This is a genomic window from Haemophilus sp. HMSC068C11, from assembly GCF_001815355.1.
Classification (GTDB): domain Bacteria; phylum Pseudomonadota; class Gammaproteobacteria; order Enterobacterales; family Pasteurellaceae; genus Haemophilus_D.
Window position 1 is genome coordinate 1 of the sequence record NZ_KV820354.1, and the last position, 57,671, is coordinate 57,671.

General features: G+C 38.9%; 45 protein-coding genes, 1 pseudogene and 1 riboswitch (1 of these 47 running past the window's edge). Of the genes and pseudogenes, 23 read left to right on the top strand and 23 right to left on the bottom strand.

Going from position 1 to position 57,671, the window contains the following annotated elements; all coding sequences use genetic code 11:
* The first annotated feature begins 89 nt into the window (after positions 1-89).
* From HMPREF3020_RS00970 to mfd, 4 genes are all read left to right on the top strand, one after another.
* Positions 90-1,856 (top strand): ATP-binding protein, encoded by a 1,767-nt coding sequence (locus tag HMPREF3020_RS00970; RefSeq protein ID WP_070775261.1) that lies wholly within the window; start codon positions 90-92, stop codon positions 1,854-1,856.
* A 3-nt stretch (positions 1,857-1,859) separates the two neighbouring features.
* Positions 1,860-3,704 (top strand): tRNA(Met) cytidine acetyltransferase TmcA, encoded by a 1,845-nt coding sequence (locus tag HMPREF3020_RS00975; protein ID WP_065420061.1) that lies wholly within the window; start codon positions 1,860-1,862, stop codon positions 3,702-3,704.
* Entirely contained in the window at positions 3,701-3,874 is a 174-nt protein-coding gene (locus HMPREF3020_RS09455) for a DUF5363 family protein (RefSeq protein ID WP_014065161.1), read from the top strand. Before HMPREF3020_RS00975 ends, HMPREF3020_RS09455 begins: the two co-directional genes overlap by 4 nt.
* A 118-nt stretch (positions 3,875-3,992) precedes the next feature.
* Positions 3,993-7,433, top strand: a complete 3,441-nt coding sequence (gene mfd / locus HMPREF3020_RS00980; protein ID WP_070775340.1) for a transcription-repair coupling factor — start codon at positions 3,993-3,995, stop codon at positions 7,431-7,433.
* Positions 7,434-7,484: 51 nt separating this feature from the next.
* Here the strand turns inward: mfd and gltS are convergent, their stop codons facing one another.
* The 5 genes from gltS to queC all read right to left on the bottom strand — a co-directional run bounded on the left by gltS (position 7,485) and on the right by queC (position 14,984).
* On the bottom strand, positions 7,485-8,699 hold the full coding sequence (gltS, locus tag HMPREF3020_RS00985; protein ID WP_070775263.1) for a sodium/glutamate symporter: 1,215 nt from the start codon (positions 8,697-8,699) through the stop codon (positions 7,485-7,487).
* Positions 8,700-8,735: 36 nt separating this feature from the next.
* The gene (gene parC, locus HMPREF3020_RS00990; RefSeq protein ID WP_070775266.1) at positions 8,736-10,991 is read right to left on the bottom strand and encodes a DNA topoisomerase IV subunit A; all 2,256 of its coding nucleotides are present in this window, start codon (positions 10,989-10,991) and stop codon (positions 8,736-8,738) included.
* Positions 10,992-11,002: 11 nt separating this feature from the next.
* A complete protein-coding gene (gene nirK, locus HMPREF3020_RS00995; protein WP_070775268.1) occupies positions 11,003-12,196 on the bottom strand; it encodes a copper-containing nitrite reductase in 1,194 nt (397 codons plus the stop codon).
* 16 nt (positions 12,197-12,212) lie between these two features.
* Positions 12,213-14,111, bottom strand: coding sequence for a DNA topoisomerase IV subunit B (gene parE / locus HMPREF3020_RS01000; protein ID WP_070775270.1), 1,899 nt, complete (start codon positions 14,109-14,111; stop codon positions 12,213-12,215).
* Positions 14,112-14,306: 195 nt separating this feature from the next.
* Positions 14,307-14,984, bottom strand: a complete 678-nt coding sequence (queC, locus tag HMPREF3020_RS01005) for a 7-cyano-7-deazaguanine synthase QueC (RefSeq protein WP_070775272.1) — start codon at positions 14,982-14,984, stop codon at positions 14,307-14,309.
* Between the two features lies 1 nt (position 14,985).
* A riboswitch (PreQ1 riboswitch) is annotated at positions 14,986-15,030 on the bottom strand.
* A gap of 123 nt (positions 15,031-15,153) precedes the next feature.
* Here queC and HMPREF3020_RS01010 point away from each other — a divergent pair.
* Complete coding sequence (locus HMPREF3020_RS01010) at positions 15,154-15,297, top strand: hypothetical protein (RefSeq protein ID WP_014065561.1); 144 nt, start codon at positions 15,154-15,156, stop codon at positions 15,295-15,297.
* A gap of 47 nt (positions 15,298-15,344) precedes the next feature.
* Here HMPREF3020_RS01010 and ribA read toward each other — a convergent pair whose 3' ends face one another.
* On the bottom strand, positions 15,345-15,992 hold the full coding sequence (gene ribA, locus HMPREF3020_RS01015) for a GTP cyclohydrolase II (RefSeq protein WP_070775273.1): 648 nt from the start codon (positions 15,990-15,992) through the stop codon (positions 15,345-15,347).
* Positions 15,993-16,059: 67 nt separating this feature from the next.
* Between ribA and HMPREF3020_RS01020 the strand changes: the two genes are divergently transcribed.
* The 3 genes from HMPREF3020_RS01020 to HMPREF3020_RS01030 all read left to right on the top strand — a co-directional run bounded on the left by HMPREF3020_RS01020 (position 16,060) and on the right by HMPREF3020_RS01030 (position 19,423).
* Positions 16,060-16,785: a phosphatase PAP2 family protein gene (locus HMPREF3020_RS01020; protein WP_070775274.1), complete on the top strand. Its 726-nt coding sequence runs from the start codon at positions 16,060-16,062 to the stop codon at positions 16,783-16,785.
* Positions 16,786-16,929: 144 nt separating this feature from the next.
* The gene (nagK, locus tag HMPREF3020_RS01025) at positions 16,930-17,847 is read left to right on the top strand and encodes an N-acetylglucosamine kinase (protein WP_070775275.1); all 918 of its coding nucleotides are present in this window, start codon (positions 16,930-16,932) and stop codon (positions 17,845-17,847) included.
* A gap of 136 nt (positions 17,848-17,983) precedes the next feature.
* Positions 17,984-19,423 carry an alanine/glycine:cation symporter family protein gene (locus HMPREF3020_RS01030; RefSeq protein WP_070775276.1) on the top strand — a complete coding sequence of 480 codons (1,440 nt, stop codon included), beginning with the start codon at positions 17,984-17,986 and terminating at the stop codon, positions 19,421-19,423.
* A gap of 73 nt (positions 19,424-19,496) precedes the next feature.
* Here the strand turns inward: HMPREF3020_RS01030 and HMPREF3020_RS01035 are convergent, their stop codons facing one another.
* The 3 genes from HMPREF3020_RS01035 to HMPREF3020_RS01045 are packed head-to-tail and all read right to left on the bottom strand — an operon-like array spanning position 19,497 to position 22,026.
* Positions 19,497-20,687: a Bcr/CflA family multidrug efflux MFS transporter gene (locus HMPREF3020_RS01035; RefSeq protein ID WP_070775277.1), complete on the bottom strand. Its 1,191-nt coding sequence runs from the start codon at positions 20,685-20,687 to the stop codon at positions 19,497-19,499.
* A gap of 1 nt (position 20,688) precedes the next feature.
* Positions 20,689-21,387 (bottom strand): 16S rRNA pseudouridine(516) synthase RsuA, encoded by a 699-nt coding sequence (gene rsuA, locus HMPREF3020_RS01040; RefSeq protein WP_070775278.1) that lies wholly within the window; start codon positions 21,385-21,387, stop codon positions 20,689-20,691.
* Positions 21,388-21,396: 9 nt separating this feature from the next.
* Positions 21,397-22,026, bottom strand: a complete 630-nt coding sequence (locus tag HMPREF3020_RS01045; protein ID WP_070775279.1) for a DUF1919 domain-containing protein — start codon at positions 22,024-22,026, stop codon at positions 21,397-21,399.
* Between the two features lie 198 nt (positions 22,027-22,224).
* Between HMPREF3020_RS01045 and HMPREF3020_RS01050 the strand changes: the two genes are divergently transcribed.
* A complete protein-coding gene (locus HMPREF3020_RS01050; RefSeq protein ID WP_070775341.1) occupies positions 22,225-23,499 on the top strand; it encodes a malic enzyme-like NAD(P)-binding protein in 1,275 nt (424 codons plus the stop codon).
* A 146-nt stretch (positions 23,500-23,645) separates the two neighbouring features.
* Positions 23,646-25,571 carry an LTA synthase family protein gene (locus tag HMPREF3020_RS01055; protein ID WP_070775280.1) on the top strand — a complete coding sequence of 642 codons (1,926 nt, stop codon included), beginning with the start codon at positions 23,646-23,648 and terminating at the stop codon, positions 25,569-25,571.
* A gap of 69 nt (positions 25,572-25,640) precedes the next feature.
* On the opposite strand, the gene ytfE is transcribed toward HMPREF3020_RS01055, so the two are convergent.
* The gene (gene ytfE, locus HMPREF3020_RS01060) at positions 25,641-26,315 is read right to left on the bottom strand and encodes an iron-sulfur cluster repair protein YtfE (RefSeq protein WP_049368861.1); all 675 of its coding nucleotides are present in this window, start codon (positions 26,313-26,315) and stop codon (positions 25,641-25,643) included.
* A gap of 214 nt (positions 26,316-26,529) precedes the next feature.
* Here ytfE and HMPREF3020_RS01065 point away from each other — a divergent pair, with 214 nt between their 5' ends.
* The gene (locus tag HMPREF3020_RS01065) at positions 26,530-27,381 is read left to right on the top strand and encodes an endonuclease/exonuclease/phosphatase family protein (RefSeq protein WP_049368860.1); all 852 of its coding nucleotides are present in this window, start codon (positions 26,530-26,532) and stop codon (positions 27,379-27,381) included.
* Between the two features lie 59 nt (positions 27,382-27,440).
* Here the strand turns inward: HMPREF3020_RS01065 and HMPREF3020_RS01070 are convergent, their stop codons facing one another.
* A complete protein-coding gene (locus HMPREF3020_RS01070; RefSeq protein WP_049368859.1) occupies positions 27,441-28,916 on the bottom strand; it encodes a leucyl aminopeptidase in 1,476 nt (491 codons plus the stop codon).
* Positions 28,917-29,020: 104 nt separating this feature from the next.
* On the opposite strand from HMPREF3020_RS01070, the gene lptF reads away from it, so the two are divergent.
* Both lptF and lptG read left to right on the top strand, forming a co-directional pair.
* The gene (gene lptF / locus HMPREF3020_RS01075; protein WP_049368858.1) at positions 29,021-30,112 is read left to right on the top strand and encodes an LPS export ABC transporter permease LptF; all 1,092 of its coding nucleotides are present in this window, start codon (positions 29,021-29,023) and stop codon (positions 30,110-30,112) included.
* An 11-nt stretch (positions 30,113-30,123) separates the two neighbouring features.
* The gene (gene lptG, locus HMPREF3020_RS01080) at positions 30,124-31,197 is read left to right on the top strand and encodes an LPS export ABC transporter permease LptG (protein WP_373897079.1); all 1,074 of its coding nucleotides are present in this window, start codon (positions 30,124-30,126) and stop codon (positions 31,195-31,197) included.
* Between the two features lie 90 nt (positions 31,198-31,287).
* Here lptG and fbp read toward each other — a convergent pair whose 3' ends face one another.
* Positions 31,288-32,292 carry a class 1 fructose-bisphosphatase gene (gene fbp, locus HMPREF3020_RS01085; protein WP_070775281.1) on the bottom strand — a complete coding sequence of 335 codons (1,005 nt, stop codon included), beginning with the start codon at positions 32,290-32,292 and terminating at the stop codon, positions 31,288-31,290.
* A 198-nt stretch (positions 32,293-32,490) separates the two neighbouring features.
* Between fbp and HMPREF3020_RS01090 the strand changes: the two genes are divergently transcribed.
* The 5 genes and pseudogenes from HMPREF3020_RS01090 to HMPREF3020_RS01110 all read left to right on the top strand — a co-directional run bounded on the left by HMPREF3020_RS01090 (position 32,491) and on the right by HMPREF3020_RS01110 (position 39,009).
* Positions 32,491-33,855, top strand: coding sequence for a patatin-like phospholipase family protein (locus tag HMPREF3020_RS01090; protein ID WP_049368856.1), 1,365 nt, complete (start codon positions 32,491-32,493; stop codon positions 33,853-33,855).
* A gap of 246 nt (positions 33,856-34,101) precedes the next feature.
* A complete protein-coding gene (gene merR / locus HMPREF3020_RS01095; protein WP_007526597.1) occupies positions 34,102-34,494 on the top strand; it encodes an Hg(II)-responsive transcriptional regulator in 393 nt (130 codons plus the stop codon).
* A gap of 28 nt (positions 34,495-34,522) precedes the next feature.
* The gene (merA, locus tag HMPREF3020_RS01100) at positions 34,523-36,181 is read left to right on the top strand and encodes a mercury(II) reductase (protein ID WP_070775282.1); all 1,659 of its coding nucleotides are present in this window, start codon (positions 34,523-34,525) and stop codon (positions 36,179-36,181) included.
* Positions 36,182-36,340: 159 nt separating this feature from the next.
* Positions 36,341-37,663 (top strand): annotated as a pseudogene (locus HMPREF3020_RS01105) (ISL3 family transposase).
* A 200-nt stretch (positions 37,664-37,863) separates the two neighbouring features.
* Positions 37,864-39,009, top strand: coding sequence for a 5-methyltetrahydropteroyltriglutamate--homocysteine S-methyltransferase (locus HMPREF3020_RS01110; RefSeq protein WP_070775283.1), 1,146 nt, complete (start codon positions 37,864-37,866; stop codon positions 39,007-39,009).
* A gap of 138 nt (positions 39,010-39,147) precedes the next feature.
* On the opposite strand, the gene lysS is transcribed toward HMPREF3020_RS01110, so the two are convergent.
* The 7 genes from lysS to HMPREF3020_RS01145 all read right to left on the bottom strand — a co-directional run bounded on the left by lysS (position 39,148) and on the right by HMPREF3020_RS01145 (position 48,060).
* Positions 39,148-40,656 carry a lysine--tRNA ligase gene (gene lysS, locus HMPREF3020_RS01115; protein ID WP_070775284.1) on the bottom strand — a complete coding sequence of 503 codons (1,509 nt, stop codon included), beginning with the start codon at positions 40,654-40,656 and terminating at the stop codon, positions 39,148-39,150.
* A 284-nt stretch (positions 40,657-40,940) separates the two neighbouring features.
* Positions 40,941-42,071 (bottom strand): class Ia ribonucleoside-diphosphate reductase subunit beta, encoded by a 1,131-nt coding sequence (nrdB, locus tag HMPREF3020_RS01120; RefSeq protein ID WP_014065539.1) that lies wholly within the window; start codon positions 42,069-42,071, stop codon positions 40,941-40,943.
* Positions 42,072-42,165: 94 nt separating this feature from the next.
* Positions 42,166-44,436, bottom strand: a complete 2,271-nt coding sequence (gene nrdA, locus HMPREF3020_RS01125; protein ID WP_070775285.1) for a class 1a ribonucleoside-diphosphate reductase subunit alpha — start codon at positions 44,434-44,436, stop codon at positions 42,166-42,168.
* A 273-nt stretch (positions 44,437-44,709) separates the two neighbouring features.
* Positions 44,710-45,291 (bottom strand): division/outer membrane stress-associated lipid-binding lipoprotein, encoded by a 582-nt coding sequence (gene dolP, locus HMPREF3020_RS01130; protein WP_070775286.1) that lies wholly within the window; start codon positions 45,289-45,291, stop codon positions 44,710-44,712.
* An 84-nt stretch (positions 45,292-45,375) separates the two neighbouring features.
* Positions 45,376-45,960 (bottom strand): D-sedoheptulose-7-phosphate isomerase, encoded by a 585-nt coding sequence (locus HMPREF3020_RS01135; RefSeq protein WP_070775287.1) that lies wholly within the window; start codon positions 45,958-45,960, stop codon positions 45,376-45,378.
* A gap of 12 nt (positions 45,961-45,972) precedes the next feature.
* A complete protein-coding gene (locus tag HMPREF3020_RS01140; protein WP_070775288.1) occupies positions 45,973-46,332 on the bottom strand; it encodes a YraN family protein in 360 nt (119 codons plus the stop codon).
* A gap of 3 nt (positions 46,333-46,335) precedes the next feature.
* Entirely contained in the window at positions 46,336-48,060 is a 1,725-nt protein-coding gene (locus HMPREF3020_RS01145; protein WP_070775289.1) for a penicillin-binding protein activator, read from the bottom strand.
* 69 nt (positions 48,061-48,129) lie between these two features.
* Here HMPREF3020_RS01145 and rsmI point away from each other — a divergent pair, with 69 nt between their 5' ends.
* From rsmI to HMPREF3020_RS01170, 5 genes are all read left to right on the top strand, one after another.
* Complete coding sequence (gene rsmI, locus HMPREF3020_RS01150) at positions 48,130-48,978, top strand: 16S rRNA (cytidine(1402)-2'-O)-methyltransferase (RefSeq protein WP_070775290.1); 849 nt, start codon at positions 48,130-48,132, stop codon at positions 48,976-48,978.
* A gap of 81 nt (positions 48,979-49,059) precedes the next feature.
* A complete protein-coding gene (gene tldD / locus HMPREF3020_RS01155) occupies positions 49,060-50,508 on the top strand; it encodes a metalloprotease TldD (protein ID WP_070775291.1) in 1,449 nt (482 codons plus the stop codon).
* Between the two features lie 307 nt (positions 50,509-50,815).
* Complete coding sequence (gene pntA, locus HMPREF3020_RS01160; RefSeq protein ID WP_070775292.1) at positions 50,816-52,357, top strand: Re/Si-specific NAD(P)(+) transhydrogenase subunit alpha; 1,542 nt, start codon at positions 50,816-50,818, stop codon at positions 52,355-52,357.
* 10 nt (positions 52,358-52,367) lie between these two features.
* Entirely contained in the window at positions 52,368-53,747 is a 1,380-nt protein-coding gene (gene pntB, locus HMPREF3020_RS01165; protein WP_065242680.1) for a Re/Si-specific NAD(P)(+) transhydrogenase subunit beta, read from the top strand.
* A gap of 119 nt (positions 53,748-53,866) precedes the next feature.
* On the top strand, positions 53,867-54,706 hold the full coding sequence (locus tag HMPREF3020_RS01170) for a hypothetical protein (protein WP_070775293.1): 840 nt from the start codon (positions 53,867-53,869) through the stop codon (positions 54,704-54,706).
* Positions 54,707-54,808: 102 nt separating this feature from the next.
* Here the strand turns inward: HMPREF3020_RS01170 and yedF are convergent, their stop codons facing one another.
* From yedF to moeA, 4 genes are all read right to left on the bottom strand, one after another.
* Positions 54,809-55,078, bottom strand: a complete 270-nt coding sequence (gene yedF, locus HMPREF3020_RS01175; protein WP_005696304.1) for a sulfurtransferase-like selenium metabolism protein YedF — start codon at positions 55,076-55,078, stop codon at positions 54,809-54,811.
* Positions 55,079-55,119: 41 nt separating this feature from the next.
* Positions 55,120-56,343 (bottom strand): selenium metabolism membrane protein YedE/FdhT, encoded by a 1,224-nt coding sequence (yedE, locus tag HMPREF3020_RS01180; protein WP_070775294.1) that lies wholly within the window; start codon positions 56,341-56,343, stop codon positions 55,120-55,122.
* Between the two features lie 566 nt (positions 56,344-56,909).
* Positions 56,910-57,632, bottom strand: a complete 723-nt coding sequence (gene moeB / locus HMPREF3020_RS01190; RefSeq protein ID WP_070775296.1) for a molybdopterin-synthase adenylyltransferase MoeB — start codon at positions 57,630-57,632, stop codon at positions 56,910-56,912.
* Positions 57,632-57,671: the end of a molybdopterin molybdotransferase MoeA gene (gene moeA, locus HMPREF3020_RS01195; protein ID WP_070775297.1), read on the bottom strand. Its footprint extends 1,178 nt past the window's final position; 40 of the gene's 1,218 nt are visible here — the last part of the coding sequence; its start codon lies beyond the right edge, outside the window; the stop codon is at positions 57,632-57,634. Before moeA ends, moeB begins: the two co-directional genes overlap by 1 nt.

Consider the following 57,671-nt stretch of genomic DNA (forward strand, 5'->3'; position numbering starts at 1 on the left):
CCCGAGCTGAATAGCTTGGGGTTTTTGTTTATAGATTTTTATTAAAAATTATATAGAATGATCTCAATTTTTATTTCTCAATATAAACCATGAAAAACTTTAGATATTTTGCGCAACGTTATGTTGATTGGGTTATTCGATTAGGTCGAGTTCGTTTCTCTTTACTTGGTATCGCTATTCTTGCGATTTTAGCTATCTGTATACAAATCTTATTAAGCACGCTCCTTAGTGATGGTATTCACTGGAGTGACATAGCTCGGTCGATCACTTTTGGTTTATTTACTGCTCCTTTTGTTATCTATTTCTTTACGCTACTTGTTGAACGACTAGAACGTTCCCGTTTAGAACTCTCTAAAACGCTTGCTAGATTAGAAAAAAATAGCCGTGATAAAAGTACCTTACTTGCAACGATTAGCCATGAATTACGTACGCCTTTAAATGGAATCATTGGTCTAAGCCGAATTTTATTGGATGATAAATTAACAGAACAACAACAAAATTACCTCAATACAATTAATCTAAGTGCTGTCAGTTTAGGCCATATTTTTAGTGATATTATTGATTTAGATAAGATCGACTCTAAGCGTATTGAATTAAATATCCAGCCTTGCTATTTCCATTCACTACTTAATGATTTCTATAATTTTGGTACCTTGATGGCGGAACAAAAGGGGCTAAAATTCTCTTTAAAGCTGGATGATAATTTACCTAATTGGCTTTATCTCGATCGTGCTCGCCTTAGCCAAATTCTTTGGAATTTAATTAGTAATGCCGTCAAATTCACTGATAAGGGTGAAGTGATTCTAAGGGTGCAGAAAATGCAAGATAATCAGTATCAATTTAGTGTTACTGATACGGGAGCAGGTATTGCACCTTGTGAATTAGATAAGATTTTTACCATGTATTATCAGGTTAAAGATAATATCCATCGTTCTGCGGGAAGTGGCATCGGTCTTGCGATTTCTAAGAATCTTGCGCAGTTAATGCAAGGGGATTTAACGGTTGAAAGTGAATTGGACGAAGGTTCAACCTTTTACTTAACGATCATTGCAGAAAAAGCGCAAGCTCATGATGGAAACGCTGAAAAAGCCATGCAGCATCTTTCCATTTTATTAGTAGAAGACGTTGAATTAAATGTGGTTGTAGCCAAAAGTATTCTTGAAAAGCAAGGTCATTATGTTGATGTTGCGATGAATGGTGAACAGGCTATCCAATTATTTGAGAAAAATACTTATGATATTGTTTTTCTTGATATTAAATTGCCAGATATGTCAGGTTTTGATATTGCATACTATCTACGTAAAAACTACGAAGAAGGAATTTACGATTTTCTTCCACCTTTAATTGCTTTTACGGCAAACGTTATGCACAGCGAAGAGGAATATCAAAATCAGGGGATGGATGGCGTGTTGCGTAAGCCTCTTTCTCTGACGGAATTACGTCAGTGTTTTAAAACATTCTTAGGAGATGATATCGAGACTACCTCTGATGAGGAAGAGCTCCCTCAAGTTCAAGAAGGTATTAATATTTCACTTATTGAGTTAATTGGAAAATCACAAGCTAAAGCTAATGTGGAGTTATTCAAACAGTGGATGCCAATTTATTTAGATGAATTAGAAACGGCGTATGAAGATTATCTTACAAACGCAGATATGCAACAAATGGTGTCAGATGTGGCACATAAAATAAAAGGCGCAGCAGCATCAGTGGGGCTTGTTAATATTCAAAATATCGCAAAACAGGCTCAAGACACGTCATTACCTAATTGGGCATCTGATATTGCTTTATGGATAAAGCAACTCAGTAATGAATGGTCTCAAAATGTAGCTGAATTAGAAGCATATTTAGAAAAATAATTCATGACACGTTATTTTCAAATTTTGGTCAGTGAGAATATGCCGTCTAATTTGCCGGCAAATACCTTGATTATTAATGAGTTTTCTAAAATTCAAAATCTTCTTGGGCAAGAGTTTGAGACGATCTTGTTTGATGCACGAAAAGGTATCCATTTAGAGGCGCTCGCCATTGCGGCCGGTACATTGAAAATGAATGGTGCCTTAATTGTCTTGCTATCAAATTGGGAGAAACTTCATTTCCAAATAGACGAAGATAGTCTTCGTTGGTCAGGTTCGCTTGAGACAATTACGACGCCAAGATTTATTGCATATTTTAAGCATTGTATTCATAAATATGGCTTCCCCGTCCTTTATCATCAAAATGATTTAAAATTTGACTGCACTTTTCAACGAGAATTTGTAAATCACAACGCGACCTTAGATCAGCAGAAAATTATTGAGCGAATCTTACAAAAAGAATCTGAACTTTACTTTCTTACTGCCAAACGAGGAAGAGGGAAATCAGCTCTAGCAGGCTTATTAGCGAATCAACTGGATACTAAAATTTACCTCACAGCTCCAAATAAAAGTGCGGTCAATATTTTGGGTGAATTTTCACAAAAAAAGATTATCTTTATTGCACCAGATGCGCTTTTCCTTGCTTTGCAAAATGATCCTTCTTTTTCTGAAAATGCTTGGCTTTTTGTTGATGAGGCGGCAATGTTGCCGATTGCTCAACTTACTGCTTTTTCCCATCATTTTAAGCATATTTTATTTACGACAACTATTCATAGTTATGAGGGAACCGGGCGAGGCTTTGAGCTTAAATTTAAGCAAAAAATTAACCGCACTTTCTCTGACTTTGAGCTTATTGAACCGCTACGTTGGTCGAAAGATGATGCTTTAGAGGCATTTATCGATGAGCTTTTATTATTGAATGTAGAGGATGAGTTTAAACAAACGGTATACGATAAAAGCAAGTTCTGTCAAATTACTGAACGCTCACAAGAGGAAATACTTTCTTCATTGTCTCAATTCTATGGGTTGATGACATTAGCTCATTATCGTACATCACCATTAGATCTACGGCGATTATTTGATGTCAATTCACAGTGTTTTTTTACCGCTGAAAGTGAGCAAAATTTACTAGGCGCTGTTTGGGCATTAAAAGAAGGCGGGATTGAAGATTCAGCCCTCATTGAAGCAATTCAACAAGGGATTAGACGCCCGAAAGGCAATCTCGTGCCTCAAGCACTTTGTTTTCATGCTCAACAACAAAAGGCTTGTGAATTGCATTCTTTACGTATTTCGAGAATTGCGGTCCAGCCTATGTGGCAGCAGCATGGTATTGGTACACAACTTATTGAATACATCACACCAAATGCCGATCTGGATTATTTATCAGTGAGTTTTGGTTATACCAAAGAACTGGCTCAATTTTGGCAGAAATGTGGTTTTTCTCTTGTTTATTTAGGCGAGCATTTAGAGGCAAGTAGTGGCTGTTATTCAACTATCGCTCTAAAAGGACTTTCTGCACAAGGGATTGAATTAGAAAAAGAAGCAATGCAATCTTTTCAACGGAATATGCCTTTGTCTTTCCATCCGCTCGTTCAGGAATTTAATAGCACATCAGTAGATTGGGAATTGATTGACGAAGATTGGTTAAGCTTAAAAAATTTTGCTTATTTTCACCGCACTTTAGCTTCCGCTTTGCCGGCAATTCGTCGATTTTTAATGAATTTAGATGAAAAAGATTGCCCTTTAATAAGAGATTATTTCATCACAAAACAGATACCCTATAATAAGAAAAATGGGTTAAAATTATTACGTTCGGAAATTGCACAAAAATTAAAAAAGGAGGCAAAATGAGCGAACAAGAAAAAAAAGGTTGGTTCCGTAAAGCAGTAGATGAATATAATAAATTTTGTAGTGAGCTTGGTTTAGATAAAGGTAGCTGTCGAGGTTGTATGCCACGCATTGAATTTGATGATGATGGTAAGGTAAAAAAAGAGAAACCACTAGAACCACTCAAAAAATAAAAGAAAACAGGGTTAATTTAACCCTGTTTTTTTATACAGATAATTATTGAAAAGTAGAGTGAATTTGCTAAACTAACAAGCTGTTTAGGCAAAAATGAGATAAAAATTGACCGCACTTATGAAAACAACCTATTTTAATTTTGATATTCCAACTCAGCCCAATGACCATAAAATTCTTGGCAATGTATTGGCGAGTGCAGATGCACTTGCGGTTAGTGAAATTGCAGAGCAATATGATGGATTGACGGTGGTTGTGACACCGGATACCAAAAGCGCGGTTCGTTTATCACAAGTTTTACCGGATTTAACTTCTCAGCCCATTCAGTTTTTTCCTGATTGGGAAACGTTGCCTTATGATTCTTTTTCTCCTCATCAAGAAATAATTTCTTCTCGTTTAAGTGCGCTGTTTCATTTACAAAATACTAAAAAAGGCATCTTTGTTTTGCCGATTAGCACATTAATGCAACGTGTGTGCCCGCCGAAATATCTACAGCATAATGTCCTTTTGATTAAAAAAGGTGATCGTCTAGTCATTGAAAAATTGCGATTACAATTAGAGTCAGCAGGATATCGTTCTGTAGAACAAGTGCTAGAACATGGCGAATATGCCGTACGCGGATCACTTTTAGATCTTTTCCCAATGGGAAGTGTGGTTCCATTTCGCTTAGATTTTTTTGATGATGAAATTGATTCGATTCGTACTTTTGATGTTGATACGCAGAGAACGTTAGATGAAATTCAATCTATTAATTTATTACCTGCACACGAATTTCCAACAGATGAGAAAGGTATTGAGTTTTTCCGTACACAATTTAGAGAAACTTTTGGAGAAATTCGTCGTGATCCAGAACATATTTATCAGCAAATCAGTAAAGGCACACTAATCTCAGGGATTGAATATTGGCAGCCGTTATTCTTTGATGAAATGGCAACGTTGTTTGATTACTTGCCAGAAAAAACATTGTTTGTGGATATGGAGACAAATCAAGCACAAGGTGAACGTTTTTATCTTGATGCTAAACAGCGTTATGAACATCGAAAAGTCGATCCAATGCGTCCTCTTTTGCCTCCAGAACGTTTGTGGGTAAGCATTGATGCAGTAAATCATGCATTAAAAAATTACCCTAAAATTAATTTTAAAGCAGAAAAAGTGCGGTCATCTGTTCGTCAGAAAAATTTAGCGGTGTCCGCATTACCAGCAGTGACCATTCAATCACAGCAAAAAGAACCGTTATCGCAACTTCGACAGTTTATTGAACATTTCAAAGGAAATGTTTTATTTTCAGTTGAAACTGAAGGACGTCGTGAAACTTTAGTAGATTTGCTTTCACCATTAAAAATTAAACCTAAACAGATTAAAACCTTATCTGACGCCAATCAAGACAAGTTTAATCTTTGGGTAAGCCGTCTTGAGCAAGGTTTTATTCTTGATGAGGCTAAATTAGCCGTCATTACTGAACATGAAATTTTAGGTGAGCGGGTACAACAGCAACGTCAGCGTGATAAACGTAAGGCTGTCAATCCAGATACCTTAGTGCGTAATCTGGCAGAATTAAAAATTAGGCAGCCTGTGGTGCATTTAGATCATGGTGTGGGGCGTTATGGTGGGTTAGTCACGCTTGATACAGGTGGTTTAAAAGCAGAATATTTGCTAATCAATTATGCGAATGAATCCAAACTTTATGTGCCTGTTGGTTCTCTTCATTTAATTAGTCGTTATGTAGGTGGTTCAGATGAAACCGCACCATTGCATAAATTAGGTAATGAATCATGGGCGAAAACGCGTCAAAAGGCTGCAGAAAAAATTCGTGATGTGGCAGCTGAATTACTTGATGTGTATGCTCAGCGAGAAGTGAAAAAAGGCTTTGAATTTAAATATGATCGTGAGGAATTCCAGCAATTCGCTGCAACCTTCCCTTTTGAAGAAACACATGATCAAGCCATGGCTATTAATGCCGTCATTTCGGATATGTGTCAGTCCAAAGTAATGGACCGTTTAGTTTGTGGTGATGTGGGCTTTGGAAAAACTGAAGTGGCGATGCGCGCGGCATTTTTGGCGGTTATGAATCATAAACAAGTAGCTGTATTAGTCCCAACAACCTTGTTAGCTCAACAGCATTACGAGAATTTTAAAGATCGTTTTGCTAATCTTCCAGTTAATGTGGAAGTGCTTTCTCGCTTTAAAACAGCTAAAGAGCAAAAACAAATCTTAGAAAATTTAGCCGAAGGAAAAGTCGATATTCTGATTGGCACTCATAAATTGATTCAATCTGATGTGAAGTTTTCCGATCTTGGCTTACTTATCATTGATGAAGAGCATCGCTTTGGTGTGGGACAAAAAGAGAAAATTAAACAACTTCGAGCGAATATTGATATTTTAACGCTTACTGCAACACCAATTCCTCGTACTTTGAATATGGCGATGAATGGCATTCGCGATCTTTCTATTATTGCGACACCACCGGCTCGTCGAGTGAGTATCAAAACGTTTGTTCGCCAGAAAGATGATTTAATTATTCGTGAAGCCATCCTGCGTGAGATTTTGCGTGGCGGGCAAGTTTATTATTTACATAATGATGTGACGAGTATTGAAAATACGGCTGAAAAACTGACTGCACTTGTGCCTGAGGCGCGAGTTGTGATTGGACATGGTCAAATGCGAGAACGAGAACTTGAACGTGTGATGAGTGATTTTTATCATCAACGTTATAACGTTTTAGTCTGTTCCACCATTATTGAAACAGGGATTGACGTACCTACGGCAAATACGATCATTATTGAACGTGCAGATAATTTTGGTTTAGCTCAGCTTCACCAATTGCGAGGTCGAGTAGGGCGTTCTCATCACCAAGCTTATGCTTATTTGCTTACACCGCCGCCGAAATTAATGACGAAAGATGCGAAACGTCGTTTAGAGGCATTAGAAAGTTTAGATAACTTAGGTGCAGGTTTCATTCTTGCGACGCACGATTTAGAAATTCGCGGTGCCGGTGAATTATTAGGGAATGAACAAAGTGGGCAAATTGAAAGTATCGGTTTCTCACTTTATATGGAATTACTTGATGCAGCAGTGAAAGCCTTAAAAGAGGGCAGAGAACCTTCATTAGAAGAGATTACACATCAGCAAGCTGAAATTGAGTTACGTGTTCCAGCCTTATTAACAGATGACTATCTGGGTGATGTGAATATGCGTTTGTCGTTCTATAAACGCATTGCTGAAGCGGAAAGTAAACAAGAGTTAGATGAATTAAAAGTTGAATTAATTGATCGCTTTGGCCTATTACCTGAAGCAACTAAAAATCTTTTACAAATTGCTGAAATACGTTTAATGGTGAAACCATTAAAAGTACTGAAAATCGATGCAGGGGCTCAAGGTGGTTTTATTGAATTCTCTCCTTCAGCAAAAGTTGATCCTGAAAAATTCATCAAATTAATTCAACAAAATCCAATTGTTTATCGCTTTGATGGTCCATTAAAATTTAAGTTTGTAAAAGCCCTTCCAGAAAACAAAGCGCGGTTAGAATTTGTGATGGATTTAGTGAAGACACTTATTGAGTAGCAAGTGAATAAAAAGGCTGACAAAATGTCAGCCTTTCTTTTTCACGTTTTATTAGTGAAGCGCTTCAACAACGCTTAAGAACATTTTTAAGATACCGGCATTTAATAAGTCGATAAAGAATGCCCCTACCATTGGTACGATTAAGAACGCTTTGTGAGATGGTCCGAAACGACTGGTAATCGCTTGCATGTTAGCAACGGCTGTTGGTGTAGCACCAAGACCGAAACCACAGTGACCTGCACTTAATACAATCGCATCATAATCTTTACCCATCATGCGGTATGTAACGTAGATAGCGAAGAAAGCCATGAAGACAACTTGAACCGCTAAGATAACTAATACATCTGTTGCAAGACCTGCTAATTCCCAAAGTTTGAGAGACATTAAAGCAATCGCTAAGAAGATAGATAAACCTACGCTACCTAATACGTCAATCGCTGAATCAGCCACTTGGAATTTGAATAAGTGGGTTAAGCTGTTACGAATGATTACACCTGTAAACAAACACCATACGAATGTTGGTAATTGAATGTGAGTACCTTTTGTTAAGCCATCTAAGTATTGACCGATAAGTAAACATAAAGAAAGCATTGCGATGGTTTCAATGATTGAACGCGCATTGATTTTACGTTTGTAAGTTGGGTGCTCAAATGCTTCTTGTACGTCATCTACTTCATCATTCTCTGGGTTCTCACCTTGTTTTTGATGATTTAATAAATAACGAGATACTGGACCACCTAAGATACCACCAAAGACTAAACCGAATGTAGCACACGCCATAGCGATTTCTGTCGCAGCCGGTAGATTAAATTCTTTAGTGAATGTTTCTGCCCATGCCGCACCTGTACCATGACCACCGGTTAGGGTAACTGAACCAGCAAGTAAGCCGTAAGCAGGATCAATGCCTAATAATTGAGTACCTAAAATACCGATGACATTTTGGCAAACAATGAGTATTCCTGCCGCCAATAGGAAGATAACTAATGGTTTTCCGCCTTTAATTAAGCGAGCAAAGTTTGCACTTAAACCGATAGAGGAGAAGAATACCAACATCATAGATGTTTGTAAGCTTTTCTCAAAAGTGAATGAAGTGCCATTTACTTTGTATAAAATGGTTAATGCAATAGCCACAATAAAGCCGCCAACGACAGGCTCAGGGATATTAAATGTTTGTAAAACTCGAATGCGTTTTACTAGAAAAAAACCGAGTAATAATACAAAACTTGCTAAAGCAAGTGTTTGATAGGTATCAAAAACAATATTCACGAAATATCCTCCTATTTAGTTTGGTTTCGAGAATTCTTATGAGTTGTGTTCAGGTTCAACCACCACAATGTCAACATTACTATGTAATCCACGTGGTAATTGGGAGCCTTTTCTGCCGCGTTCCGCACGGAATTTTTGCAGATCTTCCGGTTTTAATGTGATTTTTCGTTTACCGGAATGGAACTCAAGGCTGGCTTGCTCTGAAATTAAGAACAATTTCACCAATAATTCTGACCGCGCTTTTGCATTCGCGGCTGGAATACTGATGATTTTGTTGCCTTTCCCTTTTGATAATGCCGGTAAATCCCGTACCGGAAAAATCAGCATTCGACCCGCTGAAGTGAGGGACACAAGAAGTGAGGCCGACTCGGAAAGTTTCTCAGGTTTCAAGACTTTCGCATTTTCTGGCAAAGAAATCAAGGCTTTTCCAGCTTTATTACGTGCAATTAAATCTTCAAATTTGCAAATAAAACCGTATCCTGCATCTGATGCCATCAATAATTCTTGTTTTTCAGGTTCCATAATAACCTGTTCAATGGTTGCACCGGCCGGTAATGTGAGTTTACCGGTGAGCGGTTCACCTTGTGAACGCGCAGAAGGTAAGCTTAATGGATCTAAAGCATAACTACGACCAGTACTATCAATAAAGATTACGGGCTGATTACTTTTACCGCAAGCGTGCGCGAGATATTTATCGCCTGCTTTATAGCTTAATCCTGCTGGATCAATGTCATGACCTTTTGCACAGCGTACCCAGCCCATTTCAGATAAAATAACGGTAACGGGTTCTGCTGGGATCATTTCACTTTCAGAAATGGCTTTCGCTTCTTCACGCTCAACTAATTGAGACATTCTAGGGCTGGCGTATTTTTTCGCATCTTCTTGAATTTCTTTTTTGATCAAGGTATTTAAGCGACGTTCAGATCCTAAAATTAACTCTAAATTTGACCGCTCTTCTTCGAGTTTATCTTTTTCAGCTTGTAATTGATGTTCTTCTAATTTGGCTAAATGGCGTAAACGTAAGTTTAAAATGGCTTCTGCTTGTTCATCACTTAAGTTAAAGCGAGCCATTAAAACTTGTTTAGGTTCATCTTCAGTACGAATAATTTCAATCACTTCATCAATATTGAGGAAGGCAATCATCAAACCGTCTAAAATGTGTAAACGAGCGAGTACTTTATCTAAACGATGTTGTAAACGACGCGTTACTGTTGTACGACGGAATGTCAGCCATTCGGTAAGAACTTGAAGTAAGCCTTTCACGGCTGGTTTATGATCAAGCCCGATCATATTCATATTCACACGATAGCTTTTTTCGAGATCAGTCGTCGCAAATAAATGCGCCATTAAGGCGTCCGTGTCAACGCGATTTGAACGTGGCACAAGCACGATACGCACAGGATTTTCGTAATCCGCTTCATCACGAATATCTTCTACCATAGGCAATTTTTTCGCCGTCATTTGCTCAGCAATTTGCGCAATGATTTTAGAGGGTGAAGATTGATGAGGAAGTGCACTGATGATGATTTCACCGTCTTCTTTATGCCATGTTGCTCGCATCTTAATGGAGCCACGACCGGTTTCGTACATTTTGCGAATATCATCTTTTGGCGAAATAATTTCCGCTTCAGTTGGGAAATCTGGGCCTTGAATGATATTGAGTACATCATCTAATCCTGCTTTGGGGTTATCTAATAGCAGAACAGCGGCATCCGCCACTTCATTAATATTGTGTGGTGGAATATCGGTTGCCATACCAACGGCAATCCCGGTAGTACCGTTTAACAGAATATGAGGCAAACGTGCAGGCAAATATTGTGGTTCTTCTAAAGTGCCATCAAAGTTTGGTTGGAAATCAACGGTGCCTTGGCCTAATTCAGTTAATAGAATTTCAGAAATTTTGGACAGGCGAGATTCTGTATAACGCATTGCCGCGAATGATTTAGGATCATCTGGCGCCCCCCAGTTTCCTTGGCCATCCACTAAAGGATAACGGTAAGAAAAGGGCTGAGCCATTAATACCATGGCTTCATAACAGGCGGAGTCACCGTGTGGATGGAATTTACCTAACACATCACCAACGGTACGCGCAGATTTTTTAAATTTCGCGGCGGCATTTAACCCCAGTTCAGACATCGCATAGACAATACGGCGCTGAACGGGCTTTAAGCCATCGCCAATAAAAGGCAATGCACGATCCATAATGACGTACATTGAATAATTAAGGTAAGCCTTTTCTGTAAAGGTGCGAAGTGGCATCTGCTCGATGCCTTCGTAGTTAATATTGCTCATATTTTTCTAATCTATTTTTTTGTTGCACCAGAATTTGCATCTGAATGTTCGTGAGGAGAATGTCCCATATCTATTCCTTTATGGCTGTCTATTTCATAAGGAACGGGTTGCGGTTTTTGTGGATTGGCTTCTTTAAAGGCTTCATCTTTTAACTTGTCAGAATAAATATTCGGATTTTTTTCACCCTCAACCACAATATGTCCCATTGTACCTTTGTTTACTGCGCGGAAAATGGAATGATCCATAAAGACATAAGTACCTGGCACATCAATTCGAGTTTCTACCATGGTGGCACTGCCAGATGGAATCAAGGTCGTTTGAACATTGTGATTAACAAGTGTGCCGCCTTCTACATATACATTGTCAAATACCGCACCGATTAAGTGGAAAGAAGAGCATAAATTCGGCCCCGCATTTCCTACAAATAGGCGAATTGTTTCGCCAGTTTTTGCTTTTAAGGCATTTTCATCCATGGTTGCACCGACTTTACCGTTGAAGAGGACATATTCTGGATGCTCATCAATAGCTTTTTTCATACTAAACGGCTGCAAGCCAGGATCGCCAAATTCACCTTTTGTATAGAATTCACTTTGCATAATGTAAAATTCACGATCCACTTTTGGTAAGCCTTCTTTTGGCTCAACTAAAACTAAACCATACATCCCTTTAGCAAGGTGAATATCCACAGGCTGGCTGCCGCAGTGGTATAAATAAATCCCCGAACGTAATGCCCTAAATTGGAAGGTTGATGTACGTGTTGGTGGCGTTTCACTCGCGATAGCACCGCCCATTGGCACAGCGGCAGCATGAAAATCGATACTGTGCGGCATCATTGAACTCGCTGAATTGGAAAGTTGCACTTCCACCATATCGCCTTCGCGTACACGAATGAATGGCGCAGGCACGCTACCGTTTAATGTCCAGAATTTAAATTGTACACCATCCATTAAGTCCATAATTTGCTCAAGTGCGGTCAGTTTTACCACGACTTTTGCAGGGTGATTACGTTCAATCGGTTTTGGCACATTGGGCGCAAGCGTCAGTTCAGCTTCAATTTCTGGTAAATTTTCAACCGCAGTGGTTGCCGTATTAGAGGGCTTTTCCTCTGCTTTAGCAGAAGGAACAAGGCTTAAACCTGCACCCAATGTAATTGTTGCTAGGCCTAGTGCACTATTCTTAAAAAAATCTCGACGTTGTTCGTTCATGATTAACCTCAAATAATTAAACAGCTAAATCCACTTGATCTCCATTGGTTTGCAACCAATTTTTGCGATCTTCCGCTCGTTTTTTGGCGAGTAACATATCCATTAATTCTAATGTTTCAGCCCCTTGATCTTCGCCTAGCTCATAGGTTAATTGAACTAAACGGCGTGTATTCGGATCCATGGTAGTTTCACGTAATTGTGACGGATCCATTTCACCTAAACCTTTAAATCGTTGTACGTTTAAGGTGCCTTTTTTACCTTTTAAGCGTTCTAAAATCGCTTCTTTTTCGCTTTCATCGAGGGCATAAAACACTTCTTTGCCTAAGTCGATACGATAGAGTGGTGGCATTGCCACATAAACGTGTCCATCTTGAACCAATTTAGGGAAGTGACGTAAAAAGAGTGCACAAAGTAGGGTGGCGATGTGCAAACCATCAGAGTCCGCATCGGCTAAAATACAGACTTTACCGTAACGAAGTTGAGATAAGTCTTCATTATCAGGATCGATACCAAGCGCTACTGCAATATCATGAATTTCCGTTGAGGCAAGCACTTGATCACTAGCCACTTCCCAAGTATTTAAGATTTTTCCACGTAACGGCAGAATAGCTTGATATTCACGATCACGCGCCTGTTTAGCCGATCCACCCGCAGAGTCACCCTCTACTAAGAATAATTCGGTTTTTTCTAAATTTTGTGATGCACAATCGGCTAATTTTCCTGGTAGAGCAGGACCACTCACCAATTTTTTACGTACGACTTTTTTAGCTGCATTTAAACGACGTTGTGCAGAACTGATCGCCATTTCAGCTAAGCGATCGGCATCTTGTACGTTTTGATTTAACCATAAACTGAAGGCATCTTTTAAAACACCTGCAACAAAGACCGCACTTTGACGGGAAGATAAGCGTTCTTTGGTTTGGCCGGCAAATTGGGCATCCTGCATTTTCAGTGAAAGAATATAAGCACAGCGATCCCAAATATCGTCTGCGGTTAATTTCACACCACGTGGTAATTTATTGCGGAATTCACAATATTCAGTCATGGCATTGAGCAAACCTTGGCGAAGACCATTTACGTGTGTTCCACCTTGTACTGTTGGAATCAAGTTTACATAGCTTTCTGCAATAAGCTCGCCACCTTCTGGCAACCATAACAATGCCCAGCTTACTGCTTCAGTTGAGCCTTTAAATTCACCAACAAAAGGTTTTTCAGGTAAGGTTTCAAAACCATTTACTGCTTCGGTTAAGTAATCGGATAAACCATCTTGATAGCACCACACATCTTCAGTGTTATTCACTTTATCGACAAATTTAATTTCTAAGCCAGAACAAAGCACGGCTTTCGCACGTAATAAGTGGCGTAAACGGCTGACAGAAAAATTCTTGCTATCAAAATATTTTGGATTCGGTTTGAAGTGAACGGTGGTGCCGGTTGTACGTCTGCCACAAGTCCCGATGACTTCCAATTCTTCTACTTTCACGCCATTTTCAAAGGCAATTTTATACACTTCCCCGTTACGTTTAACTTGAATATCAACGCGTTCTGAAAGGGCATTGACGACAGAAATTCCCACCCCGTGTAGACCACCGGCAAATTCATAGTTTTTATTCGAGAACTTACCGCCAGCATGAAGTTTGGTTAAGATCACTTCGACACCAGAAACGCCTTCAGTTGGGTGAATATCTACTGGCATCCCACGGCCATTATCAATGACTTCAAGCGATTGATCAGCGTGTAAAATCACTTCAACTTTGGTGGCAAAACCCGCAAGGGCTTCGTCCACACTGTTATCGATAACTTCTTGAGCAAGGTGATTTGGACGAGTTGTGTCCGTGTACATACCGGGGCGAATTTGCACCGGTTCGAGATCTTTCAGGACCGTAATTTCTTGAGCAGAATAATTTGTAGTCATTTTTAAAATTAGTTACTTATTTATAAAAAAATTAGCGTGATTTTATCAAAAAATGATGCGTTTATAAAATCAAAGATAAGAAAAGATAAGGATACTATATCAAGTAAAAGTGCGGTCAAAATTTGACGTGAATTTTGACCGCACTTTGGGTTATTTGAATCTATTTAGTCTGTTATAGATTGAGTTATCTCGATACTAAGCTTTTGCTTTTGTTGCTAAATATTCCTGCAAGCCTTTATCTCTCAATTTGCAGCTCGGGCATTCTCCACAGCCACCTTCAACACCTTCATAGCAAGTGTGGGTATGCTGATGAACATAATTTAACGCACCTAATTCATCAGCTAATGCCCAAGTTTGTGCTTTGGTGAGATACATTAACGGTGTTTTTAAATTGAACGGATAATCCATGGCTAAATTAAGGGTGACATTCATGGATTTGATAAACACATCACGGCAATCGGGATAGCCGCTGAAATCTGTTTCACATACACCCGTAATGATGTCATTAATACCTTGTCCTTTTGCGTAAATCGCCGCATACAATAAGAAGAGTGCGTTGCGGCCATCCACAAAGGTATTAGGTAATTCACCGACTTTTTGCTCAATATCTGCATTGGCATCCATTAAGGCATTGTGGGTGATAGATTTGATGACGGACGTATCAATCAACGTTTGTTTTACGCCGAGATCTTTGGCGATCCAACGGGCTTTTTCTAATTCTATAGCGTGACGTTGGCCGTATTGAAAGGTGACGGTTTCGACATTTTCCACGCCATATTCGGCAATAGCTTGAATTAAACAGGTTGTGGAATCTTGTCCACCAGAGAAGATCACAAGGGCTTTGCGATTGTGATTAGGATTTGAAATATTCATAGGATACCTAGTTTTTTTATGTAGGAGGTTTGCGAACTACAAGTTAAAAATGAAGCGGTATTGTAGAAGTCAAAGATAAATTTTGCAAGAAAAGGACTAATTTAAGCAGGTAAGGCCAACAAAAGTTATGATACAATTTGGACAAGTTAGTTTTGAAAAGGTAAACATAATGAAAAAATTGATTCTTATTGTTATCGGTGCATTAGTGATTTCAGCTTGCGCAAATAAAGACGTTTATTTTAATGGTTCGGAAGGATCCCATTCAGGCATGAAATTTGATAAAGACACTCGTCATTGGGGCGTTAATCAATAATTGTTTTGATAAAAGAAAAGCCATACAACAGTTGTATGGCTTTTTTATTAAATCACTTCTTCTTGGCAATGTGGGCAAGTCATTAAATGTTCTTCATTATTGTGCACAATGTAATGGCCCATTTTTTTCGCTTTAGTATCAAGATATTTCGTATTGTAACGGTTTTCACCTACATTCAATGGCACACGTTCTACGATATTAATTCCCGCTTTTTTCATGGTTTCTACTTTTTGCGGGTTGTTTGTCATCAAGCGAACTTGCTTCACACCTAATAATTCAAACATATCGGCACACACATTAAAGTTACGTTCATCAGCTTTAAAGCCTAATGCAAGGTTGGCCTCAATGGTATCCATGCCTTTATCTTGTAATGCATAGGCACGAATTTTATTAATTAGACCAATACCTCGTCCTTCTTCACGATGATAGATCAACACACCACGACCCGCTTCGCTAATTTGACGTAGCGCAGCCGCCAGTTGGAAACCACAATCACATTTCAAACTGTGTAACGCATCACCCGTTAAGCATTCCGAATGAATACGGGCGAGCACTGGCTCATCTGGGTTTGAGATATCACCCATCACTAAAGCGACATGTTCTTTTTTTGTATCGGGAAATTCAAATCCGACCATTTTAAATATGCCATATTCGGTAGGCAAATTGGCTTGGGCAACCAGTTGGATTTTTGACATAACTTATCCTTTTTTCAACTTTATTCTGCTAAAATATGCACTTTATTTTTATTATCAAGAGGCAACAATGTTTAAAAGGCTGTCATTATATACGTTATTCCTTTGTCTTGTACCATTTTTTGTTTGGGGTTTTGCTTATCATTGGCATGGAAACAACCAATTAATGGAATGGGATTATTGGCTTTATCTTTTAACTGAAACCGGTAGCGTGCCTTACGCTTTAATTACCTGTGGTGTATTTGCTTTACTTTTCCGTTTTCTTTTTGAAAATCGTAAACAATGGATTATGGGAGTGATTGTAATGGGCCTATCTGTATTATCTACACAAGTAATTAAAACAGGTTTAAAAACGGTTTTTGCCGAGCCACGTCCTTTTACCGTCTATTTAGCGGAAAAAACAGAAAGTACTACGGATGCCTTTTATCATCAAGATCGTTCAGAACGTGCAAAATTAGTGGATAAATTTTATTCGACCCAAGCCGATACGCCAGCCTGGTTGAAAGCACATTATGAAGATGAAACAGGTTATTCTTTCCCATCAGGACATTCTATTTTTGCCGCCACTTGGCTAATGTTAGTCGTTGGATTTAGTCAATTATTAGGCAATCGTTCTTTTAAAGCAGAATTACTTATTGGTGCGATGACAATTTGGGGCGTATTAATGTTGATTAGTCGTGTGCGCCTTGGAATGCATTATCCAATTGATTTATTTGTGGCGATAATTTCAGCATGGATTGTTCATTTGATTATTTTTGGTTTCTTACAGAAGAAAGGTTTGTTTAACAATAAATAGCATTAAAGACCGGTTTTAGTGATAAAGCCGGTCTTTTTTATTGCTTGTAGAAAATATGATTTTTATCATGGATTTTCATTTTGATTTCAAGGAAAATACAGCCTATATATTCCAACAATTTTGACCGCTCTTTGAGGAGACAATATGTATTACGGTATTGATATCGGTGGCACAAAGATTGAATTAGCTGCTTTTAATGCAAAATTAGAAAAGCTTTATACCGAGCGCGTGCCAACGCCACAAACAGATTATCAAGATTGGTTACAGGCGATCAAAACGCTAGTAGAACGTGCTGATGCCCACTTTGGTGAAAAAGGCACTGTAGGTTTAGGTTTGCCAGGATTTGTTAATTTAACAACCGGGCTTGCTGAAGTGACGAATATTCGTGTTGCAGATAATAAGCCGATTTTAGCCGATCTTGAACGCGTTTTAGATCGTGAGGTGCGAGCAGAAAATGATGCAAATTGTTTTGCGCTCTCGGAAGCTTGTGATGAGGAAAATACCCAATATCCTTCTGTATTAGGGCTTATTTTGGGGACAGGCTTTGGTGGTGGTTTTGTAATTAATGGCAAAATTCACTCAGGACAAGTCGGGATGGCAGGGGAGTTAGGCCACCTTCAATTAAATTATCATGCCTTAAAATTATTAGGCTGGGATAAAGCCCCTATTTATCAATGTGGTTGTGGTAATCATGCCTGTTTAGATACTTATATTTCAGGTCGCGGTTTTGAAATGTTGTACCGAGACTTAAAAGGTGAGGCATTATCAGCGAAAGAGATTATCGATCGCTTTTATGCGAAAGAGGAAAGTGCGGTTGATTTTGTTCGCATTTTTGTAGAGTTAGCGGCTATTTCTATCGGTAACATTATCACTGCATTTGATCCACATATGATTGTTCTTGGTGGTGGTTTATCGAATTTTGATTATCTCTATGAAGCATTACCAAAAGCATTGCCACCTCATTTAATGCGTAGTGCAAAAGTGCCACCAATCAAAAAAGCAAAACATGGTGATTCTGGTGGGGTTCGTGGAGCAGCCGCGTTATTTTTAAAACGTGAATAGATTTAATCTAAAAATATAGCAAAAATTTGAATAAATTTTATATTATAGGATAAGAATCCAGTTTTTCTTTAAGAAAACTGGATTTTTTCTTTTGTCTATTTACAATCAGAATATGGATTTTTTAAGTGAGGTTTTTATGCTGACAGAATTGGGAAACTGGATTGAACAGGGATTAACATGGGTTATCGAACATTTTGATGAGCCATTATGGAATATCACCATTGTTATTTTATTAGGTGTAGGTCTATTTTTTACCATTACTACAGGGTTAGTGCAGTTACGTCTTTTCCCTACAAGTATTCGTGAAATGTGGTTTGGACGTGCAGCAGAGGGAAATTCTTTAACGCCATTTCAAGCTTTTGCAACCGGGCTTGCTAGTCGAGTTGGCGTAGGTAATATCAGTGGTGTAGCAACAGCTATTGCGCTTGGTGGTGAAGGTGCCGTATTTTGGATGTGGGTAACGGCATTTATTGGCATGTCGAGTGCCTTTGCGGAATCGACTTTAGCACAGGTATTTAAAATTCAAGATAAAGATGGCTCTTTCCGTGGTGGCCCAGCCTACTATATTACACAAGGTTTAAAATCTCGTTGGCTAGCAGTAGCGTTTGCCCTATCATTGATTTTTACCTTTGGTTTTGCATTTAATTCAGTACAAGCAAACTCAATTGTGGAAGCAACCAAAAATGCTTGGAATTGGCAAGGTGAATATGTAGGTCTTGTTTTAGTGGTATTAACTGCTGCAATTATTTTCGGTGGCGTAAAACGTATTGCGACCATTTCTAGTAGCGTAGTACCGATGATGGCACTCTTTTATTTAATCATGGCGGTAATTATCTTAGGTATGCATATTGATATGATTCCGACGTTAATCGCCAATATTTATAAAAGTGCTTTTACTTTCCAATCAGCCGCAGGTGGTATGTTTGGTGCTTTAGTCTCCAAAGCCATGATGATGGGGATTAAACGTGGATTATTCTCTAATGAAGCGGGGATGGGCTCTGCACCAAATGCAGCGGCAGCTGCTCATGTAAAACATCCAGTTAGCCAAGGCTTAGTGCAAATGCTTGGTGTGTTTGTGGATACCATGATCGTTTGTACTTGTACGGCAGTAATTATTCTGCTTTCTGATAACTATGGCAGTGAAACACTGAAAAGTATTTCCTTAACACAAAACGCATTGCGTTATCATGTTGGGGAGTTTGGCGTACACTTCTTAGCTTTTATTTTATTGCTTTTCGCTTATTCCTCTATTATCGGTAACTATGCTTACGCAGAAAGTAACATTCGCTTTATTAAAAATAAACCGTGGTTTGTATGGATATTCCGTTTATCGGTATTATTCTTCGTTTATTTCGGCTCGGTAAAATCAGGTAATGTTGTGTGGAATTTTGCGGATACCGTGATGGCTGTGATGGCAATTATTAACTTAGTCGCGATTGTTTTACTTTCCCCAATTGTGTGGAAGTTAATGAAAGACTATCAGCATCAATTAAAAGCAGGAAAAGAACCTGAATTTAAAATTGACCTCTATCCTGAAATTAAAAAACGAGTATTAGAACATCGAATTTGGAAATAAATGTTGATGGGCATAAAAAAGGCGGGAGTTCCCGCCTTTATTGTTTTAAATTGACTCGAAAATTGACCGCACTTTATCGTTCATTTCGATAAGTCAGGAGGTAATAAGAGAGGGCTGAAATGAGCACGCAAGCTGTCATTGTATAGAGCATTGGTGCAGCGGTTTCCATTTTAAAGCTCGCCACAAGGGAACCCATTACAGCACCGACACCAAAACGTACACTTCCCATTAATGAATTTGCGGTACCCGCCATCGTTGGGAATTTTTCTAGAATAGAGGCGGTAGCATTGGATGAGATTAATGGGTTTTGACCTACAAAAAAGGCCACACCAATTGCCATTGACCAAAAACCAAAATCAAAAAGTGCGGTTAAAAATAGCCAGATTCCTGAAATAAATTGTACGGCAATACCAATTCGTAACATGGTTTCAGCACCTAGCTTCAATACAAATTTCCCATTTAGATAAGAAGCAGCGGTCATAATCGCGATATTGATCATAAAGAAATAGCCAAATTGATCGACTGGAATGCCATAAATACCGATATAAACAATCGAACCAGCTGTGACGAAAGCAAATAAGCCACCAAAACCAAAAGAAGCCGCCGCCATATAACCTAACACTTCTTTTTGTTTAGAAAGTGTCATAAAGTTACGGGCAATGATATTTAGGCGTAGTGGAATACGATTTTCTTGTTTATGGGTTTCAGGAATAATGAAAAAGACAAGTAATGCGGCAAGAAATCCCATCGTACCAATCACATAAAAAATCATGTGCCAGTGGAAATACTTCACAATATATCCGCCAATCACAGGTGCAACAAGCGGCGCGATCATAAAGACAAGCGTGATGGTAGACATGACTCGAGAGAGCTGATCCTTGCTAAATAAATCCCGTAATAAAGCTCCAGAAAGTACAACGGGTGCAGCGCCAAAGAAACCTTGAATGAAACGCAGTGCAGTGAAACTGCCTATAGATTGAATACCGGTTAAAATAATAGCGGTGATAGCGCCAATAATGACACCTAGTAGAATAATTGGTTTACGACCAAAACTATCGCCAAAGGGCCCCCAGAATAATTGTCCTGCTGCCATGCCGTAAGCAAAGAATGTCAGTGTATGCTGAACTTGCTCGGAGTTGATATTTAAGTCTTCAGCAATATTTAAAAAGGATGGAATATACATATCCACGCCCAAAGGCGGTAGCATCGAGAGGATGCCGAGCGTGGCAATAAAGATAAAAGTAGGTTTAATATTTTGGCTCATATTATTTCACTAAATTGTCGATTTCTTCCTGAGTGAGTGGACGAAATTCGCCTTCTTCTAAGCTTTCATCTAATTCAACGTTACCTATTCTCCAACGGTGTAGCGCAACGACTTTATTACCAAGTGCAGCAAACATTCGTTTCACCTGATGATAGCGCCCTTCAGAGATAGTCAGATTCACGTTGTAATCATCTAATACTTCTAATTTTGCTGGTTTAGTCGGTTCTTTTTCGCCACGTAACAGAATGCCTTCTTCACAAGCTGAAGCATAATGGTTTTCAACTGGATCAGCTAAAGTGACTAAATAGGTTTTTTCGCATTGATGTTTTGGTGACGTAATACGATGTGACCATTGACCATCATCTGTTAATAGCACGAGTCCTGTGGTATCCACATCTAATCGGCCAGCGCTGTGTAACTTGCCAGAAAGAGGCGGTTCAAAGAATTGATAAATGGTTGGGTAGTCACCATCATCGTGAGAGCAAACGTAGCCTTGTGGCTTATGCAACATAAAATATTGGCCTTCTTCTACCCAAGGCAATAAATCATCTTCAAAATAAATCTCATCTTCTTGGCTAACTTTGGTCGCCCCATTTTTTACAATTTCACCATTAATTTTGACCGCACTTTGGCGAATGGCCTTGGTGGCTTGTGAACGGGTTAAACCTGTATTCTCAGCAATAAATTTATCTAGTCGCATCGTAAACTCTTATTTTTTATTGAACCAGCTGACGTAATCAAACTGATCATAATATTTTTCGCCATTCCAACCGGAAAAAGTAAATAAATCGCCCACTTCGCCTTCGTTTTCAAAGCCTTTAATGTAGAACGCAGATTTTAATTCAGGATATGGCTTGTGGGTAAAGACGACTTTGTTTGGATAAGGCAAGTTATCGAAGGCTTGTAAGTCTTCATATTTTGCACCTTTTCCACCATCTTTATCTGTCATCATAATAAACAAGTTATCGAGGTTTAAACGCTGTGAGCGAGCTTCCCACTTTTCCTGAGCCTCTTGCTCGGAGTGGTAGTGCATAAAGTGCACTTTAAGATCACCTAATAGACCAACTGGGTACGGTTTTTCTGTTTGTATAAATTGAAGCGGTTGTGCTTGATAGAATGTGATGTTCTGTAGATAGCGAACAAAATCGCTAGGGTCTAAATAAAGGTTAACAAACGGAGAATTAAAAGGCTGATTGAGGTCGTGCAAAATAAATGCACCGACACAGTTAGCAGAAATCACTGACATGCCTTGATTGGTTAACCGTTTTTGAAAGGTTTTATTAATCGCTTTCCGTTGTAATTTATTGATGGCACTTCTAAATTTAGAAAACAAACTCATTATTTATATCCTGTATATTTTTTGCGATATAGTAACGTTTTTGCTTCTGAATGTGAAGAAAAGACAAAAGTTCGGTCGATTTCACTCATATTTTGTAATCATTTTGTAAAATTTTTGCGGTATATCACAAATTTCTCTAAAAAAGAGAGTATAATGGCGCAAATTTTATTTAGCCTAAGTGAAAATGGAGTATTTTATATGAGCGAACAATTACGCCAAGCCGCATTAGATTTTCATGAATTCCCAATTCCGGGGAAAATTGCCGTTACCCCAACCAAATCGCTAGAAACCCAACATGATTTAGCCCTTGCTTATTCTCCAGGTGTTGCAGAGCCTTGTCTTGAAATAGAAAAAGATCCTTCTGCTGCAAGCCGTTATACCGCTCGCGCTAACTTAGTTGCCGTGATTTCAAATGGTACAGCGGTATTAGGTTTAGGAAATATTGGTGCGCTTGCATCAAAACCTGTTATGGAAGGGAAAGGTGTATTGTTTAAAAAATTTGCTGGCATCAATGTTTTCGATATTGAAATCAATGAACATGATCCAGATAAATTAATCGATATTATTGCTTCATTAGAACCAACGTTTGGTGGTATTAACCTTGAAGACATCAAAGCACCGGAATGTTTCCACATTGAAAAAGCATTGCGTGAACGCATGGGAATTCCGGTATTCCATGATGACCAACACGGTACAGCTATCATCGTCGGCGCAGCAGTATTAAATGGTTTAGAAATTATTGGTAAAAATATTTCTGATGTATGCTTAGTGGTTAATGGTGCAGGTGCTTCTGCTATTGCTTGTACTAACTTGCTTCGTGCATTAGGTTTCAAAAAAGAAAATATCACCATGTGTGACTCTAAAGGCGTGATTTACAAAGGCCGTGGCGATAACATGGATGAAACCAAACAATTCTACGCGATTGAAGATAATGGTTGGCGCACATTAGCGGATGCTGTTAAGGGAGCTGATGTGTTCTTAGGTTGCTCTAAAGCAGGTGCATTAAAACCTGAAATGGTGAAAACCATGGCAGAAAATCCATTAATCTTGGCATTGGCAAACCCAACACCTGAAATTATGCCAGATGAAGCCAAAGCCGTACGTCCAGATGCGATTGTTTGTACTGGTCGCTCAGACTTTCCAAATCAAGTAAATAACGTACTTTGTTTCCCATTCTTATTCCGTGGTGCATTAGACGTAGGTGCAACAGCAATTAATGAAGAAATGAAATTAGCGGCTTCTCATGCGATTGCAGGTTTGGCGAAAGAACCGGTGCCGTTAGAAATTATTGCAAGTTATGGTGCGCTATCCTTCGGACCAGATTATGTCATTCCAACTCCGTTTGATCCTCGTTTATTGTTTACTGTCTCTTCTGCAGTAGCGAAAAAAGCGATGGAAACTGGTGTTGCAACGCGTCCAATCACAGATTGGGCCGCTTATGAAAAACAATTAAAAGCGTTAGTTGCAGCGTAATTTTACTTTCTCAAAGTGCGGTCAAAAATGATGATGTTTTTAACCGCACTTTGTGTTTTTTTATCTGTCTATGAAAGGAATGGCACATAAGCGTGCTTTAAATTAATCGAAGGGTAGCGATTCCCTTAGGACTTATGAGTGTCAAAATGAAACAAACACGTTCTCCTTTATATCCAATTTTCCTCTTTGTCATCATTAATCTGATTATTTTCACCTTATCTCGTCTTGGGCTTGCGATTTGGCAGGCAGACCGTGTGTCTGCGGTAGAGGGATGGGGACAACTATTTTTACAAGGCTTGCGCATGGATATCGTGGCTTTGTGCTATTTATTTGGTGTGCCAGCATTATTTACAGTGCTATTTCATCATAGCCGAATTTGGAAAATGATTTTACGCATTTGGCTTACCTTCGGTAGTGTGTTTATCCTATTCATGGAATTGGCTACGCCCGCATTTATCGAAACCTATGATTTCCGTCCAAACCGTCTATTTATCGAATATTTAATTTATCCGAAAGAAGTCTTTTCAATGTTGATGGAAGGGCATTTAACTGCGGTCATTTTTAGCCTTATTTTCACTGTTACGGCTTTCTTCTGTTATTGGAAACTATCTGGTTATGTGGTCAAAAATTTACGCCCAATGAGCTGGAAATTACGTCCTATTGTCGCATTGCTTGTGATTGCAGTTGCTTTTTTAGGGGCGCGTTCTAGTTTTCAGCACCGTGGTGTGAATCCTGCAATGGTGGCTTTTTCCTCTGATGGTTTAGTGAATTCGCTTGTGTTGAATTCAGGTTACTCCGTTCTTTATGCTGCCCAACAATTTAAAGACGAAGGGGCATCTTCTGAAGCCTATGGCAAAATGGATACCGATGAAATGTTGCGTATTGTCAAAGCAAGCCGTGGCCGTCCTGAAAGTGATTATATTTCAGAGAAGATTCCAACCTTAACGAAAAACCAAGCCACTTACCAAGGTAAACCGAAAAATATCGTCATTATTTTGGAAGAAAGTTTTGGTGCGCAATTTGTTGGTACATTAGGCGGAAAACCACTTTCCCCCGAATTTGATAAATTAGCCAAAGAAGGCTGGTTATTTGAAAACCTTTATGCGACAGGTACGCGTTCTGTACGTGGTATTGAAGCTACTACAGCAGGTTTCACACCCACTCCAGCACGTGCGGTAGTGAAATTAAATAACAGTCAAAGTGGTTTCTTTACCATTGCAGATTTACTTGCTAAACAAGGTTATAACACTTCCTTCATTTATGGTGGTGAAAAGCACTTTGATAACATGGCAAGCTTCTTCTATGGTAACGGCTTCCAAAATATTATCGATCAAAAGGATTACCAAAATCCGAAATTTACTGCGACTTGGGGCGTGAGTGATGAGGACTTATTTGATAAAGCGAACGAAACCTTTACCCAATTACAGAATGAAGGAAAACCATTCTTTAGCTTAGTGTTCAGTTCAAGCAATCACGATCCTTTTGAATTTCCTGATGGCAAAATTGAGCTTTACGAACAACCGAAAGCAACCCGTAATAACAGCGCAAAATATGCGGATTATGCCATTGGTTATTTTTTCAAATTAGCGAAACAATCTAATTATTGGAAAGATACCGTGTTCTTGGTGATTGCAGACCATGATTCCCGTGCAGCGGGTGCAAGCTTAGTACCAATTAAGCATTTCCATATTCCAGCGTTAATTTTAGGGGATAATGTAGAGCCACGCCGAGATAGTCGTTTAGTGAGCCAAATTGATATGCCGACGACCTTGCTTTCTATTGCGGGTGTAAGTGGTAATTATCCGATGATTGGCTTTGATTTAACGAAAGATGTGAATCCAGATCGTGCTTTTATGCAATTCGATCAAACTCAAGCGTTAATGAAAGGTAATCATGATGTCGTTATCCAAACACCAAATAGTAAAGCAAAAGGCTATGTTTACGATAAGGAAAAAGACACATTAACTGAAAAAGACGTGCCGGAAGAAATGAAAAAAGAAGCCTTGGCACATGCTTTACTTGGCAGCTATTTATATAAAAACCGTTTATATAAAGGCAGTGAAGAGAAATAAAGAGCGGTCAGTTTTAGGCTAATTTTAAAGGGCGAATGATTTCGCCCTTTTTCTTTATATGATTTTTGCTTAGTGATTTTCATCAATCACACGTGGGAATAAAATATTATTTTCACGGTGGATATGCATCATTAAATCGTCTGCAAATTCTTGGATGCCACTATAAAGTGCACGCCATGTATTACAAGCATCTACTGGAGGCGTCATATTATTTGTTAATGATTTCAATACATCTAAATGTTCGCCGTGTTCTGCATGTTCCATTTCCATCATACGAATTGGCATTTGCGCCATCATATAATTACCAGCTTTGATCATTGGGAAAAGCACGTGCTCTTCTTTCATCATATGGTTGCTCAAATCTTCATATACATTGCGTAATTCAGCTGCCACACCCATTGGACAATCTTCACGATCGCCATGAACACTTTCTACACGATCCGCTAAGACGATTAATTCTTGAAGCTGTTCACGGTGACGTTGATGGTAGCGAACTAAAATATGATCGATAATTTCAGGATAAGTTGCATTAACCCAATATTCTTCAGGGTTTTCTGCTTTGCTATTTTGAAGCTCGGTTAAACGTGTTTCAATTTCTGCTAAATTTAATCCTTTTTCTGCCGCTGCATTTGCAAGTGTATCGGAACCACCACAGCAGAAATCCAAATCGTATTCGCGAAGTAGAGATGTTGAGCCGGGTACGCTGACAGCGATTTCACTTAATTTTTTATCTCCAAAAGACATAATGAATCTCCTTATTGATTAGGTAGAGTTAAAAAGTTGAGTGAAATACTAAGATAATGAAAGAAAAATGCAACGGATTTTTTAGCAAAGTATGATTTAAATCAAAGCTAAAAGTTAAAGTTACCGTGTTGTAGGTAGGTATTGATGCGTATTAAAGTGAAAGTTGCATTGCTTTGATGAGGTGTTATTATTCGAGCATAGAGAGGGGATAATCATGAAGCGAATCTATCGATTTTTGGCTATTGGCTTAGTGTTAGTGGTTTTAGGTGTTGGATATTTTCTTACGAATTTAACGATTTTTGACCATACATTTATTCAACTAAAAACGTCACAAAAAGTGAGTTATATTCCTTTTAAAAACAAGTTAAATATGCAATGTGACAAGGCTGATTATTCAGTGCCTAAATTAGCCAGTTCTCGTTTTAATTTGATAACTTGGAATGTACATAAAGGGCAAGATAAAGGTTGGCAAGAAGATTTAGCGCGACTTTCTAAACAAGCGGATTTTGTGTTATTACAAGAGGCGACGCAGTATCAAAATTTAAGTACATTTTCGACCGCACTTTTTGTGTCCTCTTTTTCTTTTAAAGATCTCTTATCAGGTGTAAAAACATTTACCCAAACACAGCCAGAATGGTATTGCGGTGGTGGCGTAGCTGAACCATTAATACAAATTCCCAAAGTGGCAAGTGTGATGAGTTTTCCATTAGAAAAAGGCAATAGTTTGCTACTTATTAATGTGCATTTAATTAATTTTGAATGGGGCATTTCCACTTATCAAACCCAGTTAGAGCAGCTATTTTCCTTTGTTGAAAATCATCAAGGTCCTATCATCATGTCTGGTGATTTTAATGCGTGGAATGAACGTCGTCTGAATTTAGTCAATAATTTGATACAAAAATACGGCTTAGATTCTGTGGTGCTCTCTCAAGATGAGCGGGTTAGATTTTTAGGGTATCCACTGGATTATATTTTTACGCGAGGCGTAAAGGTGGTCAGTGCAACATCAGAAGTGGTCACTTCATCAGATCATAATCCATTACTGATGGAATTCGAATTAGAATAAAGTGCGGTCAGGTTTTTGGGAAATTTTAGGGCTAACGTTACGTTAGCCCTAGGTATTAATTATTTAGTTTGGTTAATTAAGAATTGCGTTAATAAAGACACCGGACGACCCGTTGCACCTTTATTGGCGCCTTGAAGCCAAGCTGTCCCCGCAATATCTAAATGCGCCCAAGTATATTTTTTCGTAAAGTTGGAGAGGAATGCGCCTGCAGTAATCGCGCCGCCCCAGCGCCCCCCAATATTGGCTAAATCAGCAAATAGAGATTTTAATTGCTCTTGATATTCTTCACTCAACGGTAAACGCCAAGCTTTATCAGTAGTTTGTTGTGCGGCTTGTAATAACTGTTCAGCCAAGGCATCATCAGTTGAAACTAAGCCACTGTTATGTTGGCCTAACGCCACCACGCAAGCACCTGTTAGGGTTGCGACATCAATCACATATTGCGGTTCAAAACGTTCTACATAGGTGAGCGCATCACAAAGTACTAAACGTCCTTCAGCGTCAGTATTTAATACTTCTACGGTTAAACCATTCATTGTGGTAAGAATATCACCTGGACGATAGGCATTGCCATCAGGTAAGTTTTCACAACCGGCTAATACGCCGATGACATTTAATGGCAGATTTAATTCAGCAATAGCTTTCATCGTACCAAAGACAGACGCTGCACCGCACATATCGTATTTCATTTCATCCATATCTGCGGCAGGTTTTAAAGAAATTCCGCCCGCATCAAAGGTTAAACCTTTACCCACTAACACGATTGGTTTTGCGTTTTTATCAGGCGCATTGTTGAAATGTAAAATAGACATATAAGCTGGGTTTTGTGAACCGCGAGATACGGCTAAATACGCATTCATGCCAAGTTTTGTCATGTCTTCTTCATCAATCACATCGAGGGAAAGTACGGTTGATGTTTCAGCTAATTTTTTAGCTTGTTCAGCTAAATAAGCCGGGGTACAAATATTGGGCGGCATATTCGCGATATTACGCGCAGCTTTTACACCATTTGCAATGGCTTGTGCTTCTGCGATGGCTTGCTTAGCTTGTGCGTCATCGGTATTAAAAATGATTTCTTGAAGTGAGATAGCATCCGCTTTTTTACTTTTAAATTCGTCGAATTGATAAAGACTATGTTCGATGGTTTCAACGGTAAAACGCACATTCCAAAATAGATCGCGATCTTTAATTTCCACATCCGTTAAATTATTCACTGCTTGCTGAATATTTAACTCTTTTAATGTTTGGGTAACACGCTGGATGATTTGTTTAAATTGGCGCTCAGTCGTTTCGCCTTTTTTGCCACAACCCGCGACTAACAAGCGTTTAGCGGCAAGATTTGGTAACGAATGAAGCAGAGTCGCTTGACCAATTTTGCCTGAAAGATCTTGGCTTTGAGCTAATTGGCTGAGGTAACCTTGTGTGATTTGATCGATTTCATTGAAACTTTTTGTAAATTCGTTGTTCTCATAAATGCCGATGATAAGGCAATCGGTTGATTGAGAAAGTGCGGTTGAGTTTGCTTGATATTTCATGTTATTTCCTTATGTTGCTAATTTGCTATTTAAATCAGTGAAAATAAGGTATCATACGCCATCTAAATTAGCCAGTTTCCCGTGTTTTTTAGTTAGAAAAAAGAATGATATTAACCCGATATTTAACAAAAGAAGTCTTTAAAAGCCAAATTGCGATTTTGTTTATTTTGCTTTTAATTTTCTTCAGCCAACAACTTGTTCGCGTGCTTGGTTCAGCGGCAAATGGTAAAGTGCCTGCCGATCTTGTGTTCTCTTTACTCGGATTAGGGATGCCAACAATGGCGCAATTAATGTTGCCATTATGTTTGTTTATCGCCATTTTGCTAACTTTTGGTCGTCTCTACGCAGAAAGTGAAATTACGGTAATGCGTGCTTGTGGTGTGGGACAACGTATTCTTGTTCGTGTGGCGTTAATTCTTTCTTTGTTCACTGCTGGCTTGGCTGCTTACAACGCTTTATGGCTTTCACCATGGGCCATTCAAAAGCAAGCGGCGATTGTCGAAGATGCTAAAGCAAATCCCACCATGGGCGCGTTGACTTCGGGGCAATTCATGTCCACAAGTAACAATAATTTCGTTTTATTCATTGATAAGATCAATGGTAATCAAATCAGTGATGTTTATCTTTTCCAAATGAAAGCCAAAGGGCAAACGAAGCCATCAGTGGTTACCGCTGAAAAAGGTGAGTTAAAAGCGTTACCGAATGGCGATCAAGTCTTGAATTTACAGAATACCTTGCGTGTAGAAGGCACATCCGTGCTTCCTGATTTTCGTATTACACATTTTGATGATTACCAAGCGTATTTAGGCCATCAAGAGACAAACTCGGAAAGTGATGAAGCCGCTGAATTATCTTTTGAGCAATTATTAAAAGATAAAAGTGCAGCAGCAAAAGCAGAGTTGCATTGGCGAATTACCTTAATTTTAGCGGTGCCTTTAATGGCGCTTATTGCTGTACCAATGAGTAAAGTAAATCCTCGCCAAGGCCGTTTTGCGAAAATCTTACCGGCATTATTGCTTTATTTAATTTATTTCTTATTACAAAGCTCATTTAAATCTGCGGGTGGCGCAGGTAAGCTTGATGCAGGTTTGTTAATGCCGTTGGTAAATATCGCCTTTTTAATTTTAGGAATTGTGCTGAATAGTTGGGATAGCACTGCTATGCATAAATTCCGTCGTGTATTCAGAAAAGGGTAATAACAATGTTGATGAATACTCTTGATCGTTATATCGGTAAAAGCATCTTAGGGGCAATTTTTGCCACGTTATTTACGTTAGTTGGTCTTTCGGCAATTATCAAATTTGTAGAACAATTCCGCAGTGTAGGGAAAGGTTCTTATGATATTTGGCAAGCGGTGGCTTATACAGGATTAACCATTCCCAAAGATGTGGAAACCTTTTTCCCAATGGCAGCTTTGTTAGGTGCCTTAATTGCTTTAGGTAATTTAGCCAGCCGTAGTGAATTAGTGGTCATGCAATCTGCGGGTTTTTCTCGTTTTAAAATTGGATTAGCTGTCATGAAAACGGCACTTCCACTGGTGCTTTTTACCATGATTATTGGTGAGTGGGGGATTCCACAAACTGAACAGTTTGCCCGTGATATGCGTACTCGTGCACTTTCTGGTGGTTCAATGCTTTCGGTAAAAAATGGTGTATGGGCAAAAGATGGTAATAATTTCGTGTATGTTCGTCGTATTACCGATGATGCACAATTAGAAGATATTTATATTTATACCTTTGATGACCAGCGTAACCTCACTCATTTGAAACACGCGAATCAAGCACAATATTCTGCTGAAAATAATCAATGGCAGTTGCGCCAAGTGAATAATTCAGCAGTATCAAAAGAGCAAATTACCACAACAAACCGCCTAACAGAAGATTGGGCAACAAGCTTAACGCCAGATAAATTAGGCGCAGTTTCATTACGTCCAACATCATTATCCATTTCAGGTTTGTATGAATATATTGCGTTTTTAAAACAAACAGGACAGGATTCTCGCCGTTTTGAATTAACCTATTGGCGTAAGATTTTACAGCCCCTTTCTGTAGGTGTGATGATGATGCTTGCGTTATCTTTCATCTTCGGTTCTCTACGTAGTGTCACCGCAGGGGCGAGAATCGTAACGGGGATTTGCTTTGGATTCTTGTTCTATGTCGTCAATGAAATTTTTGGACAAATGAGTGTGGTATTTAATGCACCAGCCTTTTTAGGTGCACTGATGCCAAGTCTCTTATTTATGGCGATTATTTGGTGGCTACTGGCGAGAAAACGAGATTAATTGATACAAAAAATGAAAAAGGCGAACTGATACGGTTCGCCTTTTTGTTTGCTAAAAAAGTGCGATCAAAATTGACCGCACTTTAGGAATTTAATCTTCTTTAAATTCTCTCATCATTTCTTCTGCTTTTTTCACCATTTCTGCGGAACCGATGAAAAGTGGTACACGTTGGTGAAGTTCACTTGGTTGAATATCTAAAATTCGATTGTAACCATCAGATGCAATCCCCCCCGCTTGTTCTGCTAAGAATGCCATTGGATTGCCTTCATAAAGCAAACGAAGCTTACCATTTGGATAGTTAGTTGCACTTGGATAAATGTAGATACCGCCTTTTAATAAGTTACGGTGGAAGTCTGCCACTAATGAACCAATATAACGTGACGCATAAGGTCGGTTAGTTGCTTTATCTTCCTCTTGGCAGTATTTAATGTATTTTTTTACCCCTTGTGGGAATTTGAGATATTGTCCTTCATTGATGGAATAGATTTTGCCATCTTTTGGCATTTGCATATTTTCATGAGAAAGACAGAATGTACCGATAGATGGATCGTAAGTGAAGCCATTCACCCCATGACCAGTGGTATAGACTAACATGGTTGAAGAACCATATACGATATAACCCGCCGCGACTTGTTTATTACCCGGTTGCATAAAATCTTCTAAAGTAACAGGTGAGCCAATTGGTGAAACACGACGGTAAATAGAGAATATTGTCCCAACTGAAACGTTTACATCAATATTAGATGAACCATCAAGAGGATCGGTCAAAATAATATATTTTGCATTGCGAGCACGTTCAGTATCAAAAGCGATAAAGCTTTCTTCTTCCTCAGAAGCAAAACCCGCCACTTCTTCACGTGACATGAGTGCTGCGCTCATTGTGTTATGGGCGAATAAATCCAATTTCATTTGGCTTTCACCTTGCACGTTTTCGACACCAGACTGACCAAGAATATTGGTTAAACCCGCTTTGTTGATATCACGATGAATGATTTTTGCTAGTAAACGAATAGAAGACAAAATACCACTAAGTTCCCCTTTTGCATTTGGGTACTCCGCTTGGCGTTCAACAATAAATTCACTCAATGTTTTCATGTTTATTCCTTTTTTATAATTGTTAAATAAATAATAGACCCTTTTATTATATGTTATTTAGCACTTTTGATTGAGATCAAAATGTAAAGAATGAGATCTTTGTCACATTTTATTTTTGATACAAAGCCTTGACAAAACGTATATATCCTTTAAAAAAGATATAATAGATAAATAACGTCACAGTAAAGGAATACTGTTATGAAATTTACTCATTTTCCTTTCAAATCAAGTTTACTTGCTTGCAGTATTGCTTTGCTTGCTGCGTGCAATTCAATTACTTATCATCCCACTAAAACGATTGAGAAAATAGATCCACAAAAGGGATATCGTTTAGAAAATGCGATGCAGCAGGCATTACAAAAAGAAAATCTGGTGATTATGACTTTTTCAGGTGGTGGTTCTCGCGCGGCATCTTTAGGTTATGGCGTGTTAGAGCAGTTCCAAAATGTCTCAGTGCGTCCAACAGAGAAAGGTAGCACCTTATTGCAAAATATTGATATTGTGTATGGGGTGTCTGGCGGCTCAGTATTAGCAGCCTATTTTGCTTTAGAAGGACAGGACATTATCCCTAAATTTAATAATTCTTTTTTGAAAAAGAATTTCCAGAAAAAAGTCATCAATGAAGTATTTTCGGTGAGTAATGTGCCTCGGCTTACTTCTCCACAGTTTGGTCGTAGCGATTTGTTGCAGGAACAGCTCAATCTTGCTTTATATCGTGGAAAAAAATTTGCAGATCTTGAACAACGTAAAGGACCTTTTGCTGTAATTAATGCCACCGACATGGTCGCTGGACAGGAGGTCTCTTTCACTCAAGATTTCTTTGATTGGCTTTGTGTAGATTTAAATGATGTCGAAATTGCAAGAGCTGTGGCAGCATCCAGTGCTGTTCCATTAATTTTTTCACCCATTACACAAAATAATCATGGTGGTGCTTGCCAAGCCGAGAGTAAAAAAGAATTATTGACACAGATGAAAGTAGGGAATCGTTTGTGGCTAAACAATTTTGAAACCATGAAAAAACGTACGGCTTCTTATCAAAATAATGAGGAAAAACCTTATTTACATTTGGTTGACGGTGGTTTAACGGATAATTTGGGCTTGGCAAGCTTGTTGGATATGTCGAATTTACTCACTGTCAAAAAATTGTATGCAGAGCTGAAAAATTACAATTTACGCAATATTGTCGTGGTAAACGTCAATGCGCAAAGTGAGCTATCGAGCCATATTGATAAGTCTGCTGATGTGCCAGGAATCAAAGAAGTGGTGAACACGGTGATAAATGTACCGATTGATAAAACAACGGAATCTACCGTGAAATATTCACAAAAATTTGCTGATCAATGGAATGCTTACACTAAACATAAAAAAGGTGCAAAAATTAAAGCTTATTTTGTGAATTTAAGTTTGAAAGATTTGCCTGATGGGCAGTTAAAAAATGATGTGCTTAATATCGGAACATCTTTCTATTTACCCCAATCAGATGTGGACAAATTGCGTGAAGCGGCCAAGATTTTATTGGAACAATCGAAAGAATATCATAAGGCACTGAAAGCATTACAATAGCCCAATAATTAAAGTGTGGTTAAAAATTATGGGTCTTCGGAATATATAGTGGAATTACTTTCTTAATAGTTTAAAAACAACTGGTGTTTAAATCGGATTTTCTGGTGGGATGTTAGGATAATCAATAGTATTATATAAAAGTATCAATCACATACGAGTGATACTTTGGGAAAAAAATAAAATAGTCCAATTTACTTGACCGTGTACTATAGTACATGGTTTATAATATTCAGGGGGTGAAATAAGATGATTTATCGCATTAGTGAGTTTGCAGATAAATGTGGAGTTAATAAAGAAACGATCAGATATTACGAGCGAAAAAATTTATTACAAGAACCTCACCGAACGGAAGCTGGTTATCGGATATATTCATATGATGACGTTAAGCGTGTTGGGTTTATTAAACGAATACAGGAACTTGGTTTCTCTTTAAGCGAGATTTATAAATTACTTGGTGTTGTAGATAAAGATGAAGTTCGTTGTCAAGATATGTTCGAATTTGTTTCTAAAAAACAAAAGGAAGTGCAAAAACAAATAGAGGATTTAAAACGAATTGAAACTATGTTAGACGACTTAAAACAACGATGTCCAGCTGAAAAGCAATTACATTCGTGTCCAATAATAGAAACATTAACATGAGAGATTAATTAACGAAAGGAGCTTTTTTATGAATAAATTTAAGGTAAACATTTCAGGAATGACCTGTACGGGTTGTGAAAAACACGTAGAATCAGCACTTGAAAAGATAGGTGCTAAAAATATTGAGTCTAGTTATCGTCGTGGTGAAGCAGTATTTGAACTGCCCGATGATATTGAGGTTGAAAGTGCAATAAAGGCGATTGCTGACGCAAATTATCACCCGGGCGAAGCAGAAGAAATACAAGTGCAATCGGAAAAAAGGACAGATGTAAGTTTAAATGATGAAGGTAACTATGATTATGATTACATCATCATCGGTTCTGGTGGAGCTGCCTTTTCATCTGCCATTGAAGCCGTTACTTTGAACGCAAAAGTGGCTATGATTGAGCGTGGAACGGTGGGTGGAACTTGCGTTAATGTCGGATGCGTTCCTTCTAAGACCTTATTAAGAGCAGGGGAAATCAATCATCTAGCAAAAAATAATCCATTTGTGGGATTACACACTTCGGCTTCAAATGTTGATTTAGCGCCATTAGTAAAACAAAAGAATGATTTAGTAACCGAGATGCGAAATGAAAAATATGTGAATTTAATTGATGATTATGGTTTTGAATTAATAAAAGGTGAAGCAAAATTCGTAAATGAAAATACAGTTGAAGTAAATGGCAATCAAATCACAGCCAAAAGATTTTTAATAGCTACAGGTGCTTCTTCAACTGCACCTAATATTCCCGGATTAGATGAAGTAGATTATTTAACAAGCACTAGCTTATTGGAATTAAAGAAGGTTCCAAATCGTCTTACCGTAATTGGTTCAGGATATATCGGCATGGAATTAGGACAACTATTTCATAACCTCGGGTCAGAAGTCACTTTGATTCAAAGAAGCGAGCGTCTATTAAAAGAATACGATCCTGAAATTTCAGAAGCCATTACTAAGGCCTTAACAGAACAGGGAATTAATTTAGTAACAGGTGCAACCTATGAACGAGTTGAGCAAGATGGAGACATTAAAAAAGTTCATGTTGAGATAAATGGTAAAAAGCGAATTATTGAAGCAGAACAATTGCTAATTGCCACTGGAAGAAAACCAAATACAGAATCATTAAACTTACATGCAGCAGGCGTTGAAGTTGGTTCCCGTGGTGAAATTGTCATTGATGATTATCTTAAAACGACCAATTCCCGAATTTATTCAGCTGGAGATGTCACTCTCGGTCCCCAATTTGTTTATGTAGCTGCTTATGAAGGTGGACTTGCTGCTCGTAATGCAATCGGAGGACTAAATCAAAAGGTCAATTTAGAAGTGGTTCCAGGCGTTACGTTTACTTCTCCATCAATTGCAACGGTTGGTTTAACGGAGCAACAGGCAAAAGAAAAAGGATATGAAGTGAAAACATCGGTATTGCCGTTGGATGCTGTTCCAAGAGCGCTCGTTAATCGGGAAACAACAGGTGTTTTCAAATTAGTGGCAGACGCGAAAACATTGAAAGTGTTAGGGGCGTATGTAGTGGCAGAAAACGCAGGAGACGTAATTTATGCAGCAACATTAGCTGTGAAATTCGGTTTAACTGTTGGAGATCTGAGAGAAACGATGGCTCCATATCTAACAATGGCAGAAGGATTGAAGCTGGCTGTCCTAACTTTTGATAAAGATGTTTCGAAATTATCTTGCTGTGCAGGCTAAGGGAACTTTTTTACAACTCCCTATTCAAGTGAACCAGCTAATGCTTTAAGGGATTTTCTAAGTGCATTTGTGGTCACAAAAATAATTTAACACTGATGATTTCGACATCAAATCTATAATTGATACCTTAACACCGCAGAGTAATAAAGGATGAATAATATGTCAGACTTATTATCCCTACCAGACATTAAAACAATAGAACCGCCACAATAAAATGAAACCGATATGATGTTTAAAGTTGAAGCAGTCGGACCACCTGAACGTTGTCCTGAATGTGGTTTTGACAAGTTGTACAAACACAGTTCAAGAAATCAACTAATTATGGATTTGCCCATTCGTTTAAAGCGAGTGGGCTTACAATTGAACCGTAGACGATACAAGTGTCGTGAATGCGGATCTACCTTCTGGGAACGCCTAATATCTGTAGATGAAAAGCGTAGTATGACCAAAAGGCTTTTAAAGTCCATTCAAGAGCAATCCATGTCTAAGACCTTTGTAGAAGTCGCAGAAAGCGTTGGTGTTGACGAGAAAACCATTAGGAACGTTTTTAAGGACTATGTGGCACTCAAAGAACGTGAATACCAGTTTGAAACTCCTAAGTGGCTTGGGATAGACGAGATACATATTATCCGTAGACCTCGGCTTGTATTGACTAATATTGAACGCAGGACTATTTATGACATCAAGCCTAACCGTAACAAGGAAACAGTCATCCAACGTCTTTCAGAAATCAGTGACAGGACTTACATTGAGTACGTCACAATGGATATGTGGAAGCCCTACAAAGACGCAGTGAACACTATCCTTCCACACGCTAAAGTTGTCGTAGATAAGTTTCATGTAGTTAGAATGGCTAATCAAGCCTTAGATAACGTCAGAAAGTCTTTGAAAGCCCATATGAGCCAAAAAGAAAGACGTACCCTTATGCGTGAAAGGTTTATCCTTCTAAAGCGTAAACACGATCTAAATGAACGTGAATCATTCCTCTTAGATACTTGGTTAGGTAATCTTCCTGCTTTAAAAGAAGCCTATGAACTCAAAGAAGAGTTTTACTGGATATGGGATACTCCTGATCCAGATGAAGGTCATCTTCGTTATAGTCAATGGAGACACCGTTGTATGTCCAGCAACTCTAAAGACGCATATAAAGACCTCGTGAGAGCCGTAGACAACTGGCATGTTGAAATATTCAACTACTTTGATAAAAGGCTCACTAATGCTTATACGGAGTCAATTAACAGCATTATTAGGCAGGTAGAGCGAATGGGTAGAGGTTACTCGTTTGATGCCTTACGAGCCAAAATCCTTTTCAATGAGAAGCTCCATAAAAAGCGTAAGCCACGATTTAATTCAAGTGCTTTCAATAAAGCTATGTTATACGATACTTTCAATTGGTATGAAGTGAATGATCACGACATTACAGACAACTTAGGTGTCGATTTTTCCACACTTATTAAGAATTTGGAGAAGGGTGATTTATAAGCCCTTTTCCACCATAAAATCCGAATACCCAAAATTATCAGGAATATTAACCGCACTTTTCTTTTTAAATTTTATATCAATTCCATTCATATAAAATTACAATAAAATTCACATCCATCTAGACGTCTAAATATTTAATGAAGACGTTAATTTTGTTACACTCAATCTATCTTAAAATTAATTAAATATAGGAAAGCAAAATGAGTAAACTTTTTCCAAATGCCACTATTCGTACTTCTGCGCCATATCGTTTTGATATTGTAGGCAGTTTTTTACGCCCAGAGGCTTTAAAACAGGCTCGTTATCAATGTAGTTGTGGTGATATTTCTTGTGCTGATTTAACGCAAGTTGAAGATACAGAAATTGCAAAATTGGTAGAGCATCAAAAAAATGTCGGATTGCATGCAGTGACAGACGGTGAATTTCGTCGTACTTTTTGGCATTTAGATTTCTTAGCCGCATTAGATGGCGTGAAAGAAGTAGATGCTGAAAAATTCTCAGTGCAATTTAAACACGATAATGTACGCCCGAAAACATTAAAAATTGTGGATAAGATCGGTTTTTCAGAGAGCCATCCTTTCGTTGAACATTACCGCTCATTGCAAAAGATAGCAGGGGAGACTGAAGTTAAATTAACAATTCCTTCTCCATCAATGCTACATTTAATTTGTACAGTACGTGCCACAGATTATCAGCCAATTGAACGTTATAAAGATAACAATCAGTTGTTATTAGATGATATTGCTGATGCTTATATTGATGCGATGAATATCTTTTATAAATTAGGCTGTCGTAACTTACAGTTGGATGATACAAGCTGGGGTGAATTTTGTGCGGAAGATAAGCGTAAAACCTATACTGAGCGTGGTTTAGATTTAGATCAAATCGCCAAAGATTATGTGTATATGTTAAACAAAATCGTGGCAGCGAAACCGGCTGATTTAGCGATTACAATGCATATTTGCCGTGGTAACTTCCGTTCAACTTGGTTCTCGGCAGGTGGTTATGAACCTATCGCAGAAACCTTATTTGGCCACTGTAATGTAGATGGTTTCTTCTTGGAGTATGACAGTGATCGTGCAGGCGATTTCAAACCTTTACGCTTTATTAAAAATCAACAAGTGGTATTAGGCTTGGTAACCTCTAAATCTGGCGAGTTAGAAAACCGTGATGAAATTATTGCCCGAATTAAAGAAGCAGCGCAATATGTGGATATCAATCAACTTTGCTTAAGCCCACAATGTGGTTTTGCTTCAACAGAAGAAGGCAACATTCTGACTGAAGAACAACAATGGAAGAAACTCGAATTTATCCGTAGTATAGTAGAAGAAGTTTGGGGTAAATAATTTCAAATTGGAATGTAAAAGAGATAATCGTTAAGATGGTTATCTCTTTTTTTCATGAAAGTGCGGTAAAAAATGACCGCACTTTTAAACAATAAAAAAGGAAGTCAATAGACTTCCTTTTATGTTATTTCAATTTAATTATTTTTGACGCATTGCAGGGAATAGGATCACATCACGGATAGATGGCGCGTTAGCATAAAGCATTGCTAAGCGGTCGATACCTAAACCTTCACCAGCTGTTGGTGGTAAACCGTGTTCAAGTGCAACAACGAAGTCATCATCTTTAAACATCGCTTCATCGTCACCCGCTTCTTTTGCGGCAACTTGTGCATCAAAACGTTCATTTTGGTCTTCGGCATCGTTTAATTCTGAGAAGCCGTTACCAATTTCACGTCCACCGATGAATAATTCAAAACGATCAGTCACTTCTGGATTTTCATCATTACGACGTGCAAGCGGAGAAATCTCAGCTGGATGCGCCATTAAGAAGGTTGGTTGAATTAAGTGATGTTCAGCTACTTCTTCAAAGATCGCATTTACGATAGAGCCTAAGCCCCAAGATTTTTGTACTTCAATACCTAAGCGTTCAGCGGTTGCTTTTGCACGATCGAAATCATAAAGATCTTCTTTTACGATACCTTTATCTGCACCATATTTAATGGTTGCATCATGTAATGTAATACGCTCAAATGGTTTGCCAAAGTCAAATTCTAAATCACCGTATTTCACAATGGTTGTACCAAGAATATCCATCGCGAGTTTGCGTAGTAATTCTTCGGTGTTATCCATTAAATCATGATAATCCGCATAAGCTTGGTAGTATTCAAGCATGGTGAATTCTGGGTTATGACGAACAGAAACTCCTTCATTACGGAAGTTACGGTTTAATTCGAATACACGTTCAAAACCACCAACCACTAAACGTTTTAAGTAAAGCTCTGGTGCAATACGAAGATACATATCAACGTCTAATGCATTGTGGTGAGTGATAAATGGACGAGCAGATGCACCGCCTGGGATCACTTGTAGCATTGGGGTTTCAACTTCCATGAAACCTTTAGAAATAAAGAATTCGCGAATACCTGCAATCACTTTTGAACGAATAATAAATGTGCGGCGAGATTCTTCATTAGAAATTAAATCTAAGTAACGTTGGCGGTAACGCGCTTCCATGTCTGTTAAACCATGGAATTTGTTTGGTAATGGACGAAGCGCTTTGGTTAAAAGTTGTACTTCAGTTGTTTTAATGGTTAATTCATTGGTTTTGGTTTTGAAAAGTGTCCCTTTCACCCCAATGATATCACCTAAATCCCAGTTACCTACATCTTCAGCATAAACGCCTTCAGGAAGGTTATCACGAGCAACATATAATTGGATTTTGCCGCTCATATCTTGCAAGGTAATAAAGGTAGCTTTACCCATTGCACGACGAGTCATAATACGACCAGCAACGGCAACTTCAATGGCTTTTTCTTTTAATACTTCACCATCTTCGGCTTCGTACTTATCATGTAAATCTTGAGCAAGGGCGTCACGACGGAATTGATTCGGGAACGCATTACCTTTTGCACGTAATGCGGCTAATTTTTCACGGCGAACGAGCATTTCGCCATTGAGATCTAATTCTTTAACTTCTTGTTCTGACATATCCTTTACCTCGCTAGTTTGTAATTAGAATGTGATTTATTGAAAATAAACAGGTTTCTTCTATTCTACCCATAGCGTTGTTTTTTGTTAAGCCTTTTTTAATGAAGTTATCTGTTTTATAGGGAAAGTGTTGGTGATAAATGCAGGAAAGCAAAATTGTGCTATTTTTTTAATCAAAGCGTTTATCATCATGTCTTGATATTCATACAAACAAAAAGAGCGGTCAATTTTTCAGAGGTTTTAAACGCTGAAAATACTGACCGCTCTTTACATAGAATGATTAATTAAAGATCGAAATCACCGAAATCATTGGTATCGACTTTAGAGTCAATTTGACCGACAAGGTAAGAACTTACTTCAACTTCTTGTGGCGCGACTTGTACGTTGTCAGAAACAAGCCATGCGTTAATCCATGGAATTGGGTTAGAACGTGCACCAAATGGCAATGGAAGACCTACAGCTTGCATACGGATATTGGTGATGTATTCCACGTATTGCACCAAAATATCTTTGTTCAAACCAATCATTGAACCGTCTTTGAACAAGTAATCTGCCCATTCTTTTTCTTGTTCCGCTGCCGCTAAGAATAAATCATAGGCTTCTTGTTTACATTCTTCTGCAATTTCAGCCATTTCCGGATCGTCTTGACCTGCTGCCATGATGTTTAAAATGTGCTGCGTACCGGTTAAGTGCAACGCTTCATCGCGAGCGATAAATTTAATAATTTTCGCATTACCTTCCATTAATTGACGCTCTGCAAAGGCAAAGGAGCACGCGAAAGACACATAGAAACGAATGGCTTCAAGCGCATTCACGCTCATTAAGCAAAGGTAAAGTTGTTTTTTCAAATTACGCAAGGTGACAACACATTCTTTGCCATCCACGGTGTAAGTGCCTTCGCCGTATAGGCTGTAAAGTTGGCTGTCGCGGATTAAATCATCGTAATAAGAAGAAATATCACGTGCACGTTTGATGATTTCTTCGTTGGTCACGATGTCATCAAACACGATAGATGGATCGTTCACAATGTTACGAATAATGTGTGTGTAAGAACGAGAGTGGATGGTTTCAGAGAATGTCCAAGTCTCGATCCAGGTTTCTAATTCAGGAATAGACACTAACGGTAATAATGCAACGTTCGGGCTACGGCCTTGAATAGAATCTAATAAGGTTTGATATTTTAAGTTACTGATGAAAATATGTTTTTCATGTTCAGGTAACGCGGCATAGTCGATACGGTCTTGCGACACATCCACTTCTTCCGGACGCCAGAAGAAAGAAAGTTGTTTTTCAATGAGCTTTTCAAAAGTCTCATATTTTTGTTGATCGTAACGCGCAACGTTAACGTTTTGACCAAAGAACATCGGCTCTTTTAACTGGTCGTTTTTAGTTTGTGAGAAAGTAGTATATGCCATGTTATATCCTTACTTATAGCGGGCTTTTACCCACTTAATGATTGATTGCCTAAAATATCAAAAGGCGGACTTGTAAACAAGCCCACCTAAATGATTAAATCTTACAAGCCCCACCTGCACAGCCATCATCTAAATCTTCTTGGCTGTCTTCCGCACCATCACGGGTGTTTTGATAGTAAAGGGTTTTTAAACCGTATTTGTAAGCGGTTAAAAGATCTTTTAACAATACTTTCATTGGTACTTTACCGTCTTCAAAACGTTTTGGATCGTAGTTGGTATTTGCAGAGATCGCTTGGTCTACGAATTTTTGCATGATGCCCACTAAGTGTAAGTAACCATCGTTACTTGGAATATCCCAAAGTAACTCGTAGTTATCACTTAAGTTTTCATAATCCGGTACAACTTGTCTTAAGATACCATCTTTTGAAGCTTTAATACTTACATGACCACGTGGCGGCTCGATACCATTTGTTGCGTTAGAAATCTGTGAAGAGGTTTCTGACGGCATTAATGCGGTTAAGGTCGAGTTACGTAAACCAAACTCTTTGATTTCTTGACGTAACGTTTCCCAATCATAATGCAATGGTTCTTGCGTTAAGCTATCAATATCTTTCTTATAGGTATCGATTGGTAAAATACCTTTCGCGTAATTGGTTTCATTGAAGTACTCACACGCACCTAATTCTTTCGCTAAGTTCATGGAGGCTTTCAATAGATAGTATTGAATCGCTTCAAACGTACGGTGAGTTAAATCGTTCGCTGAACCATCAGAATAACGTACACCATTTTTCGCTAAGTAATACGCATAGTTAATCACACCGATACCAAGTGAACGACGACCTAATGAAGAACGTTTCGCCGCAGGAACAGGGTAGTCTTGGTAATCAAGTAATGCATCTAATGCACGTACTGCGAGATCGGCAAGATTTTCTAACTCATCTAAATCATCTAATTTACCCAAGTTGAATGCAGAAAGTGTACAAAGGGCAATTTCACCATTTTCATCATGGAAATGTTGTAATGGTTTAGTTGGTAATGCAATTTCTAAACATAAGTTAGATTGGCGCACTGGTGCAACAAGCGGATCAAACGGTGAGTGAGTATTACAGTGATCCACGTTTTGGATATAAATACGACCGGTTGATGCACGTTCTTGCATTAATAAAGAGAATAACTCAACGGCTTTTACAGAACGTTTACGGATGTTTGGATCCTGTTCGTATTTCACGTAAAGTTCTTCAAATTTATCTTGATCAGCAAAGAAGGCTTCATAAAGTCCAGGTACGTCTGAAGGGCTAAATAAAGTAATGTCTGCGCCTTTAATTAAGCGTTGATACATTAATTTGTTTAACTGTACGCCGTAGTCCATGTGACGAACACGGTTATCTTCCACACCACGGTTATTTTTCAATACTAATAAGCTTTCAACTTCTAAATGCCAAATCGGGTAGTAAACTGTCGCCGCACCACCACGTACGCCACCTTGTGAACAAGATTTGACGGCACTTTGGAAGTGTTTATAGAATGGAATACAGCCAGTGTGGAAGGCTTCGCCACCACGAATTGGGCTACCTAATGCACGGATGGCACCTGCATTTACCCCGATACCTGCACGTTGTGAAACGTATTTCACGATTGCTGCAGAGGTAGCGTTGATAGAGTCTAAGCTATCACCACATTCAATCAATACACAAGAGCTGAATTGACGCATAGGCGTACGAACCCCTGCCATGATAGGCGTAGGTAAAGAAATCTTAAAGGTTGAGGTCGCATCGTAGAAACGACGAATGTAATCCAAACGGGTTTCTTGCGGATATTTGGAGAATAAGCTCGCTGCAACTAGTAAATAAAGGAATTGCGCAGATTCATAGATCTCACCGGTTACACGGTTTTGAACTAAGTATTTCCCTTCCAATTGTTTTACTGCGGCATAAGAAAAGGTCATATCACGCCAGTGATCAATAAACCCATCCATTTCATCCCATTCTTCACGAGTATAGTCGGCTAAAAGTGCAGGATCATATTTACCCATGCGCACTAATTTTTTCACATGATCGTATAAACGAGGCGGATCAAAATGGCCAAACGCTTTTTTACGTAAATGGAAAACCGCAAGACGTGCAGCAAGATATTGATAATCTGGAGTATCTTTGCTGATTAAGTCTGCTGCCGCTTTAATAATTGTTTCGTGAATATCAGACGTACGAATGCCTTCATAAAATTGAATATGAGAACGCAATTCAACTTGAGAAACAGAGACGTTTTCCAAGCCTTCAGCCGCCCAAGTAATCACACGGTGAATTTTGTCTAAATTGATTTGTTCAAGCGTACCATCGCGCTTTGTAACCATTAATCCTTTGTTCATGGAAGATAAACCTACTAGAGAAACGAATTGAATAAAACACAAGATATAGTGTTAGGGAAAATAATAGTGCACAAGATAGAGTGTTTTAAAATTGAATTCAAGCGGTAAATTTTTTACTTAGATTATTGACAAAAGATAAGTCATTTAAAATAAATGACTTATCTTTAAAGTGATGTTTTTTTAGGCAGGATCTTTTTTGTAAATCTTTGTAAAGAAAAAGTGCGGTCAAAAACGAGATAATTTTTGACCGCACTTAAATGTTTAAAAGTTTAATTAATTCAAGTATTTAAATACTTTGACGACTTTTTGAACACCGGTAACTTTACTTGCAATTTCTGCCGCTGAGTCTGCTTGTGAGCGGGTAAGGTTGCCGAGTAAGAATACTTCGCCATTTTCGGTGATCACTTTCACATCTGTTGCTTTTACATTATCGCCAACGAAGAGTTTTGATTTAATTTGTGTGGTAATCCAACTGTCTTTAGTAATTTGACCAAAGTTAATTTTATTGCCCACACGTAATTCGTTATAGACATCATTCACACCATCTACGCCTTTAGCAAGACTGGTTGCAGTTTCTTTTACGCCTTCACTCGGCACTTGACCAATTAATAATACACGGCCACTATAAGAAACGGCATGTACACGACCTTCCGATTTAATTTGTGCATCCTTATCTAATGCATTTTCAACTTTTACTTCTAAAGTTTCATCATCGACTTGCGTCCCCATTGTACGAGGATCTGTTGCAACTTTAGCACCTGCAGCCGCACCACCAAGCACAGCAGCTACACAGCCTTGTAACATAATCGATGCACCAAGTACGAAGGCGAGTTTTTTAAATGGGGTTAATTTCATCATTAATCTCCTTTTTATAAATGAGTGAGTTAACTAATTAGTCAATTAATTTTAGAAATAGTTTGGTTGGAAAAGCCTTTAATGTCAAGCTCTTGGGAAAAGTGTGCTATCAACAAGCTCACACAGTGCATTTATGACGAATAAATGATTTTCCAAAATACGCGCTTCTTTCGTTGCGGGAATAGAGATTTCTAAATCTGCTTCAGCTAACACACCTTGAATCGCATCGTTATTTGACCCCGTTAAAGCAATCACCTGAATTTCTTTGTTGACGGCATTAGCAATTGTATTTAACACCGCTTTTTCTGTACCAAGCGGAGCAAAAGCGATCAATAAGTCACCGGGCTTCGCGATAGCGTTGAATTGATGTTGATAAAGCTGCTCGATAGGTTGATCAAAAACCAGTGAAGAACCAACCGCACTTTCAAGGCTAAGGTGTACGGATGGCAGGCTAGGACGCTCAAAATCGTAACGATTAAGCAAATTTGACACTAAGAATTGCGCATTCGCGTAAGAGCGAGCGACGCCACAGGCAATCACTTTATGACCACTTAACAAACATTGCATGACCATTTGTGTGGCAGTAGCAATATTTTCTGATAGTAGGCTAGAAGCAGAAATTTGAATCTGAATACTTTCGCTATAAATATCTTTGACTTTTTGTAACATAATTAGAAACGATTAATCGAGGAAATTAGGAAACCATTGAATATCGCTGGTCGTTTTACCAAAGGCTATAAGATCAAAACGGCAATCCGCATCTTCAAGACTTAGATTACGTTTAGCAAGCCATAAATTTGCGGCATTCAGCCATTTTTGTTGCTTTTGCCAATCTACACTTTCAACAGCGGATCCAAATGCTGAGCTAGATCGTTGACGTACCTCAACAAAAACGATCGTTTGACCATCTTGCATAATAAGATCCAATTCACCGCATTTGAAATATTGATTCGCCGCGATGAATTTGAGGCCTTTGGCTTCTAAGAAAAGGCGGGCTTGATGTTCAAAGCCCGCCCCTTGTTGACGTTTTAATGAAAACATGTATTAGTTCGCAACCGCTACCACATTACCATCTTGTACTTGATACCATGTCATATCACGGTCCACATCACAGTTTGAATCAGCGCTAAGCTGACCGGTTAAACCACTCAAGGTGTAACCTGGTACTTGGCGTAATTCATTAAAGTGATTGATGAGCAACCATGCATCAGAACCCATTGCATATAAACGCATTAATTGGAATTCACCACCGGTTGAGCCAGCCACTTTTTGATATTGCGAAGAATCGCTTTGTTTAAAGAATGGAATATCACTAAATTGAACGCCATTCATTTTTGCATAGTATTCAGGGGTATTGCTTGCTGCGTTAGAACGAGAACTTGCATAAATGCGAACATTCGGATTGCTTGTATCTAAGTAACCTTTAATTTCCGCTAATTCATCTGGCGATGACACAACATAAAGTCCAGCAGTATCTTGTGGAGCACCTTGGAAGAAGTAGGTAATATCAGCTGGTAAGTTATAGTAGCGAATATTCGCATCTGTACCCGCTAAACGTTGCCAACGTACATTGAAAGCATTACCCACACGTTGTCCTAAATCATTTTGCGGCATTGCAACGATTGGATTGCGAATACCATCTTTCCACATTTTGTTAGCAGCGGACTCAGCTTCATCTTCTGGAGATAAACCGTAATAACAGACTTGGTTAATCGCTTGTGTATTTGCTGTTGCATTTAATGTGAGTACATCCATGCCTTGTACTGCGCTTGGATTCGCAATGATGGCATCGACATTTTGTTTAAGCAATGGCCCCACTAACGCTTTAATACCTGATGCTTTTGCTTGTGCAATAATGTCGTTAATCGGTGTAGTTGATGAGTCAAATACTTGTACAGGGATGGTTGAGTCACCTTTTGCATCATTGAAACCGGATTGGATAGTTGTACCTAAAATTTGGCCATCGCCGCTTAAAGGTAAGACTAAACCAATTTGAGCTAAATTCGTTTGTTGGAAATTCAACAAGCTTTCTAGCTCTTTAGGGAAAAAGGTTGCTGCAACGTGATTTGGATAAGCTGATTTCCAGCTTTGTAACGCTTGGCTTAATTGTACTGGCTGACGAATGTTGTCATTATAAGCTTTAATTAAGGTGAGCCAACCGCCTAATGCCACGCTACCTTCATCTGAGGCATTATTGATGACAGCGGTATTCGCAGAACGAAGTAACGACCAAGTTTTATCAACATTATCTTTACGACGTTGCATGTCTGTTAAATTTTCATCCATTTTGATGCGAGCTTTCACCGCTTCAATCACGTCTTTACGATTTTCTGCTGTTTGAGCAAAGGTTTCGTAATAACGAGATTTTTGTGATGGACTTAATTTAGTCAGATCGAGTGCACGTAATTTACCTTCAGCCACATCATTATTATTACCTTTTGCAGCGGCGATACGAGCTTCAATTAACGTACGATCTAATTGTTGCGCTTCGTTTAAGTCAACTAACTCCGTTAATAACTCTTCCGCTTGGGGTACTTTATTTTCGGAAATTAATACACGAGCCGCTAAGAGTTTGTATGTTTGTTGATCTTCTTTATCCTGTGTTTGCCCTAATTTGTTCATATAAAATTCAGAACTCGCATTGGCATCACGCTGTAATGTTTGGGTAAAGCTGCTGCCAAATAAGTTAGAACAACCTGCTAACGCAACAGACAATAAAATCGGCATTAAACGTTTTTTAAAACGACCGCCTTGTAATAGAATAGACATATTCGCTCCATAATGAATAAATCAATAATGGGCGATCTTACTTATCTCACAATGTAAAAGCAAACAAAAATGAATGATTTAACCGGAATTTTATATATTGTCGCTACGCCAATCGGGAATTTACAAGATATTACACAACGTGCTTTAGAGACCTTTTCGCATGTAGATTTAATTGCCGCGGAAGATACGCGCCACAGTGGTTTATTGCTTAGTCATTATGGTATCAAAAAGCCTTTTTTCGCCTTGCATGATCACAATGAACAAGAAAAAGCGCATGTTTTGGTTGAAAAGTTAAAACAAGGCACCAATATTGCATTAATTTCAGATGCGGGAACCCCTTTAATTAGCGATCCAGGTTTTCATTTGGTGCGTCAATGTCGTGAGGCAGGCATTAAAGTGGTGCCACTACCCGGTGCTTGTGCGGCAATTACGGCATTATGTGCATCGGGCATCGCATCTGACCGTTTTTGCTTTGAAGGTTTTTTACCTGCGAAAACCAAGGCGCGTAAGGATAAGTTAGAAAACGTTGCGGAAGAAGACCGCACTTTAATCTTCTATGAATCAACCCACCGTATTTTAGATACCCTTGCTGATATGCAAGATGTATTAGGGGGTGATCGTTATGTTGTGCTTGCCCGTGAAATTACGAAAACATGGGAAACGATTGCAGGAGATAAATTAAGTGATCTTAGTCAATGGTTAAGTGAAGATCCTAATCGCACGAAAGGTGAGATGGTGTTAATTGTAGAAGGTAAACCAAAATCAGAAGATAGCGAAGAATTTTCACCACAAGCAATTAAAGCGCTCACTTTGATTGCCAAAGAACTCCCTTTAAAAAAGGCTGCGGCGATTGTGGCTGAACTTTATGGTTATAAGAAAAATGCCTTATACCAATTTGGATTGGATAATTTAGATTAGTCAAAAAACTATCTCTCTCTTTAGCAAAGAGGGGCTAGGGGAGATTTGGCAGAATTAATTTTTATAAATTTCGGAGAACAAATGTTAAAACAGGTTTCAGATACCTTACTTGCACCAAGCAATTTATCGCATCAATCATTGCTTAATATTTTTGATGTGATGTCGCATCGTCATATTGATTATGCGGATCTTTATTTTCAATTAAGTCAAGATGAAAGCTGGGTATTAGAAGACAGTATTATTAAAGAAGGTGGCTTTCATATTGATCGCGGTGTTGGTGTACGCGCAGTTTCTGGAGAGAAAACAGGCTTTGCGTATTCCGATCAAATTAACTTAGCGTCATTACAACAATGTGCAGAGGCCGTAAAAGGTATTGCACAAATTAAAGAAGGCAATTTAATTTCGCCTCAGGCATTTAATGCGGTGAATGCGGTTCAGCGTTATGCGGCGATTAACCCGTTAGAAAGTTTAAGTAAAGAGAAAAAGATCGAGTTATTACACTTAGTGGATCGTACAGCGCGATCTGAAGATCCTCGTGTTACACATGTTTCTGCAGCATTAAGTTCGATTTATGAAGAAGTGTTAGTAGTCGCAACAGATGGCACACTTGCCGCAGATATTCGTCCGCTTGTGCGTTTATCCATTTCTGTTCTCGTGGAAGAAGATGGTAAACGTGAGCGTGGTAGCTGCGGTTCTGGTGGACGCTTTGGCTTAGATTGGTTCTTTGAAGTGGTAAATGGGGACATTCGTGCCGTTAATTTTGCAAAAGAAGCGGTTCGTCAAGCCCTTGTGAATTTAAGTGCAGTCGCTGCGCCAGCAGGATTAATGCCTGTGGTATTAGGGGCTGGCTGGCCTGGCGTATTGCTTCATGAAGCAGTGGGACACGGTTTAGAAGGGGATTTCAACCGCAAAGAAAGCTCTTTATTTACAGGAAAAATTGGTGAGTTAGTGACGTCGCCATTATGTACAATTGTGGATGATGGTACATTGCAAAACCGTCGTGGATCTTTAACCATTGATGATGAAGGCGTGCCAAGTCAGTGCAACGTTTTAATCAAAGACGGGATTTTGCAAGGCTATATGCAAGATAAACTCAACGCTCGATTAATGGGTGTGAAACCAACAGGAAATGGTCGTCGTGAATCTTATGCACATTTGCCAATGCCACGAATGACGAATACCTATATGTTGGCAGGTCAAAGCAAATTTGAAGATTTAGTAGCCTCTGTGGATCGCGGTATTTATGCACCGCACTTTGGTGGTGGGCAAGTGGATATTACCTCAGGTAAATTTGTGTTCTCGACATCTGAAGCTTATCTTATTGAAAAAGGCAAAATTACCAAACCGGTTAAAGGGGCTACGTTAATTGGCAGCGGTATCGATGTGATGCAAAAAGTTTCGATGGTCGCAGATGAAACAGACTTAGATCTGGGTATCGGTGTTTGTGGCAAAGATGGGCAAAGTGTGCCGGTCGGCGTTGGTCAGCCAGCCTTGAAAATAGATGAAATCACCGTTGGTGGAACCAATTAAATATAAGCCCGATAATCATATCGGGCTTTTTATTTCCTTCGTATATAAGTGCGGTCCGTTTTTCATCTATTTTTGATTAGTCAGTTTCTGATGAATAATCATTGCGTTAGGCTAAAAGTTAAACACACCACGCGTTTATCTCGATTCTTTTATGATCCCTATCACAATATCTTGTAAAACCAGTTAAAAAAATTCCCCAAATAACCACAATAAGTGATACATTTATCGTTGTATGACTTTTTGTCATTTAAGAGACAGGGACAGGCGTGAGTTTGTCTGAAATTTCATCAACCAGAGGGAAACATTTATGTTAATTGGTGTACCTAGAGAACTGCTTGATAGCGAAAATCGTGTGGCGGCGACGCCAAAAACGGTTCAGCAGATCTTAAAACTGGGCTTTGACGTCATCGTAGAACATGATGCGGGATTCAAAGCAAGTTTTGAAGACCAAGCATTTATCGACGCCGGCGCAAAAATTGGCTCAAGTTCAGAAGTGTGGCATTCGGATGTGATTTTTAAAGTGAATCCACCAACGGATGCAGAAATTGATCAAATGAAGGAAGGTGCAACACTTGTGAGCTTCATTTGGCGCGCACAAAATCCGGATTTAATGAAAAAACTCACGTCGAAAAAAATTAATGTATTAGCGATGGATTCTGTGCCACGTATTTCCCGTGCACAAGCGCTTGACGCATTAAGCTCTATGGCGAATATTTCTGGTTATCGTGCGGTGATTGAAGCAGCTCATGAATTTGGTAGTTTCTTCACTGGACAAATTACCGCCGCAGGTAAAGTGCCACCGGCAAAAGTGTTAGTTATTGGTGCGGGTGTTGCAGGTCTTGCGGCGATTGGTGCAGCGAATAGCCTTGGTGCGATTGTACGTGCTTTTGACTCTCGTCCTGAAGTAAAAGAACAAGTACAAAGTATGGGCGCGTCTTTCTTAGAAATTGATTTCAAAGAGGAAGGCGGTAGTGGCGATGGTTACGCGAAAGTGATGTCAGAAGAATTTAACCGTCGTGCGATGGAGCTTTATGCGGAACAAGCGAAAGAAGTGGATATCATTATTACCACTGCAGCGATTCCAGGTAAACCAGCCCCTCGCTTGATCACGAAAGAAATGGTTGATTCCATGAAACCAGGTTCTGTGGTGGTGGATCTAGCGGCTGCAACAGGCGGTAACTGTGCTTACACTGAAGCAGGAAAAGTAGTAATCACTGAAAACCAAGTAAAAATCATTGGTTACACCGATTTCCCAAGTCGTTTACCAACACAATCTTCCCAACTTTACGGTACAAACTTAGTTAATTTATTAAAACTACTTTGTAAAGAAAAAGACGGCAATATCAATATTGATTTTGAAGATGTGGTATTACGCGGTGTGACAGTGGTACGTGATGGGGAAGAAATTCCACCAGCGCAAATCCAAGTGTCAGCACAACCAAAACAAGAAGCGAAAGCGGCACAAAGTGCAGTTAAAAAAGAGGAAGAAAAACCAGCTGATCCTCGCATCAAATACGGTGTGATGGCGGGGGTAGGGGTGTTATTCCTCTGGCTTGCATCTGTGGCGCCAGCGGCATTCCTTTCTCACTTCACCGTATTCGTATTGGCTTGTGTAGTTGGTTACTACGTGGTTTGGAACGTCAGCCACGCTTTACACACCCCACTTATGGCGGTAACCAATGCGATTTCAGGTATCATCATTGTGGGTGCATTACTGCAAATTAGACAACCAACAGGCAACTTCTTTATTGATGCATTAGCCTTTGTGGCAATCTTGGTGGCAAGCATCAACATCTTTGGTGGTTTCCGTGTAACTCAACGTATGTTGGCGATGTTTAGAAAAGGTTAAGGAGAAGACGATGTCTGAAGGTTTAGTACAAGCAGCCTATATTATCGCTGCATTACTTTTCATTATGAGCTTAGCCGGTCTTTCTAAACATGAAACGGCAAAAGCCGGTTGTTGGTATGGCATTGTCGGTATGACAATTGCCCTTGTTGCAACCATTTTCGGCCCGCAATCTGAAGGTACATTATGGATCATTATTGCGATGATCATCGGTGGCGTGATTGGTGTTCAACGTGCATTAAAAGTTGAAATGACTGAAATGCCTGAACTCGTTGCGATCCTTCACAGTTTTGTAGGTTTAGCAGCAGTGCTCGTAGGCTTTAACAGTTACGGCTTAACACACGAAACTGATCCTGTGTTAATGAATATCCATAACGTTGAAGTATTCTTAGGGATCTTCATCGGTGCGGTAACATTCACGGGTTCTATCGTAGCATTCGGTAAATTAAGCGGCAAAATCAATTCAAAAGCATTAATGTTGCCACATCGCCATAAATTAAATTTAGCGGCGTTAGTAGTTTCGGCTTTATTGATGGTCGCTTTCTTAAACAACCCAGATAATATCTTCCCAGTGTTACTCATGACCGCGATTGCTCTTGCATTCGGCTGGCACTTAGTGGCATCTATCGGTGGTGCAGATATGCCGGTTGTGGTTTCAATGCTTAACTCTTATTCTGGTTGGGCAGCGGCTGCAGCGGGTTTCATGTTAAGCAATGACTTGCTTATCGTCACTGGTGCATTAGTGGGTTCTTCTGGTGCGATTCTTTCTTATATTATGTGTAAAGCGATGAACCGCTCATTTATCAGCGTTATCGCAGGTGGTTTTGGTAATGATGTTCAAGTTTCTTCAGATGAAGAGCAAGGTGAACACCGTGAAACAACTGCAGAAGAAGTGGCTGAATTACTCAAAAATGCAAGCTCTGTGATTATCACACCAGGATATGGTATGGCAGTAGCACAAGCACAATATCCAGTCGCAGAAATTACGGCGAAATTGCGTGAGCGTGGTATTAATGTGCGTTTTGGTATTCACCCTGTTGCAGGTCGTTTACCGGGTCATATGAACGTGCTTTTAGCGGAAGCAAAAGTGCCTTATGACATCGTGCTTGAAATGGATGAAATCAATGATGATTTCGCGGATACCGATGTGGTATTAGTTATCGGTGCAAACGACACCGTAAACCCAGCAGCGATGGAAGATCCAAACAGCCCAATCGCAGGTATGCCGGTGTTAGAAGTATGGAAAGCACAAAACGTTATCGTATTTAAACGCTCTATGGCGGTGGGTTACGCAGGCGTTCAAAACCCATTATTCTTCAAAGAAAACACTCAAATGCTCTTTGGTGATGCAAAAGAACGTGTTGATGACATTCTTACAGCATTAAACAAATAAGCAAAAAATTGAAGTAAAACTGACCGCACTTTGAGAGATTAAAGTGCGGTTTTTTATCGATTGAATTTTTCTTGTAATTATTTAGAATGATTCAATATTTAATTTTTAAAGAGAATTTTATGAATAAATCCTTATTTTTCTTATTGCTTTTTTCTTTTTCAACTTCTGCTTTCGCATTATTTCCAATTGAGAATGACTGGACAAAACATCATTTGCAAGGAAAAGTGAAATCAATTAAATCCAAGGATGAAGGTAATTCAGCCTTGCCCGATAATGGGACAGTAAGTTATCTAGATAGATTTTATAACGAACAAGGCTTTTTGATAAAAGAAAAGGAACAGGGCGTTCTTTTTGATAAAGAAAAGATCACAATTCGTTACTATAAGTATGATGATCAGAATCGATTATTAGAAATTCAAGATGACAATGTAACTGAAACTAATCCAGAGCTCAAAACCTTTAGCAAATTTTATCGTTATTTAGAAAATCAGGATGGTAGTGGTGTGGTGCAGTTTGTGGAATATAAGGACACACCAGATTTTTCATCCTCATATAAAGAACATTTTTATGATAAAGCGGGTACTTTGCTCAAAACTCAAGAGTATGATGTAGAGAATAAAACAACATCAGATATAAAAAAATACGACTATGAGAATGGTAAACTGAGCAAAATATGTCGTATTGAAGATAATGTAGAAAAAGATTGCGATATTTATCATTACGAAAATGATGGTTCATTTACCGAATCTTTAAACGTTTTTATCAATAGTGTGAAAAATTCTTTTGATAAAAATCATCGCTTATTAAAAAGTGAAATGTTTAGCGTTGGAATACGCATCAACTGGATAACCGTATCATACCAATTTGATAAACATGGCAATGTTATTGAAGAGATAATCTATAACAAAGATGGTGTATGGAAAACGAAAAAGACTTATCAATATGAATATTATGAATAGGCTTCAATGTAAGCGCTGACAGTAAAAATGGGGTTGTTTTTTATTAGATGTGTCTTGCTAAAAAATACAAAAGTGCGGCCAAATTTGACCGCACTTTTTACATTAACGTTGAATCAAATAGCGTAATTTGGTGCCATCTTGTTCTACGCTTAATAGTGTGTAACCGTGGTTTTTAGTATCAACAGGAATGTTGTTGATAGATTGAGCACAGTCACTTAATAGCTCTAAAATTTCGCCTTTTTGTAATTGTGGCATGGTTTCGAGCATCACGATCGCTGGATACGGGCAAGGTTCACCTAGCGTATCTAACGTGTAATCTGGGGTGATGTCTTTTGGATCTTTATCTAATTTTTGAACAACGGTAAATGCCATAATAATGTCCTCTTTTTTTGAATGAATTCGTTAATATTTAATTAGCAACCACAAGCTTGTGGATTTGCTGCAGCGATTTTTGCTTTGGCTTTTTTCAAGAAGTGGTGTTCCCACCAAACAACAGCGATTAAGCAGAGAATAAGCAAGCCGTAATTTACTAATAAACCGCCAACTGGGCCAAAGGATTTCAATAAGTTAAGTTTTTCGTAATCTAACGCAAGCACAGGGGCAAGATCGTCCCAGGCGTAGGCTAAATAGGTTGAACCGATAACATTGCCTAAGCCCACCCACATAAAGTGAACTTGACCTTCCATTGAGCGATACATCCAACCGGTTTCACATCCGCCCGCTAATACAATACCGAAGCCAAATAATAAACCACCGATAATTGCATTTGGACCCGCCCACATGATTTTGGCTGGTACGCCTAATTGAATGTAGCTGAATACGCCGAGCGTACCCACGATAATACCGAAGATAATCGCTTTTGCCATATAAGCACGGCCAGTTACCCATAAATCACGGAAGGCAGAGGTAAAGCAGATTTGAGCACGTTCAATTAATAAGCCAAAAGCTAACCCACAAAGCATTGCAAAACCGAGTTTGACGGAGTTTGTCATCACATAAAGTGAAGCAATCAGGTAAGCAAAAAAGATCACCATACCAATCCAAAAACGACGACTCGCTTGTTTCGGGTCAGTTTCTTGTAATTTTGCCGCGCCTTTTTTCAATTCTAATTTCACGCGGAACATCGGAAGTAAGGTGACTTTTACCCCGGCATAAGTACCTACAGCAGTCGCAATAGTAAAGAACCAAGCATGAACCGAAAATTGTGGAATACCCGTGAAGAGAGAGGCAAGGTTACAGCCCATTGCTAAACGAGCGCCGAAACCGGCTAATGCACCACCAATGAGCGCTTGAACAATACGGCGTTTGTGTGGCTGGTTACGCCATTTCACATTATTTGCCCAAAGTGCAGCAGAAATACAACCGGCGAACATACCTAAGATCATTACACCATCAATACGGGTGAAGATCGTGCCTTGCATACCGATAATTTTATAATAGCTCCAGTCGGATACGTCGACGCCTAGCGCTTGCAAAGCATGTCCACCCCAACGGGTAAATTCCCCGGTAACCGCCCAATAAGTGCCAGTTACCCCAAAGTAATAAGCTGAAATGAGTCCGGCAGCAATAACTGCCGCGACAGGATTCCAGTATTTGATCAGATAATTTTGTTTGAATTGCTGCAAAATCTCTTTCATTAGTGAATAAATCCTTAAATTGAAATGATGATTTGCAAGTGAGGTATAAAATGAAGATATTTTGAAGTGTCTGCCATTTTCCTATACACAAAACTTGCGATATAAGACAAATGAATTGTCGAGCAAGATAATAGCATTTGTTTTTTGTTAATGCACGATGGGAGGGATAATTATTTGTGGGTAATTTTGAATTTTAAGATGAGAGAATAAAGTCAATCTATAGCCCTTATTTTTTCCTCAATATCAATTTTTCAATTAAAAAAACGAAGGCTAGGGTAATAAGCATCGTAAGTCCACCAGCTAGAATAGCTAATAAACAAATTATCCAAGCAGATTTGTCCATATTAAGGAAAGCAAAGAAATAGAAACCAAATAGTAGGGAAAATACACACCATAATCCCCAACTTAATTTGGAATATTTATTGAATAGGAATTCAAATAATCCTTCAAAAAATAAACGGAAAATACATTCAAAGAGAATATGGCCCATACGTTGTTTCAATGCTAAGTCATAATAATGATTTGTTTAGACAAACTTTCTGTCTGTCTAAATGTTAAGAGAAAACTTAAACAGGCAATTTCATTTCTCGGATACGCATGGTTAATCCATCGATTAACAATAAACGTCCACATAAATTTGAACCGATTTTTAACCGCACTTTGATGGCTTCTAAGGCTTGAATAGAGCCAACAACGCCCACAATTGGCGCCAGTACGCCTGCTTCTACACAACTTAAAACATTTTGACCAAAGAGTTGGCTAAGTTGGCGATAGGTTGGGGTATTGGGTTCATAAGTAAAGACAGAAACTTGTCCTTCTAAACGGATCGCAGCACCTGAAATTAGCGGGATCTTAGCTTGTTCGCACCCACGATCGAGCGCATTACGAATATCCACGTTATCGGTACAATCTAATATCACATCAAAGTGCGGTATGATTTCCGCGAGTTTTTCTTCGGAAAGTTGTGCATTGATGGTTTCAATTTCGACATGAGGATTAATCTGCTGCAAGGCGATTTTAGCCGATTCCACTTTAGGCATATTTAATCGGCTATCAGTATGCAACACCTGACGTTGCAAATTGGAGAGCGATACCGTGTCAAAATCCAACAAGGTTAAATGACCCACGCCAGCGGCGGCAAGATATTGACTTGTCGCACAGCCTAAACCGCCCAGACCGACAATTAACATTCGGCTGTCTTTCAGCTTTTCTTGTCCGTCAAAATCAACTGCTTTTAAAATGATTTGGCGGTTATAGCGCAGTTCTTCTTCGTAGCTTAATTCAGCCATTATTGCCCCAATAGGTGATTAAACGGTTCAATGGTGACG

What these genes read in the sequence shown, in the direction of transcription:
- yedF (WP_005696304.1), bottom strand. Translation starts at nt 55,078, where the DNA reads ATGGCATTTACCGTTGTTCAAAAATTAGATAAAGATCCAAAAGACATC.
- HMPREF3020_RS01050 (WP_070775341.1), top strand. Translation starts at nt 22,225, where the DNA reads ATGAGCGAACAATTACGCCAAGCCGCATTAGATTTTCATGAATTCCCA.
- HMPREF3020_RS01170 (WP_070775293.1), top strand. Translation starts at nt 53,867, where the DNA reads ATGAATAAATCCTTATTTTTCTTATTGCTTTTTTCTTTTTCAACTTCT.
- HMPREF3020_RS01065 (WP_049368860.1), top strand. Translation starts at nt 26,530, where the DNA reads ATGAAGCGAATCTATCGATTTTTGGCTATTGGCTTAGTGTTAGTGGTT.
- yedE (WP_070775294.1), bottom strand. Translation starts at nt 56,343, where the DNA reads ATGAAAGAGATTTTGCAGCAATTCAAACAAAATTATCTGATCAAATAC.
- HMPREF3020_RS01140 (WP_070775288.1), bottom strand. Translation starts at nt 46,332, where the DNA reads ATGTTTTCATTAAAACGTCAACAAGGGGCGGGCTTTGAACATCAAGCC.
- HMPREF3020_RS01090 (WP_049368856.1), top strand. Translation starts at nt 32,491, where the DNA reads ATGAAATTTACTCATTTTCCTTTCAAATCAAGTTTACTTGCTTGCAGT.
- parC (WP_070775266.1), bottom strand. Translation starts at nt 10,991, where the DNA reads ATGAGCAATATTAACTACGAAGGCATCGAGCAGATGCCACTTCGCACC.
- parE (WP_070775270.1), bottom strand. Translation starts at nt 14,111, where the DNA reads ATGACTACAAATTATTCTGCTCAAGAAATTACGGTCCTGAAAGATCTC.
- lysS (WP_070775284.1), bottom strand. Translation starts at nt 40,656, where the DNA reads ATGTCAGAACAAGAAGTTAAAGAATTAGATCTCAATGGCGAAATGCTC.
- dolP (WP_070775286.1), bottom strand. Translation starts at nt 45,291, where the DNA reads ATGAAATTAACCCCATTTAAAAAACTCGCCTTCGTACTTGGTGCATCG.
- pntB (WP_065242680.1), top strand. Translation starts at nt 52,368, where the DNA reads ATGTCTGAAGGTTTAGTACAAGCAGCCTATATTATCGCTGCATTACTT.
- ribA (WP_070775273.1), bottom strand. Translation starts at nt 15,992, where the DNA reads ATGTCAAAAATCCAACTGGTTGCCCAAGCCAATTTGCCTACCGAATAT.
- lptF (WP_049368858.1), top strand. Translation starts at nt 29,021, where the DNA reads ATGATATTAACCCGATATTTAACAAAAGAAGTCTTTAAAAGCCAAATT.
- HMPREF3020_RS01045 (WP_070775279.1), bottom strand. Translation starts at nt 22,026, where the DNA reads ATGAGTTTGTTTTCTAAATTTAGAAGTGCCATCAATAAATTACAACGG.
- merR (WP_007526597.1), top strand. Translation starts at nt 34,102, where the DNA reads ATGATTTATCGCATTAGTGAGTTTGCAGATAAATGTGGAGTTAATAAA.
- mfd (WP_070775340.1), top strand. Translation starts at nt 3,993, where the DNA reads ATGAAAACAACCTATTTTAATTTTGATATTCCAACTCAGCCCAATGAC.
- nrdB (WP_014065539.1), bottom strand. Translation starts at nt 42,071, where the DNA reads ATGGCATATACTACTTTCTCACAAACTAAAAACGACCAGTTAAAAGAG.
- HMPREF3020_RS01020 (WP_070775274.1), top strand. Translation starts at nt 16,060, where the DNA reads ATGTTTAAAAGGCTGTCATTATATACGTTATTCCTTTGTCTTGTACCA.
- HMPREF3020_RS01055 (WP_070775280.1), top strand. Translation starts at nt 23,646, where the DNA reads ATGAAACAAACACGTTCTCCTTTATATCCAATTTTCCTCTTTGTCATC.
- nrdA (WP_070775285.1), bottom strand. Translation starts at nt 44,436, where the DNA reads ATGAACAAAGGATTAATGGTTACAAAGCGCGATGGTACGCTTGAACAA.
- merA (WP_070775282.1), top strand. Translation starts at nt 34,523, where the DNA reads ATGAATAAATTTAAGGTAAACATTTCAGGAATGACCTGTACGGGTTGT.
- moeB (WP_070775296.1), bottom strand. Translation starts at nt 57,632, where the DNA reads ATGGCTGAATTAAGCTACGAAGAAGAACTGCGCTATAACCGCCAAATC.
- pntA (WP_070775292.1), top strand. Translation starts at nt 50,816, where the DNA reads ATGTTAATTGGTGTACCTAGAGAACTGCTTGATAGCGAAAATCGTGTG.
- HMPREF3020_RS00970 (WP_070775261.1), top strand. Translation starts at nt 90, where the DNA reads ATGAAAAACTTTAGATATTTTGCGCAACGTTATGTTGATTGGGTTATT.
- HMPREF3020_RS01110 (WP_070775283.1), top strand. Translation starts at nt 37,864, where the DNA reads ATGAGTAAACTTTTTCCAAATGCCACTATTCGTACTTCTGCGCCATAT.
- nirK (WP_070775268.1), bottom strand. Translation starts at nt 12,196, where the DNA reads ATGAACGAACAACGTCGAGATTTTTTTAAGAATAGTGCACTAGGCCTA.
- nagK (WP_070775275.1), top strand. Translation starts at nt 16,930, where the DNA reads ATGTATTACGGTATTGATATCGGTGGCACAAAGATTGAATTAGCTGCT.
- HMPREF3020_RS01070 (WP_049368859.1), bottom strand. Translation starts at nt 28,916, where the DNA reads ATGAAATATCAAGCAAACTCAACCGCACTTTCTCAATCAACCGATTGC.
- HMPREF3020_RS01035 (WP_070775277.1), bottom strand. Translation starts at nt 20,687, where the DNA reads ATGAGCCAAAATATTAAACCTACTTTTATCTTTATTGCCACGCTCGGC.
- HMPREF3020_RS01030 (WP_070775276.1), top strand. Translation starts at nt 17,984, where the DNA reads ATGCTGACAGAATTGGGAAACTGGATTGAACAGGGATTAACATGGGTT.
- tldD (WP_070775291.1), top strand. Translation starts at nt 49,060, where the DNA reads ATGTTAAAACAGGTTTCAGATACCTTACTTGCACCAAGCAATTTATCG.
- HMPREF3020_RS01010 (WP_014065561.1), top strand. Translation starts at nt 15,154, where the DNA reads ATGAAAAAATTGATTCTTATTGTTATCGGTGCATTAGTGATTTCAGCT.
- fbp (WP_070775281.1), bottom strand. Translation starts at nt 32,292, where the DNA reads ATGAAAACATTGAGTGAATTTATTGTTGAACGCCAAGCGGAGTACCCA.
- HMPREF3020_RS09455 (WP_014065161.1), top strand. Translation starts at nt 3,701, where the DNA reads ATGAGCGAACAAGAAAAAAAAGGTTGGTTCCGTAAAGCAGTAGATGAA.
- HMPREF3020_RS00975 (WP_065420061.1), top strand. Translation starts at nt 1,860, where the DNA reads ATGACACGTTATTTTCAAATTTTGGTCAGTGAGAATATGCCGTCTAAT.
- queC (WP_070775272.1), bottom strand. Translation starts at nt 14,984, where the DNA reads ATGAATATTTCAAATCCTAATCACAATCGCAAAGCCCTTGTGATCTTC.
- HMPREF3020_RS01145 (WP_070775289.1), bottom strand. Translation starts at nt 48,060, where the DNA reads ATGTCTATTCTATTACAAGGCGGTCGTTTTAAAAAACGTTTAATGCCG.
- HMPREF3020_RS01135 (WP_070775287.1), bottom strand. Translation starts at nt 45,960, where the DNA reads ATGTTACAAAAAGTCAAAGATATTTATAGCGAAAGTATTCAGATTCAA.
- lptG (WP_373897079.1), top strand. Translation starts at nt 30,124, where the DNA reads ATGAATACTCTTGATCGTTATATCGGTAAAAGCATCTTAGGGGCAATT.
- ytfE (WP_049368861.1), bottom strand. Translation starts at nt 26,315, where the DNA reads ATGTCTTTTGGAGATAAAAAATTAAGTGAAATCGCTGTCAGCGTACCC.
- rsuA (WP_070775278.1), bottom strand. Translation starts at nt 21,387, where the DNA reads ATGCGACTAGATAAATTTATTGCTGAGAATACAGGTTTAACCCGTTCA.
- rsmI (WP_070775290.1), top strand. Translation starts at nt 48,130, where the DNA reads ATGAATGATTTAACCGGAATTTTATATATTGTCGCTACGCCAATCGGG.